The sequence below is a fragment of the Hymenobacter coalescens genome, assembly GCF_054783195.1.
In genome coordinates this window covers 1-56,588 of the sequence record NZ_BAAGRA010000021.1, presented here as the reverse complement: position 1 = coordinate 56,588, position 56,588 = coordinate 1, and the positions used below count along the sequence as shown (strand labels likewise).

General features: G+C 65.5%; 49 protein-coding genes (1 of these 49 running past the window's edge). 22 read left to right on the top strand and 27 right to left on the bottom strand.

Annotated elements, in window-relative coordinates; translation table 11 throughout:
• The 7 genes from ACYVKQ_RS19425 to ACYVKQ_RS19395 all read right to left on the bottom strand — a co-directional run.
• Positions 1-2,293, bottom strand: the 5' portion of a protein-coding gene (locus tag ACYVKQ_RS19425; RefSeq protein WP_460677017.1) for a DUF5682 family protein. The gene continues 26 nt to the left of window position 1, outside the view; only the first 2,293 of its 2,319 coding nucleotides appear in the window; it begins with the start codon at positions 2,291-2,293; the stop codon falls past the left edge of the window.
• A gap of 5 nt (positions 2,294-2,298) precedes the next feature.
• Positions 2,299-3,168: a DUF6414 family protein gene (locus ACYVKQ_RS19420; RefSeq protein WP_460677016.1), complete on the bottom strand. Its 870-nt coding sequence runs from the start codon at positions 3,166-3,168 to the stop codon at positions 2,299-2,301.
• A gap of 34 nt (positions 3,169-3,202) precedes the next feature.
• Positions 3,203-4,303 (bottom strand): ATP-binding protein, encoded by a 1,101-nt coding sequence (locus ACYVKQ_RS19415; RefSeq protein ID WP_460677015.1) that lies wholly within the window; start codon positions 4,301-4,303, stop codon positions 3,203-3,205.
• 157 nt (positions 4,304-4,460) lie between these two features.
• Positions 4,461-6,008, bottom strand: a complete 1,548-nt coding sequence (locus tag ACYVKQ_RS19410; RefSeq protein ID WP_460677014.1) for a DUF5691 domain-containing protein — start codon at positions 6,006-6,008, stop codon at positions 4,461-4,463.
• On the bottom strand, positions 6,005-7,366 hold the full coding sequence (locus ACYVKQ_RS19405; protein ID WP_460677013.1) for a hypothetical protein: 1,362 nt from the start codon (positions 7,364-7,366) through the stop codon (positions 6,005-6,007). Before ACYVKQ_RS19405 ends, ACYVKQ_RS19410 begins: the two co-directional genes overlap by 4 nt.
• A gap of 77 nt (positions 7,367-7,443) precedes the next feature.
• Positions 7,444-7,803: a putative signal transducing protein gene (locus ACYVKQ_RS19400; protein ID WP_460677012.1), complete on the bottom strand. Its 360-nt coding sequence runs from the start codon at positions 7,801-7,803 to the stop codon at positions 7,444-7,446.
• A gap of 60 nt (positions 7,804-7,863) precedes the next feature.
• A complete protein-coding gene (locus ACYVKQ_RS19395; RefSeq protein WP_460677011.1) occupies positions 7,864-8,430 on the bottom strand; it encodes a hypothetical protein in 567 nt (188 codons plus the stop codon).
• Between the two features lie 138 nt (positions 8,431-8,568).
• Between ACYVKQ_RS19395 and ACYVKQ_RS19390 the strand changes: the two genes are divergently transcribed.
• Positions 8,569-9,063 carry a hypothetical protein gene (locus ACYVKQ_RS19390; RefSeq protein WP_460677010.1) on the top strand — a complete coding sequence of 165 codons (495 nt, stop codon included), beginning with the start codon at positions 8,569-8,571 and terminating at the stop codon, positions 9,061-9,063.
• Positions 9,064-9,067: 4 nt separating this feature from the next.
• On the opposite strand, the gene ACYVKQ_RS19385 is transcribed toward ACYVKQ_RS19390, so the two are convergent.
• The gene (locus ACYVKQ_RS19385; protein ID WP_460677009.1) at positions 9,068-11,374 is read right to left on the bottom strand and encodes an efflux RND transporter permease subunit; all 2,307 of its coding nucleotides are present in this window, start codon (positions 11,372-11,374) and stop codon (positions 9,068-9,070) included.
• Positions 11,375-11,488: 114 nt separating this feature from the next.
• Here ACYVKQ_RS19385 and ACYVKQ_RS19380 point away from each other — a divergent pair, with 114 nt between their 5' ends.
• Positions 11,489-11,743 carry a hypothetical protein gene (locus tag ACYVKQ_RS19380; RefSeq protein ID WP_460677008.1) on the top strand — a complete coding sequence of 85 codons (255 nt, stop codon included), beginning with the start codon at positions 11,489-11,491 and terminating at the stop codon, positions 11,741-11,743.
• A gap of 88 nt (positions 11,744-11,831) precedes the next feature.
• On the opposite strand, the gene ACYVKQ_RS19375 is transcribed toward ACYVKQ_RS19380, so the two are convergent.
• The 3 genes from ACYVKQ_RS19375 to ACYVKQ_RS19365 all read right to left on the bottom strand — a co-directional run bounded on the left by ACYVKQ_RS19375 (position 11,832) and on the right by ACYVKQ_RS19365 (position 14,987).
• Entirely contained in the window at positions 11,832-12,890 is a 1,059-nt protein-coding gene (locus ACYVKQ_RS19375; RefSeq protein ID WP_460677007.1) for an N-acetylmuramoyl-L-alanine amidase family protein, read from the bottom strand.
• A gap of 292 nt (positions 12,891-13,182) precedes the next feature.
• Positions 13,183-13,881: a LytR/AlgR family response regulator transcription factor gene (locus tag ACYVKQ_RS19370; RefSeq protein ID WP_460677006.1), complete on the bottom strand. Its 699-nt coding sequence runs from the start codon at positions 13,879-13,881 to the stop codon at positions 13,183-13,185.
• A complete protein-coding gene (locus ACYVKQ_RS19365; RefSeq protein ID WP_460677005.1) occupies positions 13,878-14,987 on the bottom strand; it encodes a sensor histidine kinase in 1,110 nt (369 codons plus the stop codon). Before ACYVKQ_RS19365 ends, ACYVKQ_RS19370 begins: the two co-directional genes overlap by 4 nt.
• Before the next feature lie 228 nt (positions 14,988-15,215).
• Between ACYVKQ_RS19365 and ACYVKQ_RS19360 the strand changes: the two genes are divergently transcribed.
• The 3 genes from ACYVKQ_RS19360 to ACYVKQ_RS19350 all read left to right on the top strand — a co-directional run bounded on the left by ACYVKQ_RS19360 (position 15,216) and on the right by ACYVKQ_RS19350 (position 19,363).
• Positions 15,216-17,654 (top strand): TonB-dependent receptor, encoded by a 2,439-nt coding sequence (locus ACYVKQ_RS19360; RefSeq protein ID WP_460677004.1) that lies wholly within the window; start codon positions 15,216-15,218, stop codon positions 17,652-17,654.
• A gap of 299 nt (positions 17,655-17,953) precedes the next feature.
• Entirely contained in the window at positions 17,954-18,748 is a 795-nt protein-coding gene (locus ACYVKQ_RS19355) for a thymidylate synthase (protein ID WP_460677003.1), read from the top strand.
• Between the two features lie 420 nt (positions 18,749-19,168).
• Entirely contained in the window at positions 19,169-19,363 is a 195-nt protein-coding gene (locus tag ACYVKQ_RS19350; RefSeq protein WP_460677002.1) for a hypothetical protein, read from the top strand.
• On the opposite strand, the gene ACYVKQ_RS19345 is transcribed toward ACYVKQ_RS19350, so the two are convergent.
• From ACYVKQ_RS19345 to ACYVKQ_RS19330, 4 genes are read right to left on the bottom strand one after another with little or no spacing between them, the layout of a single operon-like run.
• Positions 19,360-20,199 (bottom strand): aminotransferase class IV, encoded by an 840-nt coding sequence (locus tag ACYVKQ_RS19345; protein WP_460677001.1) that lies wholly within the window; start codon positions 20,197-20,199, stop codon positions 19,360-19,362. The genes ACYVKQ_RS19350 and ACYVKQ_RS19345 overlap by 4 nt on opposite strands.
• Positions 20,196-21,308, bottom strand: a complete 1,113-nt coding sequence (dprA, locus tag ACYVKQ_RS19340; RefSeq protein WP_460677000.1) for a DNA-processing protein DprA — start codon at positions 21,306-21,308, stop codon at positions 20,196-20,198. The genes ACYVKQ_RS19345 and dprA overlap by 4 nt, the downstream gene beginning before the upstream one ends.
• Before the next feature lie 16 nt (positions 21,309-21,324).
• On the bottom strand, positions 21,325-21,609 hold the full coding sequence (locus ACYVKQ_RS19335; RefSeq protein ID WP_460676999.1) for a hypothetical protein: 285 nt from the start codon (positions 21,607-21,609) through the stop codon (positions 21,325-21,327).
• 47 nt (positions 21,610-21,656) lie between these two features.
• Positions 21,657-22,028: a MerR family transcriptional regulator gene (locus ACYVKQ_RS19330; protein ID WP_460676998.1), complete on the bottom strand. Its 372-nt coding sequence runs from the start codon at positions 22,026-22,028 to the stop codon at positions 21,657-21,659.
• 259 nt (positions 22,029-22,287) lie between these two features.
• Between ACYVKQ_RS19330 and alaS the strand changes: the two genes are divergently transcribed.
• The 9 genes from alaS to ACYVKQ_RS19285 all read left to right on the top strand — a co-directional run bounded on the left by alaS (position 22,288) and on the right by ACYVKQ_RS19285 (position 34,273).
• A complete protein-coding gene (gene alaS, locus ACYVKQ_RS19325; protein ID WP_460676997.1) occupies positions 22,288-24,972 on the top strand; it encodes an alanine--tRNA ligase in 2,685 nt (894 codons plus the stop codon).
• A gap of 304 nt (positions 24,973-25,276) precedes the next feature.
• A complete protein-coding gene (locus tag ACYVKQ_RS19320; protein WP_460676996.1) occupies positions 25,277-25,942 on the top strand; it encodes an energy transducer TonB in 666 nt (221 codons plus the stop codon).
• Between the two features lie 32 nt (positions 25,943-25,974).
• A complete protein-coding gene (locus ACYVKQ_RS19315; RefSeq protein WP_460676995.1) occupies positions 25,975-26,937 on the top strand; it encodes an LIC11966 family surface protein in 963 nt (320 codons plus the stop codon).
• Between the two features lie 326 nt (positions 26,938-27,263).
• Positions 27,264-28,205 carry an SPFH domain-containing protein gene (locus tag ACYVKQ_RS19310; protein ID WP_460676994.1) on the top strand — a complete coding sequence of 314 codons (942 nt, stop codon included), beginning with the start codon at positions 27,264-27,266 and terminating at the stop codon, positions 28,203-28,205.
• A gap of 113 nt (positions 28,206-28,318) precedes the next feature.
• Positions 28,319-29,155, top strand: a complete 837-nt coding sequence (locus ACYVKQ_RS19305; RefSeq protein WP_460676993.1) for a hypothetical protein — start codon at positions 28,319-28,321, stop codon at positions 29,153-29,155.
• Positions 29,156-29,210: 55 nt separating this feature from the next.
• Positions 29,211-30,050, top strand: a complete 840-nt coding sequence (locus ACYVKQ_RS19300; RefSeq protein WP_460676992.1) for an energy transducer TonB — start codon at positions 29,211-29,213, stop codon at positions 30,048-30,050.
• A gap of 158 nt (positions 30,051-30,208) precedes the next feature.
• On the top strand, positions 30,209-31,672 hold the full coding sequence (gene gatB / locus ACYVKQ_RS19295; protein WP_460676991.1) for an Asp-tRNA(Asn)/Glu-tRNA(Gln) amidotransferase subunit GatB: 1,464 nt from the start codon (positions 30,209-30,211) through the stop codon (positions 31,670-31,672).
• Between the two features lie 91 nt (positions 31,673-31,763).
• Positions 31,764-32,891: a redoxin domain-containing protein gene (locus ACYVKQ_RS19290; protein WP_460676990.1), complete on the top strand. Its 1,128-nt coding sequence runs from the start codon at positions 31,764-31,766 to the stop codon at positions 32,889-32,891.
• A gap of 239 nt (positions 32,892-33,130) precedes the next feature.
• Positions 33,131-34,273, top strand: a complete 1,143-nt coding sequence (locus ACYVKQ_RS19285) for a redoxin domain-containing protein (protein WP_460676989.1) — start codon at positions 33,131-33,133, stop codon at positions 34,271-34,273.
• 132 nt (positions 34,274-34,405) lie between these two features.
• On the opposite strand, the gene ACYVKQ_RS19280 is transcribed toward ACYVKQ_RS19285, so the two are convergent.
• From ACYVKQ_RS19280 to ACYVKQ_RS19265, 4 genes are all read right to left on the bottom strand, one after another.
• Positions 34,406-35,158, bottom strand: a complete 753-nt coding sequence (locus tag ACYVKQ_RS19280; protein ID WP_460676988.1) for a hypothetical protein — start codon at positions 35,156-35,158, stop codon at positions 34,406-34,408.
• Positions 35,159-35,261: 103 nt separating this feature from the next.
• A complete protein-coding gene (locus tag ACYVKQ_RS19275) occupies positions 35,262-35,780 on the bottom strand; it encodes an acyl-CoA thioesterase (protein ID WP_460676987.1) in 519 nt (172 codons plus the stop codon).
• A gap of 133 nt (positions 35,781-35,913) precedes the next feature.
• Positions 35,914-38,079, bottom strand: a complete 2,166-nt coding sequence (locus tag ACYVKQ_RS19270) for a M43 family zinc metalloprotease (RefSeq protein WP_460676986.1) — start codon at positions 38,077-38,079, stop codon at positions 35,914-35,916.
• Positions 38,080-38,209: 130 nt separating this feature from the next.
• Positions 38,210-38,899, bottom strand: a complete 690-nt coding sequence (locus ACYVKQ_RS19265; RefSeq protein WP_460676985.1) for a protein-L-isoaspartate(D-aspartate) O-methyltransferase — start codon at positions 38,897-38,899, stop codon at positions 38,210-38,212.
• Positions 38,900-39,030: 131 nt separating this feature from the next.
• Between ACYVKQ_RS19265 and ACYVKQ_RS19260 the strand changes: the two genes are divergently transcribed.
• The 6 genes from ACYVKQ_RS19260 (at position 39,031) to ACYVKQ_RS19235 (ending at position 43,646) form a co-directional block, all read left to right on the top strand.
• Positions 39,031-40,449 carry a sugar transferase gene (locus tag ACYVKQ_RS19260; protein ID WP_460676984.1) on the top strand — a complete coding sequence of 473 codons (1,419 nt, stop codon included), beginning with the start codon at positions 39,031-39,033 and terminating at the stop codon, positions 40,447-40,449.
• A gap of 116 nt (positions 40,450-40,565) precedes the next feature.
• The gene (locus ACYVKQ_RS19255; RefSeq protein ID WP_460677129.1) at positions 40,566-41,156 is read left to right on the top strand and encodes a riboflavin synthase; all 591 of its coding nucleotides are present in this window, start codon (positions 40,566-40,568) and stop codon (positions 41,154-41,156) included.
• A gap of 86 nt (positions 41,157-41,242) precedes the next feature.
• Positions 41,243-41,743, top strand: a complete 501-nt coding sequence (locus ACYVKQ_RS19250; protein WP_460676983.1) for a hypothetical protein — start codon at positions 41,243-41,245, stop codon at positions 41,741-41,743.
• A 111-nt stretch (positions 41,744-41,854) separates the two neighbouring features.
• Positions 41,855-42,490, top strand: a complete 636-nt coding sequence (locus tag ACYVKQ_RS19245; protein ID WP_460676982.1) for a phosphodiester glycosidase family protein — start codon at positions 41,855-41,857, stop codon at positions 42,488-42,490.
• Positions 42,491-42,557: 67 nt separating this feature from the next.
• Positions 42,558-42,758: a hypothetical protein gene (locus ACYVKQ_RS19240; RefSeq protein WP_460676981.1), complete on the top strand. Its 201-nt coding sequence runs from the start codon at positions 42,558-42,560 to the stop codon at positions 42,756-42,758.
• Positions 42,759-42,809: 51 nt separating this feature from the next.
• Positions 42,810-43,646, top strand: a complete 837-nt coding sequence (locus ACYVKQ_RS19235; protein WP_460676980.1) for a transglutaminase-like domain-containing protein — start codon at positions 42,810-42,812, stop codon at positions 43,644-43,646.
• 12 nt (positions 43,647-43,658) lie between these two features.
• On the opposite strand, the gene ACYVKQ_RS19230 is transcribed toward ACYVKQ_RS19235, so the two are convergent.
• Together ACYVKQ_RS19230 and hemF are read right to left on the bottom strand one after the other, a co-directional pair.
• Positions 43,659-44,234 (bottom strand): phosphatase PAP2 family protein, encoded by a 576-nt coding sequence (locus ACYVKQ_RS19230; RefSeq protein WP_460676979.1) that lies wholly within the window; start codon positions 44,232-44,234, stop codon positions 43,659-43,661.
• Positions 44,227-45,168, bottom strand: coding sequence for an oxygen-dependent coproporphyrinogen oxidase (gene hemF, locus ACYVKQ_RS19225; RefSeq protein WP_460676978.1), 942 nt, complete (start codon positions 45,166-45,168; stop codon positions 44,227-44,229). The genes ACYVKQ_RS19230 and hemF overlap by 8 nt, the downstream gene beginning before the upstream one ends.
• Before the next feature lie 395 nt (positions 45,169-45,563).
• On the opposite strand from hemF, the gene ACYVKQ_RS19220 reads away from it, so the two are divergent.
• On the top strand, positions 45,564-47,681 hold the full coding sequence (locus ACYVKQ_RS19220) for an alpha-ketoacid dehydrogenase subunit alpha/beta (RefSeq protein WP_460676977.1): 2,118 nt from the start codon (positions 45,564-45,566) through the stop codon (positions 47,679-47,681).
• Between the two features lie 135 nt (positions 47,682-47,816).
• On the opposite strand, the gene tamL is transcribed toward ACYVKQ_RS19220, so the two are convergent.
• Complete coding sequence (gene tamL, locus ACYVKQ_RS19215; protein WP_460676976.1) at positions 47,817-50,312, bottom strand: translocation and assembly module lipoprotein TamL; 2,496 nt, start codon at positions 50,310-50,312, stop codon at positions 47,817-47,819.
• Positions 50,313-50,408: 96 nt separating this feature from the next.
• Between tamL and ACYVKQ_RS19210 the strand changes: the two genes are divergently transcribed.
• Positions 50,409-51,155 carry a TrmH family RNA methyltransferase gene (locus ACYVKQ_RS19210; RefSeq protein WP_460676975.1) on the top strand — a complete coding sequence of 249 codons (747 nt, stop codon included), beginning with the start codon at positions 50,409-50,411 and terminating at the stop codon, positions 51,153-51,155.
• Positions 51,156-51,300: 145 nt separating this feature from the next.
• Here ACYVKQ_RS19210 and ACYVKQ_RS19205 read toward each other — a convergent pair whose 3' ends face one another.
• The 5 genes from ACYVKQ_RS19205 to ACYVKQ_RS19185 all read right to left on the bottom strand — a co-directional run bounded on the left by ACYVKQ_RS19205 (position 51,301) and on the right by ACYVKQ_RS19185 (position 56,235).
• Complete coding sequence (locus ACYVKQ_RS19205; RefSeq protein WP_460676974.1) at positions 51,301-52,437, bottom strand: outer membrane beta-barrel protein; 1,137 nt, start codon at positions 52,435-52,437, stop codon at positions 51,301-51,303.
• A 63-nt stretch (positions 52,438-52,500) separates the two neighbouring features.
• Positions 52,501-53,424 carry a hypothetical protein gene (locus ACYVKQ_RS19200; protein ID WP_460676973.1) on the bottom strand — a complete coding sequence of 308 codons (924 nt, stop codon included), beginning with the start codon at positions 53,422-53,424 and terminating at the stop codon, positions 52,501-52,503.
• The gene (locus tag ACYVKQ_RS19195; RefSeq protein WP_460676972.1) at positions 53,405-53,983 is read right to left on the bottom strand and encodes an RNA polymerase sigma factor; all 579 of its coding nucleotides are present in this window, start codon (positions 53,981-53,983) and stop codon (positions 53,405-53,407) included. Before ACYVKQ_RS19195 ends, ACYVKQ_RS19200 begins: the two co-directional genes overlap by 20 nt.
• A 253-nt stretch (positions 53,984-54,236) precedes the next feature.
• Positions 54,237-54,602, bottom strand: a complete 366-nt coding sequence (locus ACYVKQ_RS19190; RefSeq protein ID WP_460676971.1) for a CoA-binding protein — start codon at positions 54,600-54,602, stop codon at positions 54,237-54,239.
• A 64-nt stretch (positions 54,603-54,666) separates the two neighbouring features.
• Complete coding sequence (locus ACYVKQ_RS19185) at positions 54,667-56,235, bottom strand: NAD(P)/FAD-dependent oxidoreductase (protein WP_460676970.1); 1,569 nt, start codon at positions 56,233-56,235, stop codon at positions 54,667-54,669.
• Between the last annotated feature and the right edge of the window lie 353 nt (positions 56,236-56,588).

Genomic DNA, 56,588 nt, shown 5'->3' with positions numbered 1-56,588 from the left:
GCACCGGCAACACGCGCCGGCCGCGTTCCAGGTCAATGTCGGCACCCGGCGCGGCGGGGCCGGCGCCCGGGGCGGTGGTCGTCAGGGCCAGCACCTGCTGCCGCTCGGGCAGGCTGAACTCGGTGAAGGCGCGGCGCAGCAGCGGCACGGTTTCCTGAAACACGTCTTCCGGCAGCCCCGCCAGCCATTGGTCGAGCAGGTCGAAAAGCACCCGGTTGTGAATCAGCAGCAGGCCGCTGCCGCGCAGAAAGCCCTCAATCCAGGCCGTAGCGTAGGTGGTGGGCCGGGCCGGGGCCAGCGCCAGGCCCAGCAGCGTGGCGGTGGCGTCGGCGGGCAGTTGCTGCGCGTCGAAGAGCAGGCGGGCAGCGGCCCCGGCCAGCAGGCCGCTGCTGGCCGGCTGCCGGGCCACGGTGTGCAGCGCTGTGTACCACTCCTGCTGCTGGTCGCCGTCGGGGAGCAAGCGGATGGCCTGGTGCGCGCCTTCGAGCAAGCCGAGCAGCTGCCGGGCCGCGTCGGCATCGAGGCCGGTGCAGGCCGGGGGCAGCGCGATGCACAACCGCGGCACCAGGTGCCGCACCACCTGCGCCACCAGCCCGGCTTCGGTGCGGCGCACGTTGCCGTAGCGCAGCACGCGCACCAGCGGGGGCAGGGCCGCCAGCAGGTGGGCCACGTCGCGGGTGCCGGCGCTGATGGCCTCGAGGCGGGCCACCAGGGCCGGCAGCGCGGGCGCCAGATCGGCCTGCAGGGCTTCTTCCAACAGCTGGCTCAGCTGGGCCAGGTCGGTGGCCTGCGCGGCGCGGTGGGCAGTGGCGCCTGCGGCGGCGCCGAGCACGGAGTTGCCCCAGCGGCCGGCTTCCAGCAGGGCCAGCACCATTTCGGGGCGCCACTGCAGCTCCCACACCTCGTGAAAGGTGCCGCTCTTGCCCTCCACGCGCTTCGGGCGGCCCCAGCGGATGGCCAGCAGCTGCAGGCGGTGCAGCAAGTGGCTACGGCCCAGGTCAAGGTCTTTGCGCAGGTCCAGGGCCAGGGTTTTGGGGGCCGCCTCGGGCTTCAGGCGCAGGGCCTTCTGCTGCTGCGCCAGGTCCTGCTGCAGCGGGGAGGCGTGCAGCTCCTCGGGCACCTCGCCCAGCCGCTCGCCGATGACCAGCTGCTGATGCACGAGGTCCAGCGCCTCCGCGTAGCCGCCCCCGAAAATGCTCACCGCCGCCTCCTGCAGCTCCTCAATGCCCGGCAGCGCCAGCCCGCGCACGGCCGCCAGCGCCTCGGCCAGCCGTACGCCCTCAATGGCGTGGGCCGAGGACGCGTCCAGCTGCTGCGCCCGCAGCAGGTGCGCCGCCCGCACCATCCAGTGCGTGACTACCCGCCCGTGCGGCTCCTCAAACAGCAGCTCGTACCAGGCCGGCGACAGCACGCCCGCCCCGTAGCCCGACTGCCGGGCCAGCCGCTCGTAGGTCCAGGGCACCCAGGTGGCTTCGGTCGTAGCTTTTTTCAGGCCCTTGAGGCGGGCTTTGTCGTCCTTGGCGTAGCCCGACAGCCCGGCGGCGCGCAGCACCGGCGCGTGCCAGGCCCCGCACACCACCGCCACGCGCGCATAGCCCTGCTTGAGCGTGGCGCGCAGCGTTTCGCGCATGTAGGCCTCGCGCAGCAGCGTTTCCGTCGATTCGGGCTCGGCCAGCTCCTCGCGCAGGGCCGTCATCATGAGCAGCACCGCCTCGAAGGCGTCGGCGTGGCCGGCGGAGTGCTCGATGCGCGCTTCCCACCACCGCTCCCCGTCGGTGTAGCCGTCGAGGCGGGCGAGGTGGGCAATGGGGTCGAGGCGCAGTGGGGCCTGACCCTCCGGCTCACTTTCCGAATGAGAAGAGGCGCCGGCCGGCGCGGCCTCTGCTTCCGCCGCATGAGCGGATTCCTCAGACTCAGCTGCGGGCACCAGCGGGTCGGGGTCGGCGGGCACTTGCTCCACCGCGTCGGGCAGGGCAAAGCGCAGGGTCATCGGCAGGTCGAAGGCCCGCAGGTGGGCGCCGTGCCGCTGGCACCACAGCGCCGCCTGCCACTCAGGCGAGAAGCGGGCAAAGGGCAGGAACGTGGCCTGCGCGTGCTGCTTGGGGTTGTAGAGCAGCAGCGCTACCGGCGGCTGCAGGGCCGCGTTGGCGACTTCGGCCAGGGCCTTTTCCCCGTCGGCGGGGCACTCCAGCAGCACGATGTCGGGCTGGTAGTCATCCAGGGCCTTGAGCAGAGAGGCCGTGCTGCCGGGGCCGTGGTGGCGGATGCCGAAAAGGCGCAGGTCGGTAGGCATGTAAATTAAGCGTATATGGCTATTGGTATTACTTGTATAACAGGTGCTTCTATTTCAGTAATAAATTCAGAGTCTTTTAGGCCGTGCTGACTCATGCTTTGAAAGCCTGAAAACATCTCTTTAAGAGCAGTGTTTGTAAACCTGCTAAGAGTTGTTTTTCTTAAAAGGTTTATTGATTGATTTGAGCCTTCTTTTATAATCCTGGTTGTTTTCCCAAGTACAAAGAACTCTCCATCTGCAATATCAGATAGGGAAGGATCGTTTAGATACTCTCTATCTATAGTTATAACTGCATTGAATGTTTCGTTCACCGAATCGCCTATCAGATCGATGCTACCTTCGTTTTTTAATTGCTTAACAAGATGATCAAACTGCTCTAATTTCTTGATGTTTTTGTTTGTTTCATTCTTTTGTTGCTTTGGCTGCATTGAATCTTCTGTAAAACCTAATGCAAGTCGAAAAATTGACACTAAACTCTCTAAGTCGTCTATAATTGGGTTTTTTCGGAGCTTTGCTTTAAACAGAACAAAATCACCGGTCGTGGATTCTAATATTCTGTCCTTTACTATTAATTCTCTATTGTCTAACGAGGATTGCATTCTAGCAAAAAGAGAATTTGGGGTATGGACTTTTTGAGTTTCGGATGATAGTTCGCTGGTGTTTTTATTTTGATTATTTTTTTCTCCTTCTAATTTCACCCCTAGGAAGGCGAATACATTGCTTAGTCCAACTTCTCCTCTGGCCTTTTGCGAAGAGTCTGCAGCCGATGATTCTGTAGTTTTCATTGTATGCATTTGGCTAAAACCATCTTCAATGATGGCTAGTATGTCGAATACATATTTTTGATTCAAGTACAAAATGATTGGGTATTTCATGGGGCTGCCTTGATATGATATTGTTGTTTATTAATTACTCTACTACCTCGCGGCAGGCCCGATACAAATCCTTCCACCCGTCGCGCTCCTTCACCACGGTTTCCAGGTACTCCAGCCACACCACGCGGTCCTGCACGGGGTCTTTCACCACGGCGCCGGTGAGGCCAGCGGCCAGGTCGGCGGCCTGCAGGGTACCGTCGCCAAAGTAGGCGGCCAGGGCCAGGCCGCTGTTGAGCACCGAAATGGCCTCGCCGGTGCTCAGGGTGCCGCTGGGGCTTTTGAGCTTGGTTTTGCCGTTTTCGGTTACGCCCGAGCGCAGCTCCCGGAAGATGGTCACCAGCCGGCTGATCTGCTCCAGGGCCGCCGTGGTGGGCGGCAGCTGCAGGGCCCGGCCGGTTTTTTCCACCCGCGAATGCACGATCTGTACTTCCTCGGCCACCGACGTGGGCAGGGGCAGTACCACGGTGTTGAAGCGGCGGCGCAGGGCGCTGCTCAGCTCGTTCACGCCTTTGTCGCGGTCGTTGGCGGTGGCAATGACGTTGAAGCCGCGCGTGGCCTGGATTTCGGTGGCCAGTTCCGGCACGGGCAGCACTTTCTCCGAGAGCACCGTGATGAGCGTGTCCTGCACGTCGGAGGGGATGCGCGTCAGCTCTTCCACCCGCACCAGCGCGCCTTCCTGCATGCCTTTGAGCAGGGGCGAGGGCACCAGCGCCGCCGCCGAGGGCCCTTCGGCAATCAGGCGGGCGTAGTTCCAGGAGTAGCGGATGGCGTCCTCCGAGGTGCCGGCCGTACCCTGAATCAGCAGGTTGGAGTGCCCGCTGATGGCGGCCGTCAGGTGCTCCGACACCCAGCTTTTGGCCGTGCCGGGCACGCCCAGCAGCAGCAGGGCGCGGTCGGTGGCCAGGGTGGCCACGGCTATTTCCATCAGCCGCCGCTGCCCGATGTACTTGGGCTCGATGGCGAAGCCGTTGTCCAGGGTGCCGCCGAGCAGGTAGGTGACCACGGCCCAGGGTGAGAGAATCCAGCCCGGCGGCTTGGGCCGGTCGTCGGCGGCGCGCAGGGCAGCTAGCTCTTCGGCGTACTGCACCTCGGCGTGCGGGCGCAGGATGTGGTCGGGGTTGGGCGTGGCAGACATGGCGGAGAAGAGGGATAAAGCAGAAAAGGAGCGCAGCGGGCAGTCCGCGGATTCGGGTGTGTAGACAGGGGCTGAAAAGCAGCTCCCGGGCTCAGCCTAAAGGTAGCTGCGCCGGCCTGGGTTCAGGCCGCTGCTTGACTTGCCCGCCCGCCGCAGGTCAGCTGTCCAGGCCGGGCGGCTCGGTGAAGGTCGCGGCCAGCTGCCGGCGAAAATAGAGCGTGTCGAGCAGGTTGTTGATGGCGTAGTTGAGGCTGGTTTCCGTTTCGCGCAGCGGGTTCAGCGCCTCGGCGCAGGCCGCGTACTGCTCGGGCGCCACGGCCTGCTGCATGTGGCTCAGCAGCTGCCCGAGGCGGTAGTGCACGGCGTTGCGTGCCGCGCCGATGGGCACCGCCAGCGTGTTGTCGATGAGGCGCAGCGCCTGAGTCGTCAGCGCGGCGGACCACGGACCGGGCAGGTTCAGCAGCAGCGGCAGCCAGCGCGGCTCGGGCTGGGTGAGCCGCGGCTGCGCTGGCAGCTGGGCCAGCACCAGCTGCTGCAGCTCTGCAAGTGGCAGCAGCTGGTGCAACTCCGATAGGGGCAGCGGCGGCACGGCCTCCTGCTCCAGCTGCAAGCTGAGGTAGGCCCGGGCCCACTCCGGGTCCGGGTGCAGCAGCAGGGCGTGGCGCCAGGCCGTGAGCAACAGGGCCGCCCACTCCCTGTCGGCGGCCAAGGCCAGCAGCTGCGCGGGCGGCATACCCAGGTGGGCCGACCATCGCGCCGGCGGAATCAGGGCCAGCAGCTGCCCCAGCCAGGCGGCTTTTTCGCCGGCGAAGCGGGCATCCTTCGGCTCGATGCCCTCGGTTAGCCAGGCCGGGTCCCAGGCCTCGGGCAGCGTGACTTCCAGCCGCGGCGAGGCAGCCGGGGCACCGCTGCGGCGGAGATAGGCCTGGGCCCGCTGCCAGAGGCGCTCCACCAGGGCGTTGCCAGGCGTACGCACCAGCAGGCTCGCCGCTTGCTGGCGCACGTCCTTGCTTTTCGAGGCCAGCAACGGCTCCAGCAGGGGCGCGTCGGCCGCTTCCAAGTGGTCGGTCAGGGTACTGAGCAGCTCCGCCTGCTGCTTCGCCGACTCCTGCGGCAGGGTGGCCGCGAGCATCGCCCGGGCCCGGGTGGGGTCCTGGCGGTGCAGGGCCCGCAGGTAGTCGCGGCGCTGGGCGGGCTTGCCGGTTTCCCAACTGGCTTCGTCGCGGGCGGCGGCCAGCAGCGGCGCCCAGGCGGGGTTTTGCCGGGCCAGCCAGCGGCCCCGCTCGCCCAGCACAGCCGCCGCGCTGTCGCGCAGCTCGGGGCGGCCTTCCACGTAGTCGAGCAGGGCAATCAGCTGGCGGTGCGGCACGCGGCGGCCGTGCCAGGCTACCTGCGCCAGGAAGTCGGGCAGCACGTCGACGTAGCTGCCGTCGAGCAGCTGCCGTAGCGCGTCTTGGCCGGGTTGGCTGAGCGCCGGCTGGGTTTCGGCCGGGGCTGGTTCGGGGCCGGCGCTGCCCGTGGTCGGGGCCGCGTAGCCGGCCTTGCGCACCAGCCCCAGCGCGCCGGCCGTGGCCAGCACCTGGGCTTCGCGGGGGGCACCAGCGGCTCCGGGCAGTTCGGCCAGCGCGGGCACCGGCTCCCCGCTTTGCCGGGTGCCCAACAGCGCTACGCGCAGCAGTTGTTGCCAGTCGGATGGAACGTTCATGCAGAGGGTACGGTGGGACCGGGGGCCCCGGTGCAGGTGATGGGCAGCAGCGTGCGGCCGTCCCACTCACCAAAAATGGTAATGGGGTAGCCGCCGCTCAAGGCCAGCAGCTCCCAGCCGAAGGTGCTGTCGGGGTGCAGCGACAGCTGCTGGCCGCTGGTCGCGTGGTGCATCTCCACTTGGTCGCTCGGGGCCCGCAGTACCGGCACCAAGCCGCTGATGGTGGCGGGCCATTCGCGCAGCCACGGCAGCTGGCCCAGGGCAGCCGCGTACGCGTCGAGCAGCTCGGCGGGCGATTCGCCGGGCGGCAGCCGGTCGTGGTCCATGCCCGTGAAGGTCCAGTCGGCGGCCACGGCGGCACGCAGGGGCAGGGTGCCGGGGTAATAGGCCAAGCTGCCGCGGTACAGCCCAAAAGCCACCAGCGGGGTGGCAAAGGCTTGGCCACCGAAGGCGTATTCCAGCACCAGGGCGTAGCGGCCAGTGCCAGTGCCCCACAGCCAGGAGCGACGTACCTGCAGGCGCTCCTCTTCCAGGGTTACCTGGCCCACCACCAGCCAGGTGTCGGCCAAGGCGGGCTGGCGCGTGAGCACCTCGTCCTTTTTCACCGTGACGCCCACCAGCTGCAGCACGTCGGCGCGGCGGGCGGCGGGCAACGCGTCGAGGCGGCGGAAGGCCTGGGCCAGCAGGTACAGCTCCCCAAGGCGGGCCAGTAGCCGCTCGGGCCAGTCGGCCCCGCTATGGCGCAGGGCCGGTAGCTCGCGCAGGATGGCCGCCAGCCCCGGCAGCTGGTCGTCGACGAGGCGGGCGGCGGGCTGCTCCCAAAACGAAGCCGGCTGCTTTTCGACCTGCGCCAGGCCCGCGCCGACCACGTCGTGCAGCCAGGTGAGCAACTCGGCCGCACCGTGCTGCATGCGCTCCAGGCGGGCCGGGGCCACCGACAGCCCCACTGCCAGCTCCGTATCCAAGGCTTCGGCAGCGGCTGGCTCCGCGGCGGCTGGGGGCGCTGGGACCTTTGTGGCGGCTTTTTCCTGGCTTTGCTGGCGTTTTTCGAGCCACTCCGCCAGCCAGCCCGGCGGGGCCGCGGCGGCCAGCAGCTGGGGCTGCCGCGCCAGCAGTAGCAGCAGGCCCGCGCCGTGCTTGCACGGAAACACCCGGCTCGGGCAGGAGCACTTAAAGGCTGGCCCGCTGAAGTCGATGCCGACCAGGTAGGGCTTGGCACCGCTGCCGGCGCACTCGCCCCAGGCGGCTTCGGCGGAGCGGCCCAGCCCGCCCCAGCGGGCGGGGCCGGCCAGCTCCAGGCCGCGCTTCAGCGTGCCGGCGTCGGGTATCAGGGCGCGGGCCTGGTCTTCGGTCCACATGCGGCGTGAGCGGGGATTGGCGGAGGAAAGGAAAGCGGCTGGCAAGTTAGCCGCGGCCGGGAAACGGGCGCGCCGGCTCAGGCCGAAAACTCGTGGCCGCAGTTCTGGCAGCGGTGCAGGGTGGTGCCGGCGTAAAACAGGCGCTTGTACCAGGGCTGCTGGGCTTCCGGCTCGGGCCATACCTGGTAGGAGCCGCAGCGGGGGCAGCGCACGGCGGCGCGCTCGGTGCGCTGCTGCTCAAACTCCTGCACGATGGTCCGCGCCGCCTCCACGTCTTCTTCCTCCACGAGCAGCCGGAAGTACAGGCCGTCGCCAAAGGGCAGGGTGGCCGGGCCGTAATTCTTCACCAGGCTCACCACGCCCGCCTCGTCGTGCAGGCGGCGGTACAGGCCCACGGCCTCGGTGTACGTCAGGTATTCGGCGGCGGCTACGAGCATCAGGAGGGTAAAGGTAGCGCGTGCAAGGCTGCGGAGCCGGGCGACACAGCCGCCCCGGCGCTACCGGCGCGTGGTGCGGCGGGCCGGAGCGGCCTGGAGCCGGCTGCGCAGGCGCGCCACGTACACCAGCAGGCCCAGGCTGAGGGCAGCCAGCGCGGTGGCCAGCAGCTGGGGCGTGGTGCGGCCCTGCTGGGCTTCCTGGGCGGCAGCTTCGGCCTCGCGCAGCTTTTTCTCCCGCTGCTTGTCGCGCAGCTCCAGGTTGGCAATCTGGTTTTCAAGGTCGTAGAAGCGCTGCCGGGTGGAGGTCTGGTCGGTCTGGGCCACGGTCACCTGCTGCTCGGCCTGCCGCTTCTGGGCCACGATGGTGGCGGTGCGGCGCAGCTCGGTGGACTTCAGGGCCTGCACGATTTCGGTGTCCTTGCGAATGATGCCCTTGAGCGCGTCCACCACTTCCTGCAAATCCTTTTTGGAGGGCTTGTTGGCAAACAGCGCGTTGCGCTGGGCGCTGGCTTCCTCGTAGGCGCGGATGAGCTGGTCGCGCTCCTGAATCAGGCGCGGCAGTGGGTCGTCGGGGGGCGCGGGGGTGGGCGTCTGGGCGAGCAAGGGCAACGCCAGCGCGCAACTCAAAGCTGTCAGGACAAAGGGTTTCAGCCGGGAAGCACGTTTGTGAAGCAACTGGGCAAGCATAAAAAGCAGGGAAAGGCAGGAAAAAATCAGCGCGCAGCCGGGCTCGGATGAGCTGGCCAAAAAGCGTATCTCTGCGTTATGAAACGACTGCTATACGCTTCTGTGTGCGTGGGGGCCGGACTGCTGACGGCCTGTGCAAGCAACAAACCGGCCACGAGCAGGAGCGGCACCGCCGCGCCGCGCATCAGCGGCGGCAACAACGCGCCGCAAAGCTATTATGATCGGGCGCAGCAAAACGTGTCGCCTTTTGTCGTGCTGGAGGTTAGCGACGACGCCAGCTACGGCGTGACCGAGCAAAAGCCGGTGTGCGTAGGCGGTATGAAGGACGGCCGCGGCGTGCGCAACGAGCAGCGCTACCTCAACGCCCTGCGCGGCCCCGCCGGGGAAGCCATCCGCTACCGGCGACTGGGAAGCTGCTGCCACTGCAAGACGCCCAATTCCGAGCTGAAAGTTGGACTGCTGGACGTATACGAGCTGACCTGGGAGGGCGGCCGGCCGGTGACGGTGTACATCAATGCCTACGACGAGGCGCCGTTGCGGGCGCCCAAGGGCCTGAACGTCATCCAGCCGTAGCTCCTCAGGCCGCCTCCGTGGCCTGCTGCCGTGCCTTGCCCACGCGCGGCTTCTTGTAGAACAGCAGAATCAGGATGGGGAGCAGCGTCAGCTCGGCCACCACCCCGAACAGCAGGGTCAGGCCGATGAGCAGGCCCACGTAAAACGTGCCGTCGAAGGAGGAAAACAGCAGGGTGCTGAAGCCGCCCACCAGAATCAGCGACGTGACGATAACGGCCTTGCCCGCCAGCCGGTAGGTGTGGCTCACGGCCCGCTTCACGGTGGGCTCCTTGCCCAGCATCAGCCGCAGCTTGCTGATGAAGTGGATGGTGTCGTCGACGGCAATGCCGAAGGCGATGGTGAAGATGATGCTGGTGCTCACCTTCATGGGCACCCCGCACAGGCCCATCACCCCGCCCACCACCACGATGGGGAGCAGGTTCGGAATGAGCACCACCGGCACCATGCGCGCCGAGCGAAACAGGGCCAGCACGATGAGCGTGACCATCAGCACGTCGACGCCGATGCCCACGAGCATGTCGCGCGTCAGGTTCTGGTTGTTTTTGTCGATGAGCAGGGCCGAGCCGGTCTGGCGCGTGCGCAGCACCGACGCGTCGGTATGCGTGCGTAGAAAGGCCTGCAGGCCCTGGTTCAGGCCGGCCACCGTCACGCTGCCCGGGTCGGGCATGCGGCCGGTTAGGCGGCCTTCGCGGCCGGTTTCCACGGCCAGGGCCCGAAACTCGGGCTTGCGCCGGAACGGGCGCATGCGGCGCAGCAGCCGCTGCAGCTCGGCCTCGGAAGCGGGCAGGCGGTACTCCTCCAGCGCGCCGCCGTTCAGCGCCTTGCGCACCGATTTGACCACCGTCACGGGCGAGGCCACGAAGCGCAGACCGTACTGCTGCTGCAGGTAGTGCTCGATTTCCTCGGTTTCGCGGAGCACCGCCAGGTCGTACACCGAGCGGCCACCCTGCGGCAGCAGGTGCAGCTCAAAGGGGCGCACGCCGGCAAACTGCCGCTCGAAGAAGCGGAAGTCCAGCTGCACCGGGTCGTCGTCGGCCAGGTCGTCGAGCAGCCGCGACTCGATGCGCACCCGCGAGGCGGCCGTGAGCCCGCCCACCAGCAGCAGCGCGGCGCCGGCCAAGATCCAGCGGCGGCGCACCAGCACCAGCCGCAGCAGGCGCGTGAGCGGCCCGTCCCAGCTGCGCCCGGCCCCGAAGCGCTGCTGCGGCCGCGGCAGCAGCACCAGCAGCGCGGGCAGCAGCGTAAACGTGAGGGCGTAGGCAATGAGCACGGCCAGCCCGGTGTACAGGCCGAAGTTGTGAATGGGTCGGATGTGGCTGGTGGTGAGCGTAAAAAAGCCCAGCGAAGTGGTCAGCGCCGACAGGCCCGAACCGAACATGGACTCGCGCATGCTGATGCGCAGCGCCGGCACGGTGTCGGTGCCCTCGCCGGTTTCCGTGACGTAGCGCGTGAGCAGGTGCACCGAATCGGCAATGCCCACCACGCACATCATTACCGGCAGCAGGGCCGTCATCAGGTCGATGCCCGCGCCCGACCAGCCCACCAGCGCCAGCCCGCCGATGGTGGCGCCGGCCACGACCGTGAGCGGCAGCACCACGCCCCACCAGGCCCGGAACGTGAGCCAGAGCAGGCCCATCACCAGCACCACCGACAGGGACACGAACACGGTCATTTCCACCTGCAGGCGGTCTACGAACACCGACTGCGCCACCATCTTGCCGCCCAGGTGCACCTGCTCTTCGCGGAAGCCCAGGCGGCGCAGCTCGCCGCGCAGGGCCGCCATCAGCGTGTCGCCGGGCGGTTTTTTCAGGTCGGGCGTGGTTTGCAGCAGCACCGTCACGGCGCGCGCGTCGGGCGCGAAGAGGTTGCCCACGAGGCCGGGCGTGCGGTAGATCAGGCTGGAGTCCTGGGCGCGCGAAGCAGCGCGGCCGAGGCTGTCGAGGTGCAGGTAAGGAATGTTGAACACGCCCAGGCCCTCCACCACCGGGTTGGCCGCGGTGGTCGGGGAAAGCACGTGGAGCACGTTGGCCTGCCGCTGCGCGAAGCGCGTGAGCGTGTCCACGCGCCGGGCAAAGCCGGCGTCGAACACGGTGCGGCCGGCGGGCGCTTCCAGGCCCAGCAGCACGTAGTCGTTGTCGTTGCCAAAGCGCTGGGTGTAGTCCTGGTAATAGGCCAGGTCCGGGTCGCCGGTGGGGTAGAAGTCGTTGAAATTGTAGTTGAAGCGCAGGCGGGCAAGGCCGGTGAGGGCCACCGCGCCGAGCACGAACAGCACGACCAGGGTGAGGTAGCTTAGGGAACGGGGATTCGGCACGCGGTGGGGCTCAAATGAACCGGCCCAAGTGTCGCACAGGTTGTGTATTTTGGGGCCGGCGCTGAGCCAACCACCCGTTTCCCGCTTTTGTTTCCTCTTCTCATTTTCCGCCCCATGAAAAACGCCCTGCTCGCCTTAGCCCTGGTTGCCTTCGTCGGCACCGCTTCCGCCCACGACAACGACGGCAAAAAAGGCAAGAAAGCCGCCAAAAAAGAGCATTGCTCGACCGAGATGAAGGCCAGCTGCGCTTCGAAAGGGGCTACTGCCGGCACGCCTTCGTGCTGCATGAAGAAGGGCGCCACGGCTTCGGCTACCAGCGCCACGCCGGCTGCTGCCCAACCGGCCGCCGCGCCGGCCGCGGCCCAGTAAGCTTCTGGCTAGCCCGGTACGCACAGCGCCCCGCATCAAGCCGATGCGGGGCGCTGTGGTGTTTTATAGGAAGTAGTGCGCCGGGAAACTACCGGCTGCGGAAGTCGGCAATGGCGCCCTCGCAGATCCAGTTGGCCAGGGCCTGCCGGTTTTGGGGCAGCACGAAGCGGCGCTGGTCCTTGCTGTTGCGGATGTTGCCCAGCTCGATGAAAACGGTGGGTGCGTGGCTGTTGCGCACCACGTACAGGCTGGTGCGCGGCGACACCGTGCCCACGTAGGGGCGGTTGGGCTGGTAGCGGGCGTAGCGTGTGGTAAACGTCTGGTGAATGTTCTTGGCCAGGCGCAGGCCCACGGCGCTCTGCTCGTGGTGGTAGAAAAACACATCGGTGGTGGCGCCGGCCGAGCGGCTGTCGATGTGAATGGTAATCATGCGCTGGTACGTTTTGCGGCCATAGCGCCCGTGCAGGCGGTTGATGGCGTTGACGTACTGGCGCAGGCGCGCCACGTGGCCCAGCGGAATGGTCAGGTTGGGGTGCGTCAGCTCGTCGTTGTCCATCTTCAGCACGCCCTCGTCGCGGATACCGTCGTTGGGGTCCTGCACGATCATGTGTACTGTGGCGCCGTGCTCCATCATCACCCGGGCCAAGCGCAGGGTCACGTCGTAGGCGTACTCGTCTTCGGCCAGCTTGGCGTTGCCGTACTGGCCCACCGCGCCGGGGTCGGGGCCGCCGTGGCCCGACATGAGGTAGAACACGGTCCCGCGCAGCGCCTGGCTGCTCACGCCGGGCCGGCCGTATTTGCCGAAGAGCAGCGCGGTGCTGCCGCTGCGCCCCGCCACCGCTTTCACTTTCTCACCCGACGCCGCCGTTGGCCGCGTCCCGGTTTTCCTGGCGCTGGTGCGCGCCGCCCGCTGGGCCGCCGATTTGCGCGCCGGTAGACGGTAGGTTTTGCCGGCCCGCAGGCTGTTGCGCGGTCCAAGCAACGGTTTGTTGAGAGCTACGAACTCTCGCTCGTACAGCCTGGGATTCAGGCCGTGGCGCACCAGCAGCGTGGAAATGACGTCGCCGCGCCGCGGTACTACTTTGCGATATTGCTGGCTAAACGCTACAACCGGAACAAGCAGAAGAAAGAGCAGAAGTAGGCGCAAGGCGGCGGGGAGTCGGGTGAAAACGGAACGTAGGGTAGCTGGATAAGGGGGGATGCAGGCGAACGAACCTTTGATCGAAGCAAAGAGCTGGATACCTATAGCCAGGTATTACCGCAAAAGTAGTGTGCAGAGTTGCTGCGCGAAGTATACCAACCGGTCCTTGGACAGAAAATACCTAACAGCTTCCGGCCATTGAGCAAATGTGGGTAACTGGCTGCTGGTAGAACGCATGGCCGGGCTGACCGATACCCTGAGCTCAACGCTTCTGCCAAGGTAACCCGGCCCGCCCGCGCTACTTCTTAAAATACGCCAGCAGCTCCGGCTTGTAGGAACTGCCGATGGGGATGTAAGAACCATCGGCCAGCACCAGATGCTCGGGTTGCAGCAGCTTGATGTGGGCCGCGGCCACGATAAAGGACCGGTGCGTCCGCACAAACGGCGCGCCCAGCACCTCGCTCATTTCCTTCATGGTCTGGTGCAGCAGGTAGGTTTTGGCGGGCGTCACGATCTTGACGTAGTCCTTGCAGCCTTCCACGTACACCACCTCGCGGTGCGGCACCTTCAGCAGACCGCGCAGATCTTTTATCAATAGGTATTTTTCCTCGGGCTGCGCCGCCGCCGGACCCGCCAGCGGGTAGCGGGCCGTGGCCTTGAGAAACCGTTCGTAACTGAACGGCTTGAGCAGGTAGTCCAGCACTTCCAGCTCGAAGCCCTCCACGGCGTATTCGCGGTAGGCCGTGGTTAGGATGGTTTTGGGCGGGTTTTTCAAGCCTTTCAGAAACTGCAGGCCGGTGATGAGCGGCATTTCGATGTCCAGAAACAGCAAATCCACCGGGTGCTGCAGCAGGTGCTCGTGGGCTTCCATGGCGTTGCGGCACTTGCCGGCCAGGGAAAAGCCCGGCGTCTGCTGGATAAACTGCGTGAGCACCTGGTGAGCCAGCGGCTCGTCGTCGACGATAAGGCAGCGCACGGGCGCGGGCGGAGGGGTCATTGGGGAAGCTGAAGCGTGAGCTGGGCCCGGTAGCGGCCGGCCTGCTCCGTAATGAGCAGCTCGTGGGCATTGGGGTAGTACAAGTTTAGGCGCTGGCGGATGTTGCGCAAGCCGATGCCGCCGCTGCGCCGGGCCGGGGCCGGTGGCGGCGCGGGCAGCATGTCGTTTTCGATGGTGAAGCAAAGCTGGCCGGGCGCGGTGGTGAGCGTTGCCTCCACCGCAGCCTGGTCGGCGAGGTGGTGGCGGCCGTGCTTGAAGCTGTTTTCGACCAGCGGCAGCAGCAGCAGGGGCGGCACCTGGATAGGCGCGTCGGTGCCGGCCAGGGTGGCCAAGGAGATGCGCGCGCCGGGGTACTTGCGCTGCTCCATCTCGAAGTAGTTTTCCAGAAACGCTACCTCCTCCACCAGCGGCACCGCGGCTTTGCCGCTGTCGTAGAGCACGTAGCGCATCAGCTCCGACAGGAGCAGGATGAAGCGCGGCGTTTCGGGCGAGCCAGCCAGGCTCAGGCCGTAGATGCTGTTGAGGGTGTTCAACAGGAAATGCGGCTGCAGCTGGGCTTTGAGCTGCTCCATCTGCAGCTGCAGGTGGTCCTGCTCCAGCTGGTGGCGCCGGGCCTCGTTGTCGAAGGCAATGCGCACGAACGCCACGCAGCTAAAGGCCATGACGTCGGTGGCCAGCACGGCCAGCTGCGGGTTGGCCGCCGACAGCAGGTGGCGCAGGCCGGGCTGGTAGTACGACTCGTAGAAGTCCAGCAGCACCGGCGGCTCGGCAACGAGCCGGAAGACCGCCGCCGCCAGGAAAGTGCCCAGCTTGATGCCCCACCACAGGTAAAGCACCGAGCTGACGGCCAGCAGCGCGTACCAGCCCTTGCGTACCAGCGTGGGCAGCAGCCAGCGGTAATAGGGCACGATGTAGAGCGTGGCCGCCAGCGTGAACAGGATCAGCTGGGGGTAGGGGAAGTTGGTGCGCGCAACGCGGTGCAGGCTGGTGGCCTGCTCCAGGTAGAACAGGCCGTACTTGTAGATGACGACGTAGAGCGACCAAATCAGCAGCTCGAACACGAGCGGGAAACGGCTGCGCCGCAACGCGGGGGAGGAGGAATGCATGCCCGCAAGTTGGCGGCTTTGGGGCGGATGCGGCGTCGGAGGAGGGCGTTTTTTCGACAAACGGGGGTGTTTTTTCGACCAAAAAACCGGGGCGCAGAATTGGTCGGGCCGGGCCTTGGCTTGGTCTAATAAAGCTGGTTTGGGGCCCTGGGGGGTGGTTGTTTTGCATCGTTCCCCGTCGGCAAACGGCGGCGGGCTGCCTTCACCGATATCCTTCCCCAACCGACCATGAAACCCGCCTTCCGCTCCCTGCTGCTCGCCGCCACCGTCGGCGCCGCCACGCCCCTCGCCGCCGCTGCCCAACCCGCACCCACCACCCAGGCGGCCCGGCCCAGCGCCCCCATTACCGGCTCGGTAGCCGACAGCCTCACCCGCCAGGCGCTGCCCTTCGCCACCGTGGTGCTGCACAGCGCCGCCGACAGCAAAGCCGTGCTGAGCACTGTGAGCAGCGAGCAGGGCCGCTTCGTGTTTGAAGCGGTAGCCGCCGGCGAGTACCTGCTGACGGTGCAGTACCTGGGCTACCGCCGTGCGGTGCCGGTGGCCGTGGCGGCCGGCGGCGGCCCGGTAGCGGTGCTGCTAGCCCCCGACCAAAAGCTGCTGAAGGGAGTGACGGTAACGGGCGCCAAGGCCTTCATCGAGCCGCACGCCGACAAGCTGGTGCTCAACGTGGCCGCCAGCCCGCTGGCCGCCGGCGGCACAGCCGCCGAGGTGCTGGCGCGGGCGCCGGGCGTGCTGGAGCAGGGCAGCGGCTACGCGCTGCGCGGCAAAAACGTGGTGGTGCTCCTCGACGGCAAGTACACCAACCTGAGCGGGGAAGAGCTGAAAAGCATGCTGGCCGCCATGCCCGCCAACGCCATCGACAAAGTGGAAGTCATGGCCAACCCCTCGGCCAAATACGACGCGCAGGGCGGGGCCGTCATCAACATCGTGAGCACCAAAAGCAAAAACTACGGCACCAACGGTACCCTGACGGCGGGCCTGGGCACGGGCCGGCACCTGCGCTACAACGGCGGCCTGAGCCTGAACCACCGCACCCAGAAGCTGAACGTGTACGGCGGCTACGACCACCTCGCCAGCCGGCCCTACAACCGCCTGCACACCACGCGCGCCCTGACCAGCGACGTGCGGCTCCAGGAAAGCACCTACGCCACGCGCCGGCTGCACAGCAACTCCTTCCGGTTTGGCGCGGACTACGACCTGAGCCCGCGCAGCTCCATGGGCGTGCTGGTGAAGGGCCTGCTGAACTACCGCGACCAACGCGGCACTACCCGCAGCGCCCTGGTGAGCGGTGCCAGTCCGCTGCAGACGGCGCAGGTAACCACCGACGGCCGCGCCCAAATCGGCAGCCCGGCCGTGAACCTGTACTTTAAAACCAAGCTGGACAGCCTCGGCAAGAAGACGCTGACCCTCAATGCCGACTACTTCGGCTACGCCAAGGACTGGCACAACGACTACGTAACCCGCACCTTCGATGCGACGGGCGCCGAAACCGGCCCCGCCCGCCTGCTGCGCGACCAGTCCCCGGCCCGCAACGCGGTGAAATCGGCCTCGGCCGACTACGCGCAGCCGCTGCACGGGGGCACGCTGGAAGCCGGCCTGAAAACCACCTTCACCAGCACCGACAACGACATTCGCTGGGAGCAGGCCACCGCCGGCCAGCCCTGGCAGCTGGACCCGGGCAAGACCAACCGCTTCATCTACCGCGAAAACATCAACGCGGCCTACGCCAGCTACGCCCGGCCGGTGCGCCCGAAGCTGAACCTGCAGCTGGGCCTGCGCGCCGAGCAAACCAACACCGTGGGCACCTCCCGCACCCTGGATATGACCACCCGCCGCAGCTACCTGAACCTGTTTCCGAGCGTGGCGGTGCAGTACACCAAATCCGAAGCGCACCAGCTGGGGCTGGCTTACCGCCGCAAGATTGACCGGTTTCAGTTCGGCATCGTCAACCCCTTCGTCACCTACATCAGCCAGTACAGCTACGCCCAGGGCAACCCCAACATCCGCCCGTCTTACTCGCACAACTTCGAGCTGAGCCACACCTACAAGGGCATGCTCTCCACGGCCCTCAGCTACGGCCACCACACCAGCGTGCTAATGGAAACCTTCCGCCCGCAGGCCGGCACCGACGTCGTCATCAACTCCTACCAGAACTTCCGCAGCGCCGAAACCCTGGACGGCAGCCTTACCCTGATGAAGCCGCTGCTGGGCGGCAAATGGTCGACAGTAACCACGCTGGGCGTCACGTTTGCGCAGCTGAACGCGGGCAGCGGCCTGGGCGCCGCCCGTCCCTCGGGCTTGCTTTCCACCAACCACACCCTGGCCCTGCCCAAAGGCTTCAAAGCGGAAGTGTCGGGCATGTACATGTCGCCGATGACCTTCGGGGGGCTGGCCTTTAAGTCGCGGTACCAAGCCGGTTTCGGGGTGTCGAAGCCCGTGCTGAAGAACGCCGGCACGCTCACGCTGAACGTTTCGGATGTGTTCAACACCCAGCGCAACCGCTACGAAGTGCTGGCCTACGGGGTACGCTCCCACAACACAGGCAAAGCCGAAAGCCGCTTTGTGCGCCTGAACTTCAGCTACAAGTTTGGCAACCGCAACGTGAAGGCCAGCAAACGCCGCGACACCGGCGTCGAAGCCGAAAAGGGCCGCATGGAAACCAACTAGCCGGCGCCTGCAAACGCCTCCTCGTCCTGTTGAGCGAAGCCGCACCGCAGGCCAGCCACCCAATGCATCACGGGGAGCGTGTTGGTACCGAAAAGAGTACGCCGGATTCGGGGCAGTCGCCGGTACTGCTTTCCCGAATCCGGCATCGGTTTTCGGGCTTCACCCGTTGCACAACGAACAGCGGCGCTTGATATTGACAGCCAAGGCATAAGGCGCACTCGATCTGCCAGGCGCCGCACCGCCGCGTCCGAGTTTGCAGGTAAGTAGGTACTTTGGGGGGCATTTTTTCCGACGCCCCCATGCAGCAGTACATCCAGCTCGTTCAGCACATCCTCGACCACGGCACCCCCAAAACCGACCGCACCGGCACCGGCACGCTCTCGGTGTTTGGCCACCAGATGCGGTTCGATCTGCAGGAGGGGTTTCCGCTGGTCACTACCAAGAAGGTGCACCTGAAAAGCATCATTCACGAGCTGCTTTGGTTTCTGCGCGGCGACACCAATACGGCCTACCTCAAGGAGCACGGCGTGAGCATCTGGGACGAATGGGCCGATGCCGAGGGCAACCTCGGCCCCGTGTACGGCAAGCAGTGGCGGAGCTGGCCCGACGGCCGCGGCGGCCACATCGACCAGATGCAGCAGGTGCTGGAGCAACTGCGCCGCTCCCCCGATTCGCGCCGCATCATGGTGTCGGCCTGGAACGTGGCCGAGCTCGATCAGATGGCCCTCATGCCCTGCCACGCCCTGTTTCAGTTTTACGTGGCCGACGGCAAGCTCAGCTGCCAGCTCTACCAGCGCAGCGCCGACGTGTTCCTGGGCGTGCCCTTCAACATTGCCTCCTACGCCCTGCTCACGCTCATGGTGGCGCAGGTAGTGGGCCTGCAGCCCGGGGAGTTTATCTGGACCGGCGGCGACACGCACCTGTATTCCAACCACCTGGAACAGGCCCGCCTGCAGCTGACCCGTGAGCCGCGTCCCCTGCCGCAGATGCGGCTAAACCCGGCCGTCAAGGACCTGTTTGCCTTTCAGTACGAAGACTTTAAGCTGGAAAATTACGACCCCTGGCCCGCCATCAAGGCTCCGGTGGCCGTGTAGTGGGAACGGGTAGACATCCGGGATGTACCAAAAACGCAGCGTGACCTGTTCCGTAGAGCAGGTCACGCTGCGTTTCTTATTAATAGTTGTATTATTCCAATTCAATGAGGCGCATTGTATACGAAGTAATGGCCGGATAAATGTAAAAAACAAACTATTTGAGGGCACTCGAATGATTCTATCCAGAGCTGTATTGGCTGATTAATGGTCAATGCAGTCACATTTTTATGTGATTGACAAACTACTTTGCCCAGTGCTAACGTTGTAGGACAAAGAACGGAGCTCAGGACGCAACACGGTTGCTTGTTAGTCCGTAAAAAGGCTCGATCTTTGCATTGGGTGATTTAAACCTGCCCGGCAGAATCCAATCTAATGGCGCAGACGTAACTACCCGTGATTACCACCTCCACCGCACACCTTTTGTCCACCACCTTCGACGGCTGCCCTTTGCCGCTTAAACACCGCGTCTTGATTGCCTTGTACGCGCTGGAACTGGGCCGGCAGCCCCGCCCCGAAATTTTGGCCGTCAATGACGTGACCGAAGACGACCTGATGGCCTTTCAGGCCGACTGGGTACGCATGCGTCGGCGCCGCCACAGCGCCTTCGCTTCCTAGTTTTTTTCCCAGCGCCGCAACGCCTCCAGCAACGGGGGCGCCGCCTTAAACCGGACGTTGCCGAGGCTGGTCACGTTTCGAATGCCCGCCACGTTAGCCGTAAACACGGCTTGGGCCGCCAGTAGGTCGCTGGCTGGATATAACCCTACGTGACAGACCAGGCCCTGTGCCCGCGCCACGCGCAGCAGGTGCGCCCGCCGTACGCCCGCCACGCAGCCGCTTTCGAGGGCCGGCGTATACAGCTCGTCGTTCTTGATCCAGAACACTGCCGCCGCTACGGCTTCGGCCACGTGGCTGTGTGCATCCAGCAGCAGCAGTTCGTCGAGGCCCCGGGCAGTGCGTTCCTGGGCCGCCAGTACGTAATGCAGGGCGTACGGGCCTTTGCAAAAGGAAACCGACGAGAAGTGCGTGCGGATACTTCCGGCGAAATCGGCGCGGGCTACGGGCTCGTCGTGGGCCGTGAACGGCGCGGAGGTAAGCAACCAGTGAGCCTCGGCCGTGGCCGGAGCGTACAGGCCCCCGCCGGCCCGCCACAGCTGCAGGCGCAGGCGGCAGGCCCCTTCCGGGCCGCAGGCGTGCTGGGCGAAGCGCTCCAGGGTAGCTGCGAGACTGGTGGGGGTACTCAGGGCCGCGGGAAGCTGCAGGTGCAGCACCGCGGCTGCCCCGCGCATGCGGGCCGCGTGGTCGGCCAGCCACTTCACTCGTCCCTGCTCCCAAACCAAGGTTTCGAAGAAGCCGTCGTTGAACTGCAGCCCGCGGTTGGGCAGCCGCAGCTGCACTTCGGTCAGGGGCAGTGCTTCCCCGTTGAGCAGCGTCATTCCCGGCGTCCGACTCATGCCAGCGCGAATTTTTTGCCCGGCAGCGCCCGTACCACGCCCCGGAACTCCAGCCCCAGCAGCAGCGTGGATACTTCGTTGATCGGCAGCTGGGCCTGCCAGCTCAATTCGTCGATCTGCTTTTCCCGGCTGGCCAGCAGCACTTCCAGCAGGCGGAATTCGGCGGGCGAAAAATCGGCCGGGTTCAGGCTGGGCGCGGCGGGGGCAGCCTGCAGGGCGCCGTCCCAGTTCAGCAGCTGCTCCACGTCCTGCGGGCCGGTATAAATGGTCGCCTGTTGATTCCGAATCAGGTGGTTGCAGCCCTCCGAAGCGGGCTGGTCCAGCCGGCCGGGCACGGCCAGCACCTCGCGGTTGTAGTCCTGGGCCAGCTCGGCGGTGATGAGTGCGCCGCCTTTCCGGGCCGCTTCCACCACCACCGTGGCGTCGCTCAGGCCGGCAATGATTCTGTTCCGGGCGGGGAAGTTGTACTTGTCGGGCGGGGTGCCGAAGGTGAATTCGGTGAGCAGGCCGCCGCCCTGCTCCAGCATCTTTTCGGCGGTGCGGCGGTGGGCGTGCGGGTAGATACTGTCCAGGCCCGTAGCCATGACGCCCACCGTGGGCAGGTTTTCCTGCAGGGCCGCCCGGTGCGCCACGATGTCGATGCCGTAGGCCAGGCCGCTGACGATGAGCGGCTGGTAGGGCGCCACGCCTTTGATGAGCTTTTCCGTCTGCTCGCGGCCGTAGTCGGTGGCCTGCCGGGTGCCCACTACGGCCAGGGTGCGCGGGTTGTTCAGCTCGGCCGCGCCCTGGTAGTAGAGCAGCACCGGCGCGTCGGGCACGGGGCGCAGGCGGGCGGGGTAGTCGGGGCGGGTGTAGTACAGCAGCTGTACGCCGTCTTTTTCGGCCCGGCGCAGAATCTGCTCGGCCTGCCGCAGGGCGGAGCCGCTGTTGCGCAGCACATTTACCAGGGCCGGGCCCACGCCGGGCACTTTCAGCAGCTGGTTGGGGCCGGCGTTGAGCACGTGTTGGGCCGAGCCCAGGTAGCCGATGAGCTGGCGGGTAACCAGCGGGCCAATGCCGGGCAGCAGCGTCAGGGCGACTTCGGGCAGAAGGTCAGAGGATGAATGCATAAGAAAAAAACGAACCCTATAGCAATTCTGTAATAAAGTTATAGTAGATGCTGACAGCCAACAGCCCGCCCAAAAGCATACCGATGAAGCTGGCGTATTTGCGTCGGTATAGCATGTAGATAACCACATAGGTAAAGCCGGCCAGCCACATCAGCAGCGTGGCGTGGAACGTGGCAGTACCCCGAGTGCCCCATGACGGGGTCCGATACTGCCCGTTACTGTTCACCTCTGCGTAAATAATACCGCAAACCAGCGCGAACAGGGCAGAAGCGAGTGTAGCCCCTAGCGTCGCCAAGGTCATCCACCAGGGGTTATCGGGGCGTTGCGTGGGCTCAACTGGTTGCTCCATCACAACCCACCGCCGCCCGGCTGCTTCCCCGCCACCTCCAGCTCCTTGCGCAGCTGCACCAGGAAGTTGCGCACCTTTTCCAGGGAGTGAATCACGTCCACTTTTTCCTTGAGCTGCGGGCCGCGCTGCTTCATGATGTCGCGGGCGCCGGGGATGGTGTAGCCGCGCTCCTTGAGCAGGTGGTAGATGGTGCGGAAGATTTCGATGTCCTGCGGGGAGTAGAGGCGGTTGCCCTTCTTGCTTTTGCGCGGCTTCAGGTCATCGAACTCCGTTTCCCAGAAACGAATCAGCGACGGGGCCACGTCGAACTGCGCGGCCACCTCGCCGATGGTGTAGTACTGCTTCTCGATGTCGCGCTCTTTGTAGGGCATGGCAGGTATTGGGTAGTGGGTAAGGAGTATCAGGACAAATGGGGCCGCCAGGCTGACTTGTGAAACAATGTCCCACTACCTACTACCCAATACCTAATACCTTTTTACCTTTGCCGGAAGGCGTTTCCGGGGCCGCCGCGGCGGCTTCAGATGCCGAAAAGTAGCCAAAAACCCGGCGGCGGCCAATTTTTCCGGCCCCGACCTTGTTCCAACCGATACTCCCTAATCCGCGCCGCACCGTGTGCGCCAGCAGCCGCTTATGTCGCTTCCATCCGCCAATCAGGTTCGTCAGCAATTCCTCGACTTCTTCGCCTCCAAGGGCCACCACATCGTGCCCTCGGCGCCCATCGTGGTGAAGGACGACCCGACGCTGATGTTCATCAACTCGGGCATGGCCCCGTTCAAGGACTACTTCCTGGGCAACAAGCCCGCGCCCTACAAGCGCGTGGCTGATACCCAGAAGTGCCTGCGCGTGAGCGGCAAGCACAACGACCTGGAGGAAGTAGGCTACGACACCTACCACCACACCATGTTCGAAATGCTGGGCAACTGGTCGTTCGGCGACTACTTCAAGACCGACGCCATTGCCTGGGCCTGGGAGCTGCTCACCGAAGTCTACAAGCTGCCCAAAGACCGCCTGTACGTGACTTACTTCGAGGGCGACGCGGGCGACCAGCTGGCCGCCGACACCGAGACGCAGGCCCTGTGGCGCCAATACACCACGGAGGACCGCATTCTGCCCGGCAACAAGAAGGACAACTTCTGGGAAATGGGCGACACCGGACCCTGCGGCCCCTGCACCGAAATCCACGTGGATTTGCGCAGCGAGGAGGAGCGGGCCCAGAAGCCCGGCGCCGAGCTGGTGAATGCCGACCACCCGCAGGTGGTGGAAATCTGGAACAACGTGTTCATGGAGTTTGAGCGCCGCGCCGACAAGTCGCTGGTGAAGCTGCCGGCCCAGCACGTGGACACCGGCATGGGCTTCGAACGCCTGATGATGGCCGTGTCGGGCGTGAAGTCGAACTACGACACGGACGTGTTCCAGCCGCTGATTCAGTTCATTGCCAAGGAAGCCGGCGTGGAGTACCACGGCACCGCGCCCGCCACGGTAAACGACCAGCCGGCCACCGAAAACGAGAAAACCGACATTGCGGTGCGCGTCATTGCCGACCACATCCGCACCATCGCCTTCACCATCGCCGACGGGCAGCTGCCCTCCAACGTGAAGGCCGGCTACGTCATTCGCCGCATCCTGCGCCGGGCCGTGCGCTACGCCTTCTCGTCCTTGAACCAGAAGCAGCCCTTCCTCTACAAGATCGTGCCGGTGCTGGCCGACCACATGCACTCGATCTTCCCCGAGCTCAAGCAGCAGGAGAAGTTCGTCACGCGCGTGATTGAGGAGGAGGAAATTGCCTTCCTGCGCACCCTCGAAAACGGCCTGCGCCGCTTCGACGCGCTGGAAGAAGGTTTCCGCCAGAACGGCGGGCACGTCGACGGCAAATCGGCCTTTGAGCTGTCCGATACCTTCGGCTTCCCCTTCGATTTGACGGCCCTGCTGGCCCGCGAAAAGGGGCTGACCGTGAGCGAAGAGGAATTCAAGAAGGAGCTGGAGCTGCAAAAAGCCCGCTCGCGCAACGCCTCCGAGCAGGAGCAGAGCGACTGGACCATTGTGGAGCCTTCGCAGGAGCTGCCGCGCTTCGTGGGCTACGACGCCACCACGGCGGAGGCCCGCATCCTGCGCTACCGCGCCGTGACGCAGAAAGGCAAAACCGAGTACCAGGTGGTGCTCGATCAGACGCCGTTCTACGCCGAGTCGGGCGGGCAGGTGGGCGACACGGGCTACCTCATCACGCCACTCTCCAAGGTGCGCGTCATTGACACCCGCAAGGAAAACGACCTGATCGTGCACACCGTGCTCGATTTGCCGCAGGACCTGGATGCTGCCGTGGAAGCCCGCGTGGACCAGGCCCGCCGCGAGCAGATTCGCAAAAACCACTCGGCCACCCACCTCATGCACGCCGCCCTGCGGCAGGTGCTGGGCACGCACGTGGCCCAGCGCGGCTCGCTCGTGAACGAAAAGCTGCTGCGCTTCGACTTCTCGCACTTCAGCAAGGTCACCGACGACCAGCTGCGACAGGTGGAGCGTCTCGTGAATGAGCGCATCCGCCAGCAGATTCCGCTGGGCGAGGAGCGCAGCGTGCCGCTGGAAGAGGCCAAGGCCCGCGGGGCCATGGCTTTGTTCGGCGAGAAATACGCCGACGCGGTGCGCGTCATCACCTTCGACCCGGAATATTCGGTGGAGCTATGCGGCGGCATTCACGCCCCCAACACCGGCGAAATCGGCTTCTTCAAGATTGTGAGCGAGTCGGCGGTGGGCGCGGGCGTACGCCGCATCGAGGCCGTGACGGCCAATCTGGCCGAGCAATTTGTGGACGAGCAGATGGACCTGCTGGCGCAGGTGCGCGAGCTGCTGGGCAACCCCCAGCACCTGACCACCACCATTCAGAAGCTCTCGGAAGAAACCGCCGTGCTGCGCAAGCAGCTGGAGCAGGCCGAGCAGCAGCAGCTCGGGCAGCTTAAGGATCAGCTGGCCGGGCAAGTGAAGCCGCTTGGCGGCGTGAACTTCCTGGCTGCCAAGGTGCCCGCCCGCTCTGCCGACGCGCTCAAGACACTGGCCTTCGGCCTGCGCCAAGTGGTGGAGAACCTCGTGCTGGTGCTCGGCGCCGACATCGACGGCAAGCCCCAGCTGGCCGTGATGCTGGATGATGAGCTGGCCAAGGGCGGCAAGCTCAACGCCTCGCAACTGGTACGCGAACTGGCCAAGGACATCCAGGGCGGCGGCGGCGGGCAGCCGTTCTTCGCCACGGCCGGCGGCAAGAGCGCGGCCGGGCTCGACGCGGCCATAGCCAAAGCCGAAGGGCTGGTGAGCGGGTTGTTGGGGTAAGCTCCACGACAAACGCATTTCGCAAAACCTCTCCTGGCACTCCTGATGCCGGGGGAGGTTTTGTTTTCTCGGCAGTCAGGGGGCACGTATCTTTACGGCTGGCTTTGTGCTTTCGCAGCAGCCCCTCGACAAGCCTCCGATTCACTAGATTTTCTATTCGATGAAATTATGGATTAGCAGCGTTGCGCTATTACTAAGCAACGGATACGCGACGTATGGGCAGCAGCCAACCCCCGAGCGGGTTTTTTACCTGGATTACTGGCAGCGGGAAGTACCTGCTACCTCCGCAATAGCCAGCAGGGTAGTGCGGTACCGCACGGCAGAAGGGGCGCAGCTGGATAGCGTGTTCAGCTTTGGCACAGGCAAGCTGCAGCGCACCGAACGGACCACGCTGCTGCCTACGGGCGACACAGTGGCCGTGATTGATAAATGGCGTGCCAACGGCAACCGCTTTCTGCACTTTGAGCAACTCGGGCAAAAAGGCCACGGCGAAAACCGGCAGTACAACCTCGCGGGGCAGCTCACACGGCGCACTACCTACGCGCACGGCCAAAAGCTTGCGGAAACCTGCTACGATGCCAGCGGCGTGGTGGTGCCCTGCCAGGGCGACGGGTATTCCGAGCGCATGCCCGAGTACCCGGGCGGCTCGGCTGCACTGTTTCAGCTGCTGGCCCGCCACATTAAATACCCAAAAGACGCATTGAAGCAACGCACCCAGGGCAAAGTATTCGTGGCGTTTGTGGTGGATGCCGACGGCAATGTGCGCGACGTGCACGTGAAGCAAGGTTTGTCACCCACGCTCGATGCCGAGGCCGTGCGCGTGCTGCAGCTGATGGAGCGCTGGCAGCCCGCTCTGCAAATGGACGAGCCGGTACCGGTGACCTACACCGTGCCCGTTACTTTCACCATTCAAGGAGTGCCTATGCGCAGCCCGAAAGCGCGGAAGGGGCTCCAGGCGCCGGAATTTTAAGCCGCTACAATCACTCAGTAACCTTTTCTTCTATGCACCTTTCTACCCTGTTGACGGCTGCCTGCCTCGGGCTGGCCACCGCCGCTTCGGCCCAGACGTTTACCGACCCCGGCGCCTACAACAACTACATCGTGGCCGAGCAGCGGGCCATGCTCAAGAAAAACCTGCGCTACATCAGCAAGGCCGCGCACTCCGACAACGAGAAGAAAATCGACTCCAAGCGCCTGGAGCTGGTGAAGCAGACGGAGCTGAGCCTGAACAAGCTAGCTAAGCTGCCCGCTTTCAAGGACGACAAGGGCTTCAAGGAGCAAACCACCGAGGCGTTTTACCAGCTGCTGAAGGTGTACTCCGAGGACTACAAAGCCGTGGACCTGCTGGCCGCCACGCGCACGGCCACGGTGGAGAACATGGAGCAGTATTTCCGGCTGCAGGAGGTGGCCGAGCGCAAGCTGCAGGTCATCAATGACTCGGTAGATGCCGCCCAGGCGCGTTTTGCCCGGCGCCACGGCATGAGCATCGGCGAAGACCCGGAAGGCCGGCGCCTGGCCCAGTACATGGCCCAGGTGTCGGAGGTCAACGCCTACCAGCACCAGGTATTTTTGGGGCATTTCCGCATCGAGAAGGCCAACGCCAAACTTTCCGACGCCCTGAGCGCCCAGGACGCGGCGGGCTTCGAGGCGGCGCGCGTGCAGCTGCTGGCCGATGCCCGGGCGGCGCTGGCGGAACTGTCGGCCGTGCCCGCCTTCCGCGGCAAGGACGCGCAGTACCGCGACGCGGCCAAAAACCTGGTGAGCTTCTACGCCGGCATGTGCGAAAAGCAGTTCGTGCAGCTGCAGGAGCTGATGCTGCGCAAAGACCAGCTCAGCAAGGCCGACGTGACGGCGTTCAACAGCTGCATCAACCAGCTCAACGCCGGCGGGCAGAAACATACCGAAGCCTACAACCGCGCCGGCAGCGCCTTCATGGCCGCCTATATCCCGGTGATGAACGAGTAGCCGCCGGAGCGGCCGGGCAATAAACCGGTCATGCCTACGCACACCAGGGGCCCGGCGCGGTAGCGTGCCGGGCCTCTGCGTTTATGCCCACGTGGGAGGCTGACCGGCCGTAAAAGCTCGTCAAGGGGGAAAAGGCACCCCGACGACCATCTGCTGTTCGACTCAATGGACTCGTGCAGCAAACGGGGCGCGGCCACCAGGGCGGGTGCCGGGTGCCGGCAGCCACCGAGGGGTTGGCGCCGGCTGCCCGGTCGTTGGTCGAAATTGCTGGCGGGCTATCAAACGAAACCGCGTACTTTCCGGCGCACTCTCAACCCTTTCTCCCCATGTGGCTGCTGATTCCGCTGGCCCTGCTCGCCTTGCTTTTGTTTCTTTCCTTCGTCGTGGTGCAGCAGGGCACCGTGGCGGTCATCACTGTCTTCGGCAAGTACCAGCGCATCATGCGGCCGGGCCTGAACCTGAAGATTCCCTTTATCGAGTTCGTTTACAAGCGAATCTCCATCCAGAACCGCTCCCTGGAGCTGCAGTTTCAGGCCATTACCTCCGACCAAGCCAACGTCAATTTCAAGGCCATGCTGGTGTACGCGGTGCTCAATCACGAAGAGGAAGCCATCAAGAACGTGGCGTTTAAGTTCGTGGACGAGGCCAGCCTGATGCAGGCCCTGGTGCGCACCGTGGAGGGCAGCATCCGCGCCTTCGTGGCCACGCAGCGGCAGGCGGCCGTGCTCAGCCTGCGCGGCGAAATCGTGGCCCACGTGAAGGAGCAGCTCGACCAGACGCTGGAAGGCTGGGGCTACCACCTCATCGACTTGCAGCTCAACGACATCGCCTTCGACGAGGAAATCATGCGCTCCATGGCCAAAGTAGTGGCCTCCAACAACCTGCGGGCCGCGGCCGAAAACGAAGGGCAGGCCCTGCTCATCACCAAAACCAAGGCGGCCGAGGCCGAAGGCAACGCCATCAAGATTGCGGCCGAAGCCGAGAAGATTGCCGCGCAGCTGCGCGGGCAGGGCGTGGCCCTGTTTCGCGAGGAAGTCACCAAGGGCATGGCCCACGCCGTGCAGGAGCTGACCGACAACAACCTGGACCCGTCGCTGGTGTATTTTTCCATGTGGACCGAGGCCATCAAGCACTTCGCCGAACAGGGGCAAGGCAACGTCATCTTCCTCGACGGCTCGAACGAGGGCATGCAGAAAAGCATTCAGCAGCTCATGGCCATGCAGCAGCTGCCCGCCCGCACCGACGGCGGCGCCGGCCGCCGGGCGTAAGCCGCTCCACGCCCGGTCCATCAGGCTCTGCTTGTTCACTGCGCCCGCGCCTCCAGCCAACGGAAGCGCGGGCGTTGCGTTTATAGGCCTGCCCAACGCTGCTCCACCTGCCTATGCGCCTACGTTTCCGCCTTTGCCTGCTGCTGACCGGCTGCGCCGCCGGGCCGCTGGCGGCCCAGACGACCCCGCCCAACCTGCCCGTCGTTGCCATTCTCGACGAGCTGGCCGACAAGCCCGCCGCCCTGCGCTACTACGACCAGTGGTGGGCCCCGCTGCCCTCGGCCGAGGGCGCTGCCTGCTACGACGTGGTGCAGCGCCTCGACAGCGCCGGCATTACGTGGCGGGTGCGCCGCTACGACCTGGCCACCGGCCGGCCGCTGCTGGCCCTGGGCTTCAGCAGTGCCTTGCCCTGGGGGCAGCCCGAAGGCCCCAGCCGGCAGTGGTACCCCAGCGGGCAGCTGCGGGAGGAAATCGGCTTCCGCAAGGGCGTGGCCGAAGGGCGCCAGCGCACGTTTTACCCGTCGGGGCAGCTGCGGCGCCAGGTGGATTACTACCGCCAGAAAGCCGTGCGCGCCGAGTGCTACACGTCCGCCGGGGAGCCGGCCGACTGCCCGCCGTACCACACCTTTGCCCAGTTGCGCCGCCCCAACGACCGCAGCAGCGCCGACGTGCTGCAGCAGCTCGAGCAGGACTATCCGCAGTATTTGCCCGCCGGCTTTGCCCGGCCCGGGCGCGGCGTCGTGCACTTCGCCTTCTACGTCGACACGCTGGGCCGGGCCACGGCTCCGCGCATCCTGCGCGGCGACGACCCGGCCCTGAACGCGGCCGTGCTGGAAGCCATTCGCCGCCTGCCTGCCTTTGAGCCTGCCCGGCTGGAAGGCGCCCTGACGCACGACCCCATCGAAGGCTTCGTGCTCTACACCCCCGCGGTAGCACGCCGACGCCGGTAGCGGCCCGGCCGCTAGGGGCCGCTTGGTGTAAAAGCGGGGCGCTTATCTTCGCCCTATGGCTACACTTCGATTTTGCGGCGGCGCCTTGGCGCTGGGGCTGTGCGCAGCCGCCTCCGCGCAGGCTCAGGTAAAGGTGGTAACCACCCTGGAACAGCTGGAAGGCCGCCCCGCCGGCGTGCGCTACCTCGACCGCCACCTCGTGCCGCTGCCCTCGGCCGACGGGGCCTATGCCTACGACATCATGCGCCGCGCCGACAGCCTGGGCGTGCGCTGGCGCGTGCGGCGCTACACCGTGCAGAACCACCAGCAGCTGCTCGATGCGGGCTTCGCCGGCGAGCTGCCCTGGGCCACGCCGCACGCCCGCACCCGCGAGTGGTACCCCGGCGGGCAGCTGCGCGAGGACGTGAGCTACCGCCTCGGCAAACCCGACGGCCCAATGAAAACCTACTACCCCGACGGCAAGCTGCGCCGCGACCAGCAAAACAAAGCCGGCGCCGTGGTTAAAAGCGAGTGTTTTGGCCCCGGCGGCCAGGCCCTGGACGTGTGCCCCGGCTACCGCAGCGCCGCCAAGCTGCCCGGCAAAGGCGTGGGGCAGGCGGCCGTGTTTCAGAGCCTGCAGAAGTCTTTCGCGCAGTTTGTGCCCAAGGGCTACGCCCGCACCACCGACGCGGCGGTGCACGTGGCCTTCGGCGTAGACAGCCTGGGCTACGTGCAGGGCGCACGCGTGCTGGCCTCCGACGATACGGCCCTGAACGCCGCCGCGCTGGAAGCCGTGCGCAAGCTGCCCCGCCTGACGCCCGCCAGCGCCGAGGGACAGCCCGTGCCCAGCGTGATGGAGGGCGACTTTTTCTACTACCCGTCGCGGCGCAGCGCGGCGGCTTCCGCCGACGAGTAGGCGGCCATTTACGCGTGGTCGTTTGCCCGCCCGCAACGGGTTCGTTCGCGGGCGGCGGCCCTTTCGGGAATAAGCACTGCTGCCCGCCGGGATAGTTTTATCTTGCGGCCGCGTTGGGGTCCTGCGGGTCCCCGACGCGGCTCGACGATTTGATTAGCATGGACGACACCATCAAAGCAAAATACCAGCCCGTCATCGGCCTGGAAGTGCACGCGCAGCTGCTCACCCGCAGCAAAATGTACTCCTCGGATGAGAACGAGTACGGCGCCCTGCCCAACTCCAACCTCTCGGTAATCACCCTGGGCCACCCCGGCACGCTGCCGCGCATCAACCGCACGGCCGTGGAGTTTGCCATGAAAATGGGCTTGGCCACCAACTGCCAGATCACGCGCGACAACCTCTTTGCGCGCAAAAATTACTTCTATCCCGACCTGCCCAAGGGCTACCAGATTACCCAGGACAAAACCCCAATCTGTACCAAGGGCCACGTGGATATTCGCCTGGCCGACGGCACGGTGAAGCCCATCGGCATCACGCGCATTCACATGGAGGAAGATGCGGGCAAATCGATGCACCTGGCGGGCGAAGTAGAAACGCTGGTGGACCTGAACCGGGCCGGCGTGCCGCTCATCGAAATCGTGTCGGAGCCCGACATCCGCAACGCCGACGAGGCCTACGCCTACCTCGCCGAAATCAAGAAGCTGGTGCAGTACCTGGGCATCTGCGACGGCAACATGGAGGAGGGTTCTTTGCGCTGCGACGCCAACATTTCGGTGATGCCCGTGGGCGCGCAGAAGTTCGGCACCAAGGTGGAAGTGAAGAACATGAACTCCTTCCGCAACGTGCAGCGCGCCATCGAGCACGAAATCGAGCGGCAGATTCAGCTGCTCGAAGCCGGGGAGGAAATCATCAGCCAGACCCGCGGCTTCGACGCGACGACCGGCACCACGCAGGCGCAGCGCACCAAGGAAACGATGAACGACTACCGGTACTTCCCGGAGCCCGACCTGCCCCCGGTCATCGTCGACGACGCGTGGCTGCACCGCGTGCAGGCCGAACTGCCGGCCCTGCCGCAGCAGCTCTACGCGCGCTTCACCGGCGAGCTGGGCCTTTCCGACTACGACGCCTCGGTGCTCACGGCCGAGAAAGACATTGCGCTGTTTTTCGACGAGCTGACGCGCCTGACGCCTGGCAGCGCCAAGGCCGCCGCCAACTGGATGCAGGGCCCCGTGAAGTCGTTCCTGAACGAGCGCGCCCTCACCATGGCCGAGTTTCCGCTCAGCGCCCGGCACCTGGCCGACATCATCGGCCTGATCGACGAAGGTAAAATCAACCACTCGGTGGCTTCCAAGCAGCTGTTTCCGCACCTGCTCGATAACGCCACGCAGTCGGCCGCCGCGGCGGCCGAGCAGCTGGGCCTGCTGCAGCAGGCCGATTCGGGCGAGCTGGCCGCCTTGGTGCAGCAGGTGCTCGACGCGAATCCGGGCAAAGTGGCCGAGTACCGCGCCGGCAAAAAGTCGCTGACCGGCATGTTCATGGGCGAGCTGATGAAGCTCACCAAGGGCAAAGCCGACCCGAAGCTGGCCAACCAGTTGCTGCGCGACCAGCTGGAGCAGGCCTAAGCGGCTGCCCGCCCCTGCAACCTTTAGCCCACCAACCGGCCTCGGTTGGTGGGCTTGCTTTTGCCCGTTAGCTCATTTTCGTGTAAGACCCATGAACGCAATTAACGGCTGGCTGCTGCTATTTGCAGCCGCTGCGGCGCAGCCAGTGGCCGCGCAGCGCCAAGCCTTGGCCCCGGCCCCCAAACCCAACTACGAAGTGAGCGGCCAGCTCACGGACGCCCGGGCGGGCACGCGGCTGTACCTGACCGACGACGAAAGCGGTCAGCCCGTGCCGCTGGACTCCGCCGTTACCGATGCGGCGGGCCGCTTCCGGCTGCGGGGCGTGGTAGCTGCGCCCGGCGTGTACAGCCTGCGCGTAAGCGGGCAGCAGCAGACGGTGGGCCTGGCGCTGGCCCCGGGCTGCCGCCTGCAGGTGCGCGCCAACGCATTCCGGTTGGGGAATACGAGCGAAGTGCACGGCTCGGCCGAGGCGGAGGCCTTGGCTGAAATGAACCGGACGCACGCCCGTATCGCGGGGCTGCTGGAAGCGCTGCATGCGCGCCGCACGGCCATTACCGACGCGGACACGCTGGTGCGAATCGACCAGCAAATGGCGGCCTGTTTCGGCGCTTTCACGGCGGCGGCCCAGCGCGTAGCCCGGCAACCATCGTACCTCGCCCCGTACGCCACGGCCGCCTTCCTGAGCGGCGCCGGGGCCGACGAAGCCTTCCTGGATTCGGCCACCACCCGCTACGCCCGGCAGTGGCCCGCCTCGCCCTACACCCGGCGGCTGCTCCACTACCAGGCCATGCGCCGGGCTACCGCCGTTGGGCAGCCGGCCCCGGACATCCGCCTGCTCGATCCGGACGGACGCCCGGTGGCTTTGAGCAGCCTGCGGGGGCAGGTGGTGCTCGTGGATTTCTGGGCTTCCTGGTGCGGGCCGTGCCGCGAGGAAAACCCGCGTTTGCGGAAGCTGTACCAGCAGTATCATGCCCAGGGCTTCACCGTGTACGGCGTATCCGTCGACCGGAAAAAGGAGGACTGGCTGAAGGCCATCCGGCAGGATGGGCTGACGTGGCCGCAGGTGCAGGATGCGCCCGGCCCGGCCAGCGTGGCCGGCAGCGTGTACAATGTGTACGAATACCCCACCTCGTTTTTGCTTGACCCGCAGGGCTGCATCGTCGCCAAAAACCTGCGCGGCGAAGCGTTGGAGCAGAAAGTAGCCGCTATGCTGCGGTAGGCGTACGGCCGGCGCGGTGGCCCGCCCCGGCGCCAGGAGCCCGCCAGCAGGCAGCGCGGCAGCTGTTCGCGCCGGGCAGCCCGCGGGAACCAATAATACGGGCCGGGCTGTAGCAACTTTGACGGCCCGGCTGGTGTCCGTGGCGTACAACTTCGCCGACAAATCGGCAAATTGCGGTGTTCTAAGCCCGGCGCATCAGTCGGTGCGCCGCTGCCGACCCTGTTTTCATGAAATACCCTATGACAAGCCTGATCCTGGTTGCCTCGCTGCTGAGCATTTCCTCGGCCTGCTCCGATGCGTCGTCGTCCTCGTCCGCGGACGTAGCCGGCCAGCCCGGCTACGAAATCAGCGGGCAGCTGCGCAACGCGGCGGCTGGCACCAAGGTGTACCTGGCCGAGCTGACCGGCAACCAGTTCGTCTCGCGCGATACGGCCACCACCGACGCGCAAGGCCGCTTCACCTTCAAGGGCAATGCCTCGGAAGCCAGCCTCTACCAGCTCAAGCTCGACGAGCAGAACCAGGTGCTCGTGACCCTCGACAACAAAACCAAGCTGCAGTTCGCGGGCGACGCCAAGAAGCTCAGCAGCGACTACACCGTGAAGGGCTCCAAAGACTCGGAGGTGCTGCAGCAGCTGGTGCGTCAGATGATGAGCAGCAACGCCCAGCAGCAAAGCATCATGCAGCGCTACCAGGCCAATGCCCAGGCCGGTCGGCAGGATTCCATGCAGCTGCTGGAAGCGCAGTTTTACGCCGGCCAGGCCCGCAAAACGGCCGGGTTGAAGCGCCTCGTCAAGGCCAACCCGACCTCCGTGGTGTCGGCCTTCGCCCTGAGCGACCCGCAGATCATCAACGCCGACGAGAATTTCGGCTTCGCCGACTCGGTGGCCACGCAGCTGAAAAAGGCCCAGCCCAACTCGCGCTACACCAAAGCGCTGGTGCAGACGCTGGAACCGCTGCGCAAAACCGCCGTGGGCACCATCGCCCCCGACATTCAACTGGCCGGCCCCGACGGCAAAGTGGTGCCGCTCAGCTCCCTGCGCGGCCAGTACGTGCTGCTCGATTTTTGGGCTTCGTGGTGCGGCCCCTGCCGCCAGGAAAACCCCAACGTGGTCAAAACCTACCAGCAGTTCAAGAACAAGAAGTTCACCGTGTACGGCGTCTCGCTCGATCAGGACCGTGGCAAGTGGCTCAAAGCCATTGAATCCGATGGCCTGGCCTGGACGCACGTTTCGGACCTGAAGGGCTGGCAGTCGGCCGCCGGGCAGTCGTATGGCGTGCAGTCCATCCCGATGAATTTCCTGCTCGACCCGCAGGGCCGCATTGTGGCCAAGAACCTGCGCGGCGAAGCGCTGTCGGCCAAGCTGGCGGCGGTGCTGAAATAAGTTTAACGGCTAAATGGCTGAATCGTCAAATGGTTGATTGTTCGGCTGGCATCCAACAAAAAGGCCCTCCCGTGCTGCGGGAAGGCCTTTTTGTTGTAACCAAGCCGTCGAAAGCCGGTACGCTACAGCCATTTAGCCCAAAAACATGCGCTGCAGCGCCTGCCAGAGCTGCTTTTTGCGGCCGTTGTCATACTCGATGATTTCCACCTCCGCCGCCGGTAGGTAGGCCACGTCGCCGATGCGGACGGGCTCGTAGGGCTGGGTGCGCTTGGTGGCGACGTCCAGTAAGTTCTTGCCGAAGCCGATGACCTCGCGCACCGCCAAGCCGTGGGCCCGCAGTTCCTCCAGGCTGACCGGATACGGCGAGCGGATGTTAACGATGACGCATTCCTCCATCACGCGCTGAATGGCCTTGAGCATGTTGTTCAGGAATACGTTGCGCTGCATCCGCGGCAGCCGCTCGGGGTCTTCCAGGCGCACGAGCAAGACCAGCCCGTTGGCGTTGCTGCCCAGGGTATCAAAGACCACGGGCGGGCGCTGGAGCACCGGGGCCGCGGCCGGTACTGCGGGAGCGGCAGGGGGCACTGCGAGCGGCGCCTGTACCGGCGCAGCCGGAGCGGGGGCCGCCGTACGAGCCGCGCGCAGATCGGCCAGGGAAGGCAGCCGGCCCGGGGCCGCTTCCGGCGTGATGGGCGGTGCCACTGCTGGGGCTGGAGGCAGAACCGGAGTTGGCGTGGCGGGCGGAGCCGCAGGAGCTGGAAGTGCCGTAGAGGCCGCATGCGGTTGGGCCGTCGGCAGCGCAGCGGCAGGAGTCGCCTCGGGCACCACGTAGAGCGGGGTGCCGGCGTACAGCTGTTGGTAAAAAGCGAGAGTGGCTTCGTCCACGGAAAGGAAGTCAGGAAGAGTGGCACCAAACGGCGGGGCCAGCATTGGCCGGCTCCGCCCGCTGCCAACAAGTTAGCCAACGGCCGGAAACCGGCCAAATACCTTACTCCAACTCGAAAAGGGCTTTGAGCTCGGTTGCGTCGTGGGGCTTCATGCGGCCACCGAGTACCAGGCGCAGCTGCCGCCGGCGCAGGGCCCCGTCGTAAAGGCGTACTTCCTCGGGCGTTTCGGGCACGGCCTCGGGCACGTCGATGGGGCGCCCGCTCTGGTCCACGGCCACGAAGGTGAAGAACGCTTCGTTCGACTTGACTTTGGTGCCCGACGGAATATCCTCGGCCCACACGTCGATGTGCACCTCCATGCTGGAGCTGAAGGAGCGCGTGACCTGTGCTTCCAGGGTAACTACGCTGCCGAGCTGAATGCCCTCGCGGAAGGATACGTTGTCGACGGAGGCCGTCACCACGATGCGGTTGGAGTGGCGCTGGGCCGAAATGGCGGCGGCTACGTCCATCAGGTGCATCATGCGGCCGCCCATCAGGTTGTTGAGCGTGTTGGTATCGTTGGGCAGTACCAGTTCGGTCATTCGCACGAATGATTCGGAGACGGGCTTCTGTTTGCGCATGGCGGAGAAGAAGAAAAACAATGGGGCTGCAAAGATAGCGGCCGGGCTGCCCTTGGCCGGCACCAGCCCCAAAACGAACCGCCCCCGCTCCGGAAGGAGCGGGGGCGGCCGTCAATGAAAACAGGGTAAAGGATTATTGCACCAGCACGCGCGAGGTGAAGCGCTCCTGGCCCAGCGTGAGCTGTACCAGGTATACGCCCGGGCTCAAGCGCTTGCCTTCGCCGCCCAGCGCAATGCGCTGCTGGCCGCTGGCAAACTGCTGGGCATCAGTGGTCAGCACGGTGCGGCCCACCAGGTCGAGCACCTGCACCTGGGCCGTGGTGGGCTTGTCGAGGGCAAACTGCACGGCCGTTTCGTGGGTGAGCGGGTTCGGCGTCACGCTGATGCCGCGGGTGCTCATGTCCTGGGCGCGCGTGGCCAGCGGGAGCTGCACGCGGAAGTTGTCCAGGTAGAGGTTGTTGCCGCCGCCGGCCGATACCTGCAGGCGCACCACCAGGCTGGAAGAGCCCTGCAGCGACGCCGGAATGTTCAGCGTGGTAGTGCGCCACTCCGACGCCGTCGGCGTGAAGGCGCCGGCCACCGGCAGGCTGCCGGTGTTGCTTATCAGCAGGCCCGCGTTGATGTTCACGTTGTTGGTCCACGTCACGCCGCAGTCGCCGCTGAAGGCCACGCGCAGCTGATCCGAGGACGTGGTGGCCTGGCGGGCGTAGGCGCGGTCAAACACCAGCTGGTAGCCGTTGCCGCCGGCGGCCGTCAGGTCGAGTACCGGCGAGTACAGGGTTGTTACCACGCCGTCCGCGATGTTGGGCAGGCGCAGGCGCAGGGCCGACGTGCCGGTCATGGTGGGGCCGTTGACGCCGTTGATGCGCTGCCAGCGGTCCGTGGTCGAGCCCGAGGTTTCGTTGCGCCAGTTGCGGTCGGCGTTGACGGAGTTGGCCTGCCACTCGTTGTCCTCGAAGGCCTCGGAGTAGGGCGTGGGCACCTTAGCCGCCGCGCCGAGCACGCGCACGACCTGTTGGCGGGTCACGGTGCTCGTGCCCGTGGGGCCGCTGATGGTCAGCGTCGCGTCGTACACGCCGGGGGCGGCGTAGGTCACCGTCACGTTCTGCTGGGTCGACGTGGCAGGCGAGCCGCCGGGGAAGCTCCAGGCGTAGGTAACCGTGCCGAGGTTGCCGTACGAGTCATCGATGAACTCCACCGCGCCGCCGGCACATACCGTGGTGGTGCCCGTGCGGAAGGCCGCTACCGGCGGGCAGGTCGGGGCCACGTAGCCGTCGTTGGTGCCGGTGGCCACCAGGTTGGCCGCCGACACGAGCGTGGCGCGGCAGGAGAGGGCCAGCGAGGCGCGCATCACGGTTTTCTGTCCTTCCGTGAACATCTTGGAGCAGTTCGCATAGTCCATGTAGTTCTCCGTGTTGGCAATCGGTCCGCAGGAAGCCTGGGTCAGGTTGCAGTCCTGCTGCGCGCCTATCGTGTTCGGCGTGTCGGCAATGCCGTCGTCGTCGTTGCAGTTAGCCATCTGGCCGGGCGTGTTCGAACGACCCCAGGTGTGGGGCAGGCCGAAGTAGTGGCCCACCTCGTGGGTGAGCGAACGGGCGCAGAAGTTGCTGGTGCGGCCGCAGGAAGTGCCGATGGAGCCAAACTGGCCGTTGCGAATCACGATGCCGTCGTTGAGCGAGCCGCCACCGCAGGGCAGGATGGCGTAGCCGCCGGCGCCGTTGGCGTTTTCCGTTACCCAGACGTTCAGGTAGCGGTTCACGTCCCAGCGAATGACGTTCTTCACGCTGTTGTCGCCCACCAAGGTCTGCGCGGAAAACGTGTGCGTGATGCCGCTGGTGCAGTTGCCGTTCGGGTCTTTCTTAGCGAGGCGGAACTGGAAGCCCGGCCGCGCGGCGATGGGGCGGAAGCGCGGGTCGATGTTGGCCGTGTCCGCGTTTTCCTTGTTGAAGTCGCGGTTGATGATACGCAGCGCGTCGCGCACCTGGTCATCGGAGATGTTGCCGGCGGTGTTGGCGCCGTTGTGGATGACGTGAAACACCACCGGCACGATGACGTCGGGCGTGGCGTTGATGCGGGCCTGCTCGGCCGGCGTCATCCGGGTGGCGCGGCGCAGGAAGTTCAGGTAATCCTGCTCCATGCCGGGGTGCCGGGCGAATTCGGCCTGCTGCACGCTGTCAAAGGCGCAGCGGAAGCCGTAGGTGTGCTCGGGACGTTGCTGCCGCTGGGCCGAAGCCTGGCCGGCACTACCCAGCAAGGCCACGGCGGCCAGCCACAGAATGGGTAAAGCTTTGCGTATCATGAAAGGGGTTAGGGTGAGAAATGGGTGGACGGATGGCAGCGCGTGCGCATCGCCCAACAGACTGAGGGCCGGTCTGAAGGGTTGCCCAAGGTAAGCACAATCGGGGGCATTATTGCGCCCCGCCAGGCCGTTAGCCCGCCCATCCCGCCGCCCCGCGCAGGGGTACGAAGCGAAACTCCTCAAAGTCCTCACGCGCAAAGCCGTCGGCCGACTCCCGGGTGACCCGCACCATGCGCTGCACCTGCTCGGGCGGGCCCACCGGCACCACCAGCACCCCCCCGATGCGCAGCTGCTGCAACAGGGGCCGCGGCAGCGCGGGCGCGGCCGCCGTCACCAGAATGCGGTCGAAGGGCGCCTGCGCGGGCAGGCCCACCGACCCGTCGCCGCAGTAGAGGTGGGCGCCGCGGTAGCCCAGCTGCGCCAGCCGCTGGCAGGTGCGCTCAAAGAGCACCGAATTATACTCGATGCTGAACACCTCGGCGCCCAGCGTCAGCAGCACCGAGCACTGGTAGCCCGAGCCGGTGCCCACTTCCAGCACCCGTTGCCCGGGCCGCACCGTCAGCAGCTCCGTCTGGTAAGCCACGGTGTAGGGCTGTGAAATCGTCTGGCCCTCGCCGATGGGAAACGCCTTGTCGTGGTAAGCGTGCGACTCGAAGGCCGGGTCGAAAAAGAGGTGGCGCGGCACCTGCCCGATGGCGCTGAGCACCCGCTCGTCGCCGATGCCCTTGGCGCGCAGCTCGGCCACCAGGGCGCGGCGCTGGCCGCGGTGGCGGTACGAGTCGGCGGCGGAAGCAGCGGAGGAGGGCGGAAATGCGGACATGGCGGGCGGAGGGCAAAACCACCCTACCTTTGCGCGCGGCGGGCGGGCCTTTCCAGTCGCAAAGCTACGGCCGCGCGCTAGTTGTGCCAGTCTTCCGCCCGTAGTTTCGTCGTTCCCATTCGTTATCCGCGTTGATTCGCTCCCTGCAAAAGATTAAGCTGCTGGCCGCCGATTTTGGGGCGGGCCTGCTGGCCTGGGGCTGTTTTTACCTGCTGCGCAAGTACTTGCTGAGCGAAATCAACGCCGGCTACCGCTTCACCGGCGACCAGCTCTTTACGCTCACCGGCTCGGCCCTGATGATTGCCGCGTTCTGGGTTATCCTGTACGCGCTCATCGGCGAGTACCGCGACATCTTCCGCAAGTCGCGGGTGGGCGAGATTATCCGGCTGGCGCGCATCTCCTTCCTGGGGGCGGTGGTCATCTTTTTCGCCCTGCTGCTCGACGACCAGGGCGTGAGCAACTACCGGCTCTACTACAAGACGATTTCGGCCTACTTCCTGCTGCACTTCACCATCACGGCGGTGCTCCGGACCTGGGCCATTACCACCATTCAGCGGCTGGTGCGCCGGCGCGTCATTGCCTTCAACACGCTGCTGGTGGGCTCCAGCCCGCTGGCGCTGGAAACCTACCGCGAATTGGAGCGGGCCAACCGCCACCTGGGCCTGAACATCATCGGCTTCGTGCCCGTGAACGACGCGGTGGACCCGGAGCTGGCCACCGAGCTGCCCCGTCGCGGCTCTTACGAGCGGCTGCCGGCCCTGATTAGGGCCCTGCACGTGGAGCAGGTGGTGGTGGCGCTGGAGCCCTCCGAGCACCAGATGATTCAGCAGGTGCTTACCCAGCTGGAAGGCACGCCCGCCCGCGTGAGCGTGCTGCCCGATGTGTACCAGATCTTGCTGGGCTCGGTGAAGGTCAACCACCTGTTCGGCACCCCGCTGATTGAAATCAAGCACGATCTGCTGCCGGTGTGGCAGGAGGTCGTCAAGCGCGGCATCGACGTGGTCGGCTCGGGCCTGTTTCTGCTGCTGGCCTGGCCGGTGTACGCCTTCACGGCCGTGATGGTGCGCCTCTCGTCGCCCGGGCCCATCTTCTTCGCCCAGGAGCGCATCGGCAAGCACGGGCACCCGTTCAAGATCTACAAGTTCCGCTCCATGTACATCGACGCGGAGCGGCTGGGACCGGCCCTGTCGAGCAAGAACGACCCGCGCATCACGCCCTGGGGCCGCTTCATGCGCAAGGTGCGCCTCGACGAGCTGCCGCAGTTCTGGAACGTCATCAAGGGCGACATGAGCCTGGTGGGGCCGCGCCCGGAGCGGCAGTTTTTCATCGACCAGATCATGCAAGTGGCCCCGCACTACCGGCACCTGCACCGCGTGCGCCCCGGCATTACCTCTCTGGGGCAGGTGAAGTACGGCTACGCCGAAACCGTGGCCGAGATGGTGCAGCGCCTCAAATACGACATCCTCTATATCGAGAACATGTCGCTGGCCATGGACTTCCGCGTCATGCTCTACACGCTGAAAATCATCGTGGAAGGACGGGGGAAATAGGGTAATTAAAAATTGAGAATTAAAAAGTAAAAATGGCCGTTGGCAGCTAAAATGCCAGGACAAATGGCCCTGTTCTCAATTTTTAATTATTCATTCTTAATTTTTAATTGAATCAAATGTTCACCGGCATCATCGAAGCCCTCGGCACCATCACCGACGTGCGGCAGGAAGGCACCAACCGCCACTTCACCGTGGCTTCCCCTTTTTTCAGCGAGCTGCAGATCGACCAGAGCGTGGCCCACGACGGCGTGTGCCTGACGGTGGTAGCCCTGGACGCGGCCGCCGGCACGCACACCGTCACGGCCATCGATGAGACGCTGCAGAAAACCAACCTCGGCCAATGGGTGGCCGGCCGGCAGGTGAACCTGGAGCGCTGCCTCGCGGCCAATGGCCGCTTCGACGGCCACATCGTGCAGGGCCACGTGGACCTGACCGCCGTCTGCGAGGCGGTGGAGGACCATAACGGCTCCTGGCTCTACCGCTTCCGGCACGAAACCGGGCCCGGCCGCGTGACGGTGGAGAAGGGCTCCATCTGCATCAACGGCGTGAGCCTGACCTGCTTCAACAGCACCGACGACGGATTCTCGGTGGCCATCATTCCCTACACCCACGCGCATACCACCTTCCAGCACCTGCGGCCCGGCGACCGAGTCAACTTGGAGTTTGACATCGTGGGCAAATACGTGGCGAAGCTGCTGGGACGGTAACGTCTGAGCTTTGCATATCCTAATCAATGCCAGCAGAATGAATGGGAAATAGCCGGAGGTGGACAACCAGTGAATGGCAAAGACGCGTGAAAATTCTCGGCTATTACCAGTTGCTGGGCGGGGCCCTGGGATTAGGACTTGTCGGTTGGTTGGTGGCTCACCTGCAGGCATTGACGGGCCCTACGCTGCTGGTGATAATATTGGCTACTGGACTGTATTTGCATTCTATCTATTGCGGGCGGCTGCTGTTGGTATTGGACCACGAGACTGGGCTGGTTCAATCGACGATTAACCAAGCTTTGCAGGTAGTACAGTTTTCACTGATGGGCTACAGCTACAAATACGGTGCTGGACTAGGTATCATGTTGGGAATCGACTGGACGACAGACTTTAACGTGTTGTTCAATTTCTCCCTCTCTTCTTTTGAGTTCGTCATCAACGGGCGCGAAGAAGCCATTCAGTTGGAGGTCAACGTCATAGCTGTGCTGCTGATAAGCTACTTGCACCGGTTGCGGCGAATGATAGACGAGCGACCGGCCTTAAGCATGAGCGAGGCTGGCAAAGGCCAAGAGGGCTATTCCGTTTGACCACCGGTGAGAAAACAGACCGGCCTGCTAGTAACCCTTACGCTGGCGGTTGCCATCAGCTTTTGGCGTGGCAAGCCGGAAGCAACTAAGAGCAGGACTACCGCCCGCTTCGTGAGCTACCGCGTGGACCCGCGCCGGCAGCGGCTGGCCCTGTACTGGCGCGACGAGAACGGGCAGCCGCTGAGCAGCCTCGGCCGCCTGAAGCAATGGCTGCAGGGGCGGGGAGAAACGCTCGTTTTCGCCACCAACGGCGGCATGTACCGGGCCGGCAACGTACCCGTGGGCCTGTTCATCCAGGCCGGCAAAGTCATCACGCCGCTGGATACCAGCGCCGGCGCCGGCAACTTCTACCTGCAGCCCAACGGCGTGTTTTATTTGACCGCCGATGGCCGCGCCGCGGTGTGCCGCACCCAGGATTTTCGCCCGTCGGGGCGCATCCGCTACGCCACGCAGTCGGGGCCGATGCTGGTCGTGGATGGACGGATTCATCGGGCCTTCCAACCCGCTTCACAGAACCTGCACGTACGCAACGGGGTGGGCGTGCTGCCCGACGGGCGGGTGCTGTTGGCCATGTCGAAGTCACCCGTCAACTTCTACGACTTCGCGCGCTTCTTTCAGCAGCAAGGCTGCCGGCAGGCCCTCTACCTCGACGGGTTCGTGTCGCGCACGTACCTGCCCGCGCAGGGCTGGCAGCAGACAGACGGCGACTTCGGCGTTATCATCGGCGTGGCGGAAACCGCCCGCTAAGCTCCGCCGTTGGCACTTTTTGCGGGCGGCTGCGTAGGAGGGAAGGAGTACCAACTCCTTCACCACCATGTCGAAACGCGAATTGATCGAGCCTACGCCCGGCGACAAGCGCTACGTGCGCCGCAACGATAAAGGGCAGTTTACCAGCGAAGTGGACATTCACCGTTCCCTCTCGCAGGACGACAAGCACAACTCCCGCGTCACCAGCAAATCCGGCCAGGGCGACCGGGGCGACGGGCACACCGGCAACCGCAAGCCCGCCCGCTAAGTCCAGCGGGTAGTAGCTTGCCTTAGGGGTGGGCAGTGATTATATTCCGGTGTGAAACAGCTGCTTGCCTTGTTGCTGACCGGTCTGGCCTGGGCCGGGGAGGCAGCCCAGGCCCAGGAGTTGCTGCACTTCGACAGCACCGCCCGCCTGCCCGCCGTGCGGTTCGTGTACCCCGACGCCGCCACCGATGCTTACCTGCGGCAACTGCGCGAACAGGAGCTCCACGCCCTGCCAGCAGCCGAGGAACTGCAGCGCCTGCTGGCCGTGGTGGCTTGGACGAACGGCCTGTGGGCGCACAACGGCAACAACGAACCCAGCCAGTCCGATGCGCTGACCATTATCCGGGAAGCCCGCGCCGGCAAGAAGTTTCGCTGCGTGGAGTATGCCAAAGTATCGGCCGACGCGCTGCTGGCCCTGGGTATGCCCGCCCGCGTAGTAGGCCTCAAAACCCGGGATGCGGCCACGCGCAAATCCGGGGCGGGCCACGTACTCACCGAAGTATGGCTGCCGCAGCGCGGCAAGTGGGCCATGGCCGACGCGCAGTTCAACCTCCTGCCGCTGCTCGCCGACGTGCCCCTTAATGCCGTGGAGCTGCAGCAGGCCTTGGCTCGCCGGCAGCCCGTGGCGTTTCGCCGGGCCGCCGGGCCGGTGCCCGCGGCGCAAGCGCAGCGCTATATCCGCTTTGTGCGCCCGTATCTGTACTTCTTCGACGTGAGCTTCGACCAGCGCCAGCTGCCCTACGCCCAGCAGGCCCGGGTGGGGGCGCATACTTCCCTCATGCTGGGACCCGTGGGCACCGAGCGGCCCGCCGTGTTTCAGCGCCGTTTTTCGCTGAGCTACATGCTCTATACCCACGCGCTTCGGGAATTCTACCGGCCCCCGGAGTGAGCCCCGGCCGGTTTAGGTCAGGGCCGGCCACCAGCGCGCCACGCCCTGCCGGTACAGCCAGTAGCAGCCCCAGGCCAGCCCGCAGCCCAGCGCCGTGCCGGCCAGCACGTCGGAGGGGTAGTGGGCCGCCAGGTAGATGCGGCTATAGCTCACCAGTGCAGCCCACAGCAGCACCAGCACCTTCGCGACACGGAAGCGCGGCGGCAGCACCAGGTACAGAAACATCGCCAGCGCAAAGGCATTGGCCGCGTGCGAGGAGATAAAGCCGAACTGCCCGCCGCAGCCGTTGGCCAGGTTCAGCATCTCGGAGAGCTGCGGATCGTGGCAGGGGCGCAGGCGGGCAAAGTAGGGCTTGAAAAAGCGGCTGGAAATGCTGTCGGCCAGGGCCACGCTCAGGCCCATCAGCGGCAGCAGCAACGTGGCCCGCCGGCCAAAGTAGTAGCCCAGGGCTACTACGATGACCAGGTAGGCCGGAAACCACACGAAGCGGTCGGTAAAGAAAATCATGAGCCGGGTGAGGGCGGGGGTGGCGGCGTCATTGGCCGACACCAGCAGCCAGCGGTCCAGCTCCTGCAGCTGTTCAATCAACGGTGGAGGGCGAATGGTCGAGCCAATTTACGCCCTTTTTCAGCCACCGTTGGGTTTCGGCCTCCGCCGAGCCGGCGGCGGGCTGCCGGTTGTAGTGCCACTCGCAGCGCGGCGGCAGGCTCATCAGAATGCTCTCGGTGCGGCCCCCGGTTTCCAGCCCGAACTTGGTGCCGCGGTCGATGGCCAGGTTGAACTCCGCGTAGCGGCCGCGGCGCACCATCTGCCACTCCACTTCGCGCTCCGTAAACGGCTTGTCTGCGTTGCGGCGCAGCAGCTCGCAGTAAGTCCGGCCGTACACCTCACCCACGGCCTGCACGAAGGCAAACAGCTCCTCGCGGCTGCCGTCCTTGCCCACGGTGAGGCGGTCGAAGAAAATACCGCCTACGCCGCGGGTTTCCTGGCGGTGCGTCAGGAAGAAGTACTCATCGGCCCAGTCCTTGAAGCGCTGGTAGTACGTGGGGTTGTGCTGCTGGCAGACCTCGAATATCTGCTGGTGAAACCAGCGCGCCTGCTCCACGTCCACGTAGATGGGCGTCAGGTCGAGCCCGCCGCCAAACCAGGCCTCGCCGTTGCCGGCCTCGAAGTAGCGCACGTTCATGTGCGAAATGGGCACCATGGGACTGCGCGGGTGCTGCACCACCGATACGCCGGTGGCGAAGTAGCGCGGATCGGGCATGAGCAGGTGCTGGGCGGCGCGCGCGTCCATCTCGCCCCACACGGCCGAGAAGTTTACGCCGCCTTTCTCCAGGATGCGCCCGTTTTGAATCACGCGCGACTCGCCGCCGCCGCCGGAGTGGTGCTGCCACACGTCGGGCTGAAAGGTGGCACCGCCATCAGTGGTTTGCAGCTCGGTGTACAGCCACTTCTGAAAACTGCGCATCCACTGCTCTACTTCTTGGCGGAAGGGCAGGGCGGTCGGGGTAGTCTCGGTCATCGGGGCAAAAGCAGGAGAGAGCAGCGTCGCGGTCATGGCATTGGGCTGGTTTACGAAGGCGAAATAAGGGCTCCGTAAAAGGCGCAAAGCTGAGCAATATCAGCACCGCAGCTGTTTTTTGTCACCGCAAAGGTGCGGATTTTGGCGGAAGCCCCGGCGGTATACCTCTCCTTGCTTCGTCCCGGACGCCGGGCTGGCACGCAGACCGGCGGGCAGCGAAAAGTACCAGTCGCGCCGGATCTTGGCCGCTTACTCAGGATTTATCGGTGCGCCGGGTGCGCTTCCCGCCGCCACGCGGTCCGGTGCAACGCTCAGAAGTTCCGCCCGCCCCGGCGCGTGGCTGTCTGCCCCCGATGCCGTAATTTCGGGCCTTTGCCACCTGCTTCTCCCGCCGAATGCCAATTCCCACCGCCCTGGACGCTCCCGACACCGACTTTACCGCGGCTACCCCCGCCGCGCATCCCGACCGCGCCACGCTGCTGCGGGCCTACCGCCTGATGCAGACCTCGGCCGAAATGGCCCGCATCTACGAGGAAAACAAGGCCGTGACGGCCAAGTACGTGCACGCCACGGCCCGCGGCCACGAGGCCATTCAGCTGGCCGCCGCCTTTCAGCTGCGCGAAACCGACTACTGCGCCCTCTACTACCGCGACGACGCCTTCATGCTCGGCCTGGGCCTGACGCCCTACGAGCTGATGCTGCAGCTCATGGCCAAGCGCGACGACCCGTTCTCCGGCGGGCGCACGTATTACTCGCACCCCTCGCTGCGCCGGCCGGGCATCCCCGTCATTCCGCACCAGAGCTCCGCCACGGGCATGCAGGCCATTCCGGCCACGGGCATGGCGCACGCCGTCAAGTACCTGGAGAGCCAGCAGCAACTGCCTGCGGCCGCTGCCCAGCCGGTGGTGGTCTGCTCCATCGGCGACGGGGCCATGACCGAGGGTGAGGTGGCCGAGGCGCTGCAGATGGCCGCCCTGCACCAGTTGCCCATCATCTACCTCGTGCAGGACAACGAGTGGGGCATTTCGGCCACGGGCCGCGAAATGCGCTCCATGAACGCCTACGAGTTTGCAGCCGGCTTCAAGGGCCTGCACCGCCTGCAGTGCGACGGCGCCGACTTCGTGGACAGCTACGTCGCCATGCAGGCGGCTACGGACTACGTACGCCAGCGCCGCGGCCCGGTGCTGGTGCACGCCAAGTGCCCGCTGCTGGGCCACCACACCAGCGGCGTGCGCCGCGAGTGGTACCGCGGCGACAACCTCGCCGAACACCAGCAGCAGGATCCGCTGCCGCGCTTCCACCAGCAGCTGCTCACCGAGGGCTTCACCGAGGGCGAACTGGGCTACGCCGCCGCGCAGGCCCGCGCCACCGTGGAGGACGATTACCAGCGCGCCCTGGCCGCGCCCAACCCCGACCCGGCCACCTTCGCCGACCACGAGTTTGCCCCGCCGGCCGTAACCGAGGAAGCCGGCGAGCGGAGCCCCCAGGGTGCCGACAAGGCCATCATGGTGGACGCGGCCTTGCACGCGGTGGACGACATTCTGCGCGAGTTTCCCGAGGCCCTGTTCTACGGGCAGGACGTGGGTGGCGAGCTGGGCGGGGTATTCCGCGAGGCGGCGCTGCTGGCCAAGAAGTACGGCGACGCCCGCGTGTTTAACACCCCGATTCAGGAGGCCTACATCGTCGGCTCGACGGCCGGCATGTCGGCCGTGGGCGCCAAGCCGATTGTGGAAATTCAGTTTGCCGACTACATCTGGCCGGCCCTGAACCAGCTGGTGGAAGAGCTGTCGAAATCCTGCTACCTCTCGATGGGCAAGTTCCCGGTGCAGAGCCTGATCCGCGTGCCCATCGGGGCCTACGGCGGGGGCGGGCCCTACCATTCGGGCTCCATCGAAAGCACGCTGCTCACCATTCGCGGCATCAAGGTGGTGTATCCTTCGAACGCCGCCGACATGAAGGGCCTGATGCGCGCCGCCTTCCTCGACCCGAACCCGGTGGTGATGCTGGAGCACAAGGGGCTGTACTGGAGCAAGGTGCCCGGCACCGAGGACGCCAAAACCGTGGAGCCCGAGGCGGGCTACGTCATTCCGCTCGGCAAGGCCCACGTGGTGCAGGAGGCCGCACCGCAGAGGCTGGCCGAGGGCGACACCTGCGTGGTCATCACCTACGGCATGGGCGTGTACTGGGCCAAAGCCGCCAGCAAGCAGCTGCCCGGTCAGGTCGAAATCCTGGATTTGCGCACCCTGAACCCGCTCGATTGGGAGGCCGTGCAGGCCGCTACGCTGCGCCACGGCAAAGTGCTGGTGCTGACCGAGGAGCCGCTGATGAACTCCTTCGCCGAAAGCCTGGCGGGCCGCATCCAGCGCCACTGCTTCCAGCAGCTCGACGCGCCGGTGTTTACGCTCGGGGCCGCCAACCTGCCCGCCATAGCCCTGAACGTGGAGCTGGAAAAGCAGATGTTGCCCAACGCCGACAAAACCCTGGCCGCTCTGCAAGAACTGCTGGCGTATTGATTGTTGATGGATGGTGATTGTTGAATCATCGGTCACTCAAGACCACGCAAAAAAAAGTCCCTTTCCGCGCCGGAAAGGGGCTTTTTTGTAACCCGGCTGCCACCGGCCGGTGCACTTTAAACAACCAACAACCAATCAAAAGGGGTAGCCGATACCGATGTTCAGGCGCACAGGGTTGGGGTTGGGGTCGTTGTTGCGGCTGTTCAGCCCAAACACGCTGGTGTTGGACAGCACAAATTTGCTGCCGGTCGTCACCGTCGGGTTATACACCTTGGTTGCCATATCCAGACGCACGATGAGGAAGGTGAAGTCGAAACGGAAGCCCATGCCCGAGCCGACGGCAAATTCGCGGTAGAACCGGTCGGCCGCGAAGTTGGCGTTGGAGCGCGGCTGGTCGCCGCGGTGCAGCGTCCACACGTTGCCGAAGTCGGTAAAGGCCGCGCCGTACACGAAGTCGTAGATCGGGAAGCGGTACTCCACGCTGCCCTCCAGCAGCACCTCGCCGGGCTGCTCCAGCGTCTCGGAGTTGATAGGCCCCGTCGCGTTTTGGGCGATGTACGAGCCGGTGCCGAGGCGGCGCGGGTACCAGGCCCGCACGCTGGAGCCCCCGCCCGCAAACACGTACCGGTCGTAGGGAATGATGTAGGCGGTGCTGGTCACGCCCTGGTTCGTGAGCTGGGTGCCCGTCAGGGCCGTGGCCAGCCCGCCGTTCAGGCGCCAGACCAAAAACTGGCGCGAGCTGAGCTTATGGTAGCGGCGGTAATCGGCGCTGAGCCGGATAAAGTCATAGACTTCCAGCGTGCTGCCGAGCTGCCGGTCAGTTACCGGGCCTGGCTTGGTGTAGTACTTACGCAGCGGTGCCCCCAGCTCCACGAAGAGGCGCAGGTAGCGCGCATCGAGGGTCTGGTTGAAATCGTTGTCGTTGTAGAGCGACGTAGCGTTGATGCTCGGCACGAACACCGGTTGAAACGAGCGGAGCAGCGCCGGTCCGTTGGGGCGGTTGGCCAGGTCGGTGCGGAAGCCCGGGTCTAGGTCGCGCGTGAACACCAGACTCAGGTCCAGCGGCGTGAGGATGAACTGGTGATAAGCGTTGCGCTGCCAGATGTAATCGTAGGTCGCCTCCAGGTTGGTGCGCTTGTACTCCTGGCGGTCCACGTACGTCACGCTGGCCGTCAGGCGCGTGCGCGGGCTGTAGTTGGTGAAGAAGCGGTTGGTACGCCAGGGCACCAGAAACTGCGGCAGCGTGAGGTTCACGTTGGCCCCGAGCTGGGTGGTCAGGCGGCCTTTGGGCTGCGGCCCCTGCTGATTGCTCTGAAACGGGTACTGGCCTTCCAGGCCCGCCCGCAGGCCGAGGTCCAGCACTTCCGCGCCCCCAAAGGCATTGCGGATGCGCACCCGGAAGTTGCCGAACGGGCCCACCAGGCCCGCCACGTAAGTGCCGCCCAACTCGATGGTTTCCTGCGCCCGCTTTTGCGGCGTGGTGGATACCGTCGCGTCGAGTACGCCCGGCAGGGAATCGCCGGCGGGCTTCTGGTAGTTGACGGCCGTGAAGCGGAACACATCGAGGTTGGCGAGCTGCCGCTGGGTCTGTAGGGTGTTTTGCAGGCTGTACCGCTCGCCGGGGCGCACCAGCAGCTTGCGGTCCAGGATGCGCGTGCTGAAGCGGTGGTTGTAGGCCAAGTAGTTGATGCCGTTGCGCTGCACCGTGTCGCGCTGCAGCCCGAAGCGGTTCAGGCCCGCGTCGGTGACAAAGCTCACGTTGCGCACGCTGTACACTTGGTGTCGGGCCGCATCGGGTGGGTTGGCCACCTGCACCAGCAGGCGCACGGTGGTCGGGGCAAAGCTCGTATCGGCTTCCAGCGTGATGTACTGGGCCCGGAAATCGTAGTAGCCCTGGTTTTTGAGCAGCGCCTCCAGCCGGGCGCGCTCCTGGCCGATCAAGGCCTCGTCGTAGGGCTGCCCCACGCGCACCAGGGCCCGGGTGCTATCGGCGCGGATGATGCGGGCCACCGCCGAATCGGGCACGTCGTAGCGCAGCGCCGTAATCAGGAAGCGCGGCCCTTCGTGCACGTCGTACACCACCGTCACGCGCCGGTTCGCCGGCCGGGTGGTATCGGCCGGGGCGGCGGGGCGGCCGGTCAGCGCCTGCAGCGGCTTGCCCACCGCGCCCAGGGCCGTGGAGCCCTCCTCGGCGGCCGATACGCGGCTGCGGAAAAAGCCCTTGGAACGCAGGTAAATGCCCATCTGGTCGGCCGTGACAGCCGTCAGCGCCGAGTCGTAAATCACCGGCGGCTGGCCCAGGCGCATGATGGCGTTGCCCTTGTCGAGCTTGCGCTGCAGCCGCTGAATGCGCCGCTCGCGCTTTTGCAGCAGCTTGCCCACCGCCACGGAGTCGGTGCCGGCGGCCGCGATGCGGCGGGCGTAGTCGCGCAGGGTGGTGTCGAGTTTGGCCTTCAGGCCCTCGGGATGGTAGAAGGTGTAGCCGAGGTTGTAAATTGCGAGCTGCGGCACCGGAAAGCGCCGGTTGGGCCGCTGCCGCAGCAGCGGGTCCAGCTGCTCGCGCTCCAGTTGGCGGACGCCGTCGATGCGGACGTCGGTGAGCAGCCGCTGACGCGGGCCCAGCAGGCGCATGGGCGAGCAGCCCGTTAGCTGCGCCGCCGCCGCAAGGCCAAGTAACCAGGAAGCTCCGCGCCGGGGCGCCCAGTTGAAGGGACGTATCACAAAAGAATGGTTTCGAAAGCCGTTGCCAAGTACGTGCAGCAATTGCACCAAAAAAAATACCGCCAGCGCACCGGCGCGTTTCTGGTCGAAGGCGCCAAGAGCCTGCGCGAGCTGCTAAGTTCCGGACTTCAGCCCGAACGCCTGCTGCTCACCGCCGATTTTGCCGCCCAGCCCGGCCTGCGCCTGCCCGCCCGGGTGCCCGTCGACGTGGTGGGCGGCGAGGAGCTGACGCGCCTGGGTACCCTGCAAACCAACGACGCGGGCCTGGCCGTAGTGCGCATCCCCGACGAGCCGCCGCTGCGCCCCCAGCCCGGCCAGCTGCTGCTGGCCCTGGATCAGGTGCGCGACCCCGGCAACGTGGGCACGCTCATTCGCCTGGCCGACTGGTACGGCCTGCAGGGCGTGGTGTTGTCCGAGTCCTGCGCCGACGCGTGGAACCCCAAAACCGTGTCTTCCACCATGGGCTCGTTCACCCGCGTGCCCGTCTGGCAGCGCGACCTGCCCGCCTGGCTGCAGCAGTTGCCCCCGGAGTTGCCCGTCTACGGCGCCGACCTGCACGGCGACAACGTGCACCGCCAGCAGCTGCGCCCCACCGGCGTGCTGGTGATGGGCAGCGAGTCGCACGGCCTCACCGAGCCGGTGGAAGCCTGCCTCACCCAGCGCCTGCACATTCCCGGCCGCGGCCAAGCCGAAAGCCTGAACGTGGCCATTTCGGCGGCCATTCTACTCGACAACTTCTTCCGGAACAGCTAGCCGGTTGACGGAGGAAATGACTGCCCGGGCTGGCAACGCCCGAGCGGCCATCAAACCATGCAACTAGGCCGGAACGAAAAAAGGCTGGCCGTCCCGCAAGGAGGACGGCCAGCCTTTTAACCATTCGGCCATTTGGCCGGGCAGTCTAAATGTCGCTCAGGGTGATGCCGAAGCTGATGTTCTGGGCTTTGGGGCCGCGGTTTTCCTTGAACACGTCGTTCAGGTTATACTTCACGAAGAGGTCGAACCCTTTCACGCCCACGGTGCCGCTAACCCCGTATTGAAAGTCCTCCAGGTTGTAGCTGCCGCGGTCTTTGTCCTTGCGGGTGCGGCCGTCTTCCTCGTACTTCAGCTTGGTGTGGGCCCCGATGCGGTAGCCCACGAAGCCGCCGGCGCCCAGGCGAACCACTTCGTCGTGGTCTTTGTCGCGGAACTTCAGGGTGAAGCCCACGGGCAGGTTCAGCGTGGTCACGGCCAGCTTGCTCTTTTCCAGGTTGCGCTGGTCGTCGCGCAGGATGTCGGTGCGGTTGCCCACCAGCGTGAAGGCGCGGTTGCCGTCGAGCATGTAGTTGTTGAAGGCGACTTCCGGGCCGAGGTGGAAGTACAGCGGGCTGTTTTTGCCGGTGCGGGCCCAGAAGTTCCAGCGCAGGGCCACGTAGCGGGAGCCCCAGCTGCGCAGGTCGTAGGGCTGCTCGGTGCCGCCGGGGGCGTAGGTCTGCTTGTTGACGAAGGTATTCAGGCCCAGGTCGATGCCGAAATCAGTGCCGGTGAGCTTTTGGCGCTTGGCCTCGCGTTTGGCATGTTTGACGGAATCGGAGTTGGAGTCGCTGTTGATGCGCACCTGCACGTTGTCGCCGTTCTCGTCCCCGTCGGTTTCCACCACCACGCCCAGCTTCTTGTTCATGAACACCTCCACGCGGTCGGCGTTGGGCTTGCTGCCGCGCACCGTCACGCGCACCTGCTCCGGGGCGGCCGTGCTGCCGGGCTTGTCCTTAGAGGGGTAAAACTCCATCGTGACCTGGCCGTTGCTGCCCTTGCGCCCGGCGGCCTCGGCCTGGCTGATGTAGGCGTCGAGCAGCACCATCAGCGAGTCAAGCTTGTAGCCTTTCAGCTCGCGCAGCTGCTGCTTGTTGCGGGCCACGATGGTCATGGACACCTGGTTGGGCAGTTTCACCATGATGGTGTCGTCGTTGCCGCCGGGAGCGGGCAGGCCGGTGGCCGAAGCAAGGGAGCCGGACAGCAGCAGGCCGGAAAGAGCAGCGATAAAAGAAGCGGGTTTCATAGTCGGAAAAGGAGGAAAGTCAGGGGAGAAGAAGGAGGGCGAAAGTCGCCGGGGCGGCGAGGCTTACAGCGCAATGGTTTTGGTGAGGGTGTGGCCCGCCACGCGGGCCTGCACCGTAAGGGCGGGGTTGGCCGGCAGGCCCACTTCGGTCAGGTCGGGCTTTTCGCCCTGCGCCAAGCGCCGCACCTGGCGCAGCACGCCGCGTACGCTGGGCCGCGTCCGGCCCGGGGTTTCCTCGGTAGCAGCCGCGGCCAGGGCTACGGCTTGCTCCGGGTGCTGGCGCACTTCCACTTCGATGGCGCCCATCGTCGGGAGCGAAATCACGCCGGCGGGAGCCGGGCTGACCGCAGCGGCGGGCGTTGTGGCCGGGGCCGGCACCGGTTGCACGGCCAGGGCTTGGCGCTCCAGGGCTGGCTCGTCGGCGCGGCGGAAGTCCGGGGCTTCCGGCCGGGCCGATTCCCGAGGCGCTGCAGCGCGCTCGGGGTTGCGGGCCAGTAGTTGCTGCTGTTGGTGGGTAGATGCAGGGCGGGCGGCGTCCGTTGCCTGAGTCGTGGCCAATTTTTTCGAAGTTTCTACCGAATTAGCAGAGGTAGCGGGGCCGGTGGCGAGGCTGCCCGTTTCGGCAGCGGCCGTAGCCGATTCGGTGCCGAAATCAGCTTTAGGGGCGGTGCCGTTGCCGGAAGTGGCGGGGGCAGTAGCACTAGGCAGGGCAGCACCGGCGTCCGGGCGGGCGGCTGGGGCGGGCCGGCTGGCCAGCGTGCCGTCGGTAGTGCCGGGGCGCTGGCTCTGCCGCAGCAGCCAGCCGCCGCCGGCCAGCAGCAGCAGCGTCACGGCGGCCGCTACGGCGAACATCCAGAAGCCGCCGCGGCGTTTTTTCTCTTCCGGCTCCAGCTGCTCCTGCAGGTCGTACCATAGGGAGGGCGGCGGGGGGGTGGCGTGCTGCTCAAGCTTGGCGCGAAACAGCTTATCAATATCTTCCGGTTGCATGGTGCGTTGTCGTTGGGGTGGAGGAAAGAGCCGAGGCCGAGGCGGCTTCGAGGCGGCGCTGGAGCATGGCGCGGGCCTTGCTGAGCTGGGATTTGCTGGTGCCCTCCGAAATGCCCAGCATCTCCGCGATTTCGGGGTGGGTGTAGCCTTCGATGGCGTACAGGTTGAACACCGTGCGGTAGCCGGCGGGCAGCTCGCTCAGCAGTTGCATCAGATCGGCTGCGGCCAGGTCGCTTTCGGCCGTGGCTTGGGTGCTCGGCACGTCGGTCACCATGTCATCGATGGCCAGGTGCAAGGGCTCCTTGCGGCGCAACTGCCCGAGGGCTTCGTTGACCATGATGCGCCGGATCCAGCCCTCAAAGGAGCCCTCGTGCCGGTACTGCTCCAGGGCCCGGAACACCTTCACGAAGCCCGTGAGCATGGCTTCCTCGGCGTCGGCGCGCTGGCGCAGGTAGCGCAGGCACACGGTCAACATCAGCCCGGCAAACCGCTCGTAGAGCAGCTTCTGTGCCCGGACGCTGCCTTGCCGGCAGGCACTGATGAGTTCGACTTCGTTCACAGCTCAGAAAGGTAGAAGTAGGGCGGTAGCGGTGGTGTTTGGAGCGTAAGATGGAGAAGCCGGCAGCGGCGTTGCCTGCGCCGCACAGAAAAGTTGCGAGCGGGATTGAGAGCAGAAATAATTTACTGATTTACAGCTCGATATTTTGCTAAAAAAGATCGGCTGCACCGGCTCATACAACAGAAAAACCCCGGACCTGCGGGCAGATCCGGGGTTAGCATGAGCGCCTGAGCAGCCCTGGCTGGAGTTGCGCCTAGTAGTTGCCTACCGAGAGCATGACCAGCGTGCAGGCTTCGATGGTCTGGATGCCTTGCGCCTGGGCGCGGCGTTCCAGCTCGTCGTTTTCAGTGCCGGGGTTGAAGATAATGCGCTTGGGCCTCAGGTCCAGGATGTAGTCGTACCAGGCGGGCTGGTTTTGCGGGCCCACGTACAGCGTAACGGTGTCCACGTCGGCCACCGCCGGCTTGTCGGTATAGATGTCGAAGCCGGCTACCTGGCCTTTGCGGATGCCCACGGGCACCACGTCGTGGCCATGGCTCTTGAGGCGGTTGACGGCCTGGAAGGAGTAGCGCGCCGGGTTGTCGGAGGCGCCAATAACAACGGTTTTTTTGCTGGACATTGCGGAGGGAAATGACGGGTCGGTGGTGCTAGTCTACGAAATGCCGCGCGAAACGGCCGGGGGATTAGCGCATCTGCGCCAGCGCTGCTTCGGCGCACCGCTCCCCGTCCATGGCCGCCGACACGATGCCGCCGGCAAAGCCCGCGCCCTCGCCGCAGGGAAACAGGCCGCGCACCTCCGGGTGCTCCAGCGTGGCCGCATCGCGCGGAATGCGCACCGGCGACGATGTGCGGCTCTCCACGCCCACGATCTGCGCCGCGTTGGTGGTGTAGCCCGGAATCTTGCGCCCGAAAGCCCGGAAGCCCTGCCGCAGGCGGTCGGCCAGCCCGGCGCCCAGCACCTCGTCCATCGCCACCGACACCAGGCCGGGTTGGTAAGAGGTGTCGAGCAGGCTGCGCGAAGTCTTTTGCTGCACGAAGTCGCCCAGCAGCTGCGCCGGGGCCAGCTGCGTGCCGCCCGCCAGCTGGCAGGCCCGTTGCTCGATTTCCTGCTGCAGCCGCAGGCCCGCCAGTACGCCGTCGCGCCGCAGGTTCATGTCCTGCGGCTCGATGGCCACCACGATGCCCGAGTTGGCAAAGCGCGAGTCGCGGCGGCTTGGGCTCATGCCGTTCACCACCACCTCGCCCGGGGCCGTGGCCGCGGGCACGATGAAGCCGCCCGGGCACATGCAGAACGAAAACACCCCGCGCTGCCCGCCGGGGCCGTCGGTTTGCTGCACCAGCGCGTAGGAAGCGGCCGGCAGTTGCCCGCGGTCGGCGCGGTGGTACTGCGCCTGGTCGATGAGCGCCTGCGGGTGCTCCACGCGCACGCCCAAGGCAAACGGCTTGGCCTCGATGCGCACCTGCCGGCGCAGCAGCAGCTCGTAGATGTCGCGCGCGGAGTGGCCGGTGGCCAGAATCACCGCGTCGGCCAGCATTTCCTGCCCCTGGCCCGTCACCACGCCGCGGATGCGGCCGTCGGTCAGGATCAAGTCATCCACCCGCGTATCGAAGTGCACCTGGCCGCCGTGGTCGATAATGGTCTGGCGCAGGGCCTGCACCACGTAGGGCAGCTTGTTGGTGCCGATGTGCGGGTGCGCGTCCACCAGGATTTCCGGCGTAGCGCCGTGCTGCACGAACAGCTGCAGCACGCGCAGCACGTCGCCGCGCTTCTTGGAGCGGGTGTAGAGCTTGCCGTCGGAGTACGTGCCCGCGCCGCCTTCGCCGAAGCAGTAGTTGGAGTCGGGGTTGACGAGGTGCTCCTTGTTGAGCGCGGCCAAGTCGCGGCGGCGGGTGCGCACGTCCTTGCCGCGCTCCAGCACCACCGGCTTCAGCCCCAGCTCGATGCAGCGCAGGGCCGCGAACAGCCCCGCCGGCCCCGCACCCACGATGAGCACGCGGCGGGTAGCCTGGCTTACGTCTGGGTACTGTACCCAGGGCCCGAACAGCGCCCGCGGCGGCGGCGTCCGGTACACATCGGCCCGCAGGCGCACGCCCACGTTGCGCCCGCGCGCGTCGATGCTGCGGCGCAGCAGGTGGACAAAATCCGCTTCGCCGGGCTTCAGGCCAGCGGCATCCAGCAGGGCCCGGTAGCGGGCCAGCTCGTCGTACGCCTCAGCAGGCGAGAGGACGATTTCAACTTCGTGTTTGTGCATCTAGGTAAGGCGGCGGGAAGCTGGGCCCGCAAGCCGGTAGGGGTAAGGGTCGGACGGCAAAGATACGGCGAATGGTTCCGGCGGGAGGGAGGAGCACGGCAGCAATAGCGGTTTTCCTAACAGTGCACCTAATTTGTAGCGCGGACTTTAGCCGGCGTTTGCCGGCACAGCAGCGGCTAGCCGGACGCAGGCTGAAGCCCGTGCTACAGCTGGCAAGCAGGCGGCCGAAGGGTTTACGAAACCGCTATAAGCGCCCGAATAAACCACGCCCTCGGCCAACGGCGGAGTTAGGCATTGCTACAGCAGCATAGATAAGGTGCCGTTCTTCTTGGCGCGCAGCAGCAAGACGGCCT

Bases quoted from the DNA above. Each gene is read 5' to 3' on its own strand.
- ACYVKQ_RS19210 (WP_460676975.1), top strand. From the start codon at position 50,409: ATGGTTTCGAAAGCCGTTGCCAAGTACGTGCAGCAATTGCACCAAAAA.
- gatB (WP_460676991.1), top strand. From the start codon at position 30,209: ATGGACGACACCATCAAAGCAAAATACCAGCCCGTCATCGGCCTGGAA.
- ACYVKQ_RS19330 (WP_460676998.1), bottom strand. From the start codon at position 22,028: ATGCCCTACAAAGAGCGCGACATCGAGAAGCAGTACTACACCATCGGC.
- ACYVKQ_RS19420 (WP_460677016.1), bottom strand. From the start codon at position 3,168: ATGAAATACCCAATCATTTTGTACTTGAATCAAAAATATGTATTCGAC.
- ACYVKQ_RS19405 (WP_460677013.1), bottom strand. From the start codon at position 7,366: ATGTGGACCGAAGACCAGGCCCGCGCCCTGATACCCGACGCCGGCACG.
- dprA (WP_460677000.1), bottom strand. From the start codon at position 21,308: ATGCATTCATCCTCTGACCTTCTGCCCGAAGTCGCCCTGACGCTGCTG.
- ACYVKQ_RS19335 (WP_460676999.1), bottom strand. From the start codon at position 21,609: ATGACCTTGGCGACGCTAGGGGCTACACTCGCTTCTGCCCTGTTCGCG.
- ACYVKQ_RS19315 (WP_460676995.1), top strand. From the start codon at position 25,975: ATGCACCTTTCTACCCTGTTGACGGCTGCCTGCCTCGGGCTGGCCACC.
- ACYVKQ_RS19200 (WP_460676973.1), bottom strand. From the start codon at position 53,424: ATGCAACCGGAAGATATTGATAAGCTGTTTCGCGCCAAGCTTGAGCAG.
- ACYVKQ_RS19270 (WP_460676986.1), bottom strand. From the start codon at position 38,079: ATGATACGCAAAGCTTTACCCATTCTGTGGCTGGCCGCCGTGGCCTTG.
- ACYVKQ_RS19415 (WP_460677015.1), bottom strand. From the start codon at position 4,303: ATGTCTGCCACGCCCAACCCCGACCACATCCTGCGCCCGCACGCCGAG.
- alaS (WP_460676997.1), top strand. From the start codon at position 22,288: ATGTCGCTTCCATCCGCCAATCAGGTTCGTCAGCAATTCCTCGACTTC.
- ACYVKQ_RS19310 (WP_460676994.1), top strand. From the start codon at position 27,264: ATGTGGCTGCTGATTCCGCTGGCCCTGCTCGCCTTGCTTTTGTTTCTT.
- hemF (WP_460676978.1), bottom strand. From the start codon at position 45,168: ATGACCGAGACTACCCCGACCGCCCTGCCCTTCCGCCAAGAAGTAGAG.
- ACYVKQ_RS19190 (WP_460676971.1), bottom strand. From the start codon at position 54,602: ATGTCCAGCAAAAAAACCGTTGTTATTGGCGCCTCCGACAACCCGGCG.
- ACYVKQ_RS19360 (WP_460677004.1), top strand. From the start codon at position 15,216: ATGAAACCCGCCTTCCGCTCCCTGCTGCTCGCCGCCACCGTCGGCGCC.
- ACYVKQ_RS19275 (WP_460676987.1), bottom strand. From the start codon at position 35,780: ATGCGCAAACAGAAGCCCGTCTCCGAATCATTCGTGCGAATGACCGAA.
- ACYVKQ_RS19220 (WP_460676977.1), top strand. From the start codon at position 45,564: ATGCCAATTCCCACCGCCCTGGACGCTCCCGACACCGACTTTACCGCG.
- ACYVKQ_RS19410 (WP_460677014.1), bottom strand. From the start codon at position 6,008: ATGAACGTTCCATCCGACTGGCAACAACTGCTGCGCGTAGCGCTGTTG.
- ACYVKQ_RS19300 (WP_460676992.1), top strand. From the start codon at position 29,211: ATGGCTACACTTCGATTTTGCGGCGGCGCCTTGGCGCTGGGGCTGTGC.
- ACYVKQ_RS19365 (WP_460677005.1), bottom strand. From the start codon at position 14,987: ATGCATTCCTCCTCCCCCGCGTTGCGGCGCAGCCGTTTCCCGCTCGTG.
- ACYVKQ_RS19205 (WP_460676974.1), bottom strand. From the start codon at position 52,437: ATGAAACCCGCTTCTTTTATCGCTGCTCTTTCCGGCCTGCTGCTGTCC.
- ACYVKQ_RS19255 (WP_460677129.1), top strand. From the start codon at position 40,566: ATGTTCACCGGCATCATCGAAGCCCTCGGCACCATCACCGACGTGCGG.
- tamL (WP_460676976.1), bottom strand. From the start codon at position 50,312: ATGCGCCTGCTGGGCCCGCGTCAGCGGCTGCTCACCGACGTCCGCATC.
- ACYVKQ_RS19185 (WP_460676970.1), bottom strand. From the start codon at position 56,235: ATGCACAAACACGAAGTTGAAATCGTCCTCTCGCCTGCTGAGGCGTAC.
- ACYVKQ_RS19290 (WP_460676990.1), top strand. From the start codon at position 31,764: ATGAACGCAATTAACGGCTGGCTGCTGCTATTTGCAGCCGCTGCGGCG.
- ACYVKQ_RS19355 (WP_460677003.1), top strand. From the start codon at position 17,954: ATGCAGCAGTACATCCAGCTCGTTCAGCACATCCTCGACCACGGCACC.
- ACYVKQ_RS19285 (WP_460676989.1), top strand. From the start codon at position 33,131: ATGACAAGCCTGATCCTGGTTGCCTCGCTGCTGAGCATTTCCTCGGCC.
- ACYVKQ_RS19240 (WP_460676981.1), top strand. From the start codon at position 42,558: ATGTCGAAACGCGAATTGATCGAGCCTACGCCCGGCGACAAGCGCTAC.
- ACYVKQ_RS19400 (WP_460677012.1), bottom strand. From the start codon at position 7,803: ATGCTCGTAGCCGCCGCCGAATACCTGACGTACACCGAGGCCGTGGGC.
- ACYVKQ_RS19345 (WP_460677001.1), bottom strand. From the start codon at position 20,199: ATGAGTCGGACGCCGGGAATGACGCTGCTCAACGGGGAAGCACTGCCC.
- ACYVKQ_RS19265 (WP_460676985.1), bottom strand. From the start codon at position 38,899: ATGTCCGCATTTCCGCCCTCCTCCGCTGCTTCCGCCGCCGACTCGTAC.
- ACYVKQ_RS19370 (WP_460677006.1), bottom strand. From the start codon at position 13,881: ATGACCCCTCCGCCCGCGCCCGTGCGCTGCCTTATCGTCGACGACGAG.
- ACYVKQ_RS19305 (WP_460676993.1), top strand. From the start codon at position 28,319: ATGCGCCTACGTTTCCGCCTTTGCCTGCTGCTGACCGGCTGCGCCGCC.
- ACYVKQ_RS19390 (WP_460677010.1), top strand. From the start codon at position 8,569: ATGAAACGACTGCTATACGCTTCTGTGTGCGTGGGGGCCGGACTGCTG.
- ACYVKQ_RS19380 (WP_460677008.1), top strand. From the start codon at position 11,489: ATGAAAAACGCCCTGCTCGCCTTAGCCCTGGTTGCCTTCGTCGGCACC.